Annotated in this window: 40 protein-coding genes and 2 tRNA genes; 23 read left to right on the top strand and 19 right to left on the bottom strand. The window is 55.6% G+C overall.

Annotated elements, in window-relative coordinates; genetic code table 11:
* Positions 1 to 278: hypothetical protein (locus tag PHC90_08975; GenBank protein ID MDD3846480.1), on the top strand; the 278-nt coding region annotated here is incomplete at its 5' end.
* Positions 232 to 843 carry a MarC family protein gene (locus tag PHC90_08970; protein MDD3846479.1) on the top strand — a complete coding sequence of 204 codons (612 nt, stop codon included), beginning with the start codon at positions 232 to 234 and terminating at the stop codon, positions 841 to 843. The genes PHC90_08975 and PHC90_08970, both read left to right, overlap by 47 nt.
* A 128-nt stretch (positions 844 to 971) precedes the next feature.
* Here the strand turns inward: PHC90_08970 and PHC90_08965 are convergent, their stop codons facing one another.
* The 3 genes from PHC90_08965 to PHC90_08955 form a co-directional block, all read right to left on the bottom strand.
* Complete coding sequence (locus PHC90_08965; GenBank protein MDD3846478.1) at positions 972 to 1,958, bottom strand: hypothetical protein; 987 nt, start codon at positions 1,956 to 1,958, stop codon at positions 972 to 974.
* A gap of 67 nt (positions 1,959 to 2,025) precedes the next feature.
* A complete protein-coding gene (locus tag PHC90_08960; protein ID MDD3846477.1) occupies positions 2,026 to 3,543 on the bottom strand; it encodes a DUF1846 domain-containing protein in 1,518 nt (505 codons plus the stop codon).
* A gap of 58 nt (positions 3,544 to 3,601) precedes the next feature.
* Positions 3,602 to 5,293, bottom strand: coding sequence for a glutamine--tRNA ligase/YqeY domain fusion protein (locus tag PHC90_08955; GenBank protein MDD3846476.1), 1,692 nt, complete (start codon positions 5,291 to 5,293; stop codon positions 3,602 to 3,604).
* A gap of 226 nt (positions 5,294 to 5,519) precedes the next feature.
* Between PHC90_08955 and PHC90_08950 the strand changes: the two genes are divergently transcribed.
* The 3 genes from PHC90_08950 (at position 5,520) to PHC90_08940 (ending at position 7,412) form a co-directional block, all read left to right on the top strand.
* Positions 5,520 to 5,593 (top strand) — tRNA-Gln (locus tag PHC90_08950).
* Positions 5,594 to 5,735: 142 nt separating this feature from the next.
* Complete coding sequence (locus PHC90_08945; GenBank protein MDD3846475.1) at positions 5,736 to 6,458, top strand: ribonuclease Z; 723 nt, start codon at positions 5,736 to 5,738, stop codon at positions 6,456 to 6,458.
* A 153-nt stretch (positions 6,459 to 6,611) separates the two neighbouring features.
* On the top strand, positions 6,612 to 7,412 hold the full coding sequence (locus PHC90_08940; protein MDD3846474.1) for a lipopolysaccharide kinase InaA family protein: 801 nt from the start codon (positions 6,612 to 6,614) through the stop codon (positions 7,410 to 7,412).
* A gap of 76 nt (positions 7,413 to 7,488) precedes the next feature.
* Here the strand turns inward: PHC90_08940 and PHC90_08935 are convergent, their stop codons facing one another.
* From PHC90_08935 to PHC90_08880, 12 genes are all read right to left on the bottom strand, one after another.
* Entirely contained in the window at positions 7,489 to 8,376 is an 888-nt protein-coding gene (locus PHC90_08935; protein MDD3846473.1) for a lysophospholipid acyltransferase family protein, read from the bottom strand.
* A gap of 6 nt (positions 8,377 to 8,382) precedes the next feature.
* Complete coding sequence (locus tag PHC90_08930) at positions 8,383 to 8,568, bottom strand: Trm112 family protein (protein MDD3846472.1); 186 nt, start codon at positions 8,566 to 8,568, stop codon at positions 8,383 to 8,385.
* A gap of 19 nt (positions 8,569 to 8,587) precedes the next feature.
* The gene (locus PHC90_08925; GenBank protein ID MDD3846471.1) at positions 8,588 to 10,306 is read right to left on the bottom strand and encodes a 30S ribosomal protein S1; all 1,719 of its coding nucleotides are present in this window, start codon (positions 10,304 to 10,306) and stop codon (positions 8,588 to 8,590) included.
* Positions 10,307 to 10,316: 10 nt separating this feature from the next.
* Positions 10,317 to 11,138 carry a 4-hydroxy-3-methylbut-2-enyl diphosphate reductase gene (ispH, locus tag PHC90_08920; GenBank protein ID MDD3846470.1) on the bottom strand — a complete coding sequence of 274 codons (822 nt, stop codon included), beginning with the start codon at positions 11,136 to 11,138 and terminating at the stop codon, positions 10,317 to 10,319.
* A 2-nt stretch (positions 11,139 to 11,140) separates the two neighbouring features.
* Positions 11,141 to 11,809 carry a (d)CMP kinase gene (gene cmk / locus PHC90_08915; protein ID MDD3846469.1) on the bottom strand — a complete coding sequence of 223 codons (669 nt, stop codon included), beginning with the start codon at positions 11,807 to 11,809 and terminating at the stop codon, positions 11,141 to 11,143.
* A 131-nt stretch (positions 11,810 to 11,940) separates the two neighbouring features.
* A complete protein-coding gene (gene hisC, locus PHC90_08910) occupies positions 11,941 to 13,005 on the bottom strand; it encodes a histidinol-phosphate transaminase (GenBank protein ID MDD3846468.1) in 1,065 nt (354 codons plus the stop codon).
* Between the two features lie 6 nt (positions 13,006 to 13,011).
* On the bottom strand, positions 13,012 to 13,662 hold the full coding sequence (locus PHC90_08905) for a histidinol phosphate phosphatase domain-containing protein (GenBank protein ID MDD3846467.1): 651 nt from the start codon (positions 13,660 to 13,662) through the stop codon (positions 13,012 to 13,014).
* A gap of 149 nt (positions 13,663 to 13,811) precedes the next feature.
* Positions 13,812 to 14,312, bottom strand: coding sequence for a bifunctional nuclease family protein (locus PHC90_08900; protein MDD3846466.1), 501 nt, complete (start codon positions 14,310 to 14,312; stop codon positions 13,812 to 13,814).
* A 4-nt stretch (positions 14,313 to 14,316) separates the two neighbouring features.
* Positions 14,317 to 15,633, bottom strand: a complete 1,317-nt coding sequence (miaB, locus tag PHC90_08895) for a tRNA (N6-isopentenyl adenosine(37)-C2)-methylthiotransferase MiaB (GenBank protein MDD3846465.1) — start codon at positions 15,631 to 15,633, stop codon at positions 14,317 to 14,319.
* A 130-nt stretch (positions 15,634 to 15,763) separates the two neighbouring features.
* Positions 15,764 to 16,864, bottom strand: a complete 1,101-nt coding sequence (gene fbp, locus PHC90_08890; protein ID MDD3846464.1) for a fructose-1,6-bisphosphate aldolase/phosphatase — start codon at positions 16,862 to 16,864, stop codon at positions 15,764 to 15,766.
* A complete protein-coding gene (surE, locus tag PHC90_08885; GenBank protein MDD3846463.1) occupies positions 16,861 to 17,610 on the bottom strand; it encodes a 5'/3'-nucleotidase SurE in 750 nt (249 codons plus the stop codon). Before surE ends, fbp begins: the two co-directional genes overlap by 4 nt.
* A gap of 28 nt (positions 17,611 to 17,638) precedes the next feature.
* A tRNA-Pro gene (locus tag PHC90_08880) sits at positions 17,639 to 17,714 on the bottom strand.
* A 145-nt stretch (positions 17,715 to 17,859) separates the two neighbouring features.
* Here PHC90_08880 and rplU point away from each other — a divergent pair.
* From rplU to PHC90_08790, 18 genes are all read left to right on the top strand, one after another.
* A complete protein-coding gene (gene rplU / locus PHC90_08875) occupies positions 17,860 to 18,177 on the top strand; it encodes a 50S ribosomal protein L21 (protein MDD3846462.1) in 318 nt (105 codons plus the stop codon).
* Between the two features lies 1 nt (position 18,178).
* Positions 18,179 to 18,430 carry a 50S ribosomal protein L27 gene (rpmA, locus tag PHC90_08870; GenBank protein MDD3846461.1) on the top strand — a complete coding sequence of 84 codons (252 nt, stop codon included), beginning with the start codon at positions 18,179 to 18,181 and terminating at the stop codon, positions 18,428 to 18,430.
* On the top strand, positions 18,430 to 19,440 hold the full coding sequence (obgE, locus tag PHC90_08865; GenBank protein ID MDD3846460.1) for a GTPase ObgE: 1,011 nt from the start codon (positions 18,430 to 18,432) through the stop codon (positions 19,438 to 19,440). Before rpmA ends, obgE begins: the two co-directional genes overlap by 1 nt.
* A 3-nt stretch (positions 19,441 to 19,443) precedes the next feature.
* On the top strand, positions 19,444 to 20,559 hold the full coding sequence (gene proB / locus PHC90_08860) for a glutamate 5-kinase (GenBank protein ID MDD3846459.1): 1,116 nt from the start codon (positions 19,444 to 19,446) through the stop codon (positions 20,557 to 20,559).
* Positions 20,556 to 21,800 carry a glutamate-5-semialdehyde dehydrogenase gene (locus PHC90_08855; protein MDD3846458.1) on the top strand — a complete coding sequence of 415 codons (1,245 nt, stop codon included), beginning with the start codon at positions 20,556 to 20,558 and terminating at the stop codon, positions 21,798 to 21,800. Before proB ends, PHC90_08855 begins: the two co-directional genes overlap by 4 nt.
* Positions 21,801 to 21,810: 10 nt before the next feature.
* Positions 21,811 to 22,446 carry a nicotinate-nucleotide adenylyltransferase gene (nadD, locus tag PHC90_08850; GenBank protein ID MDD3846457.1) on the top strand — a complete coding sequence of 212 codons (636 nt, stop codon included), beginning with the start codon at positions 21,811 to 21,813 and terminating at the stop codon, positions 22,444 to 22,446.
* Positions 22,447 to 22,821 carry a ribosome silencing factor gene (gene rsfS / locus PHC90_08845; GenBank protein MDD3846456.1) on the top strand — a complete coding sequence of 125 codons (375 nt, stop codon included), beginning with the start codon at positions 22,447 to 22,449 and terminating at the stop codon, positions 22,819 to 22,821.
* Positions 22,814 to 23,167 carry a TraR/DksA family transcriptional regulator gene (locus PHC90_08840; protein MDD3846455.1) on the top strand — a complete coding sequence of 118 codons (354 nt, stop codon included), beginning with the start codon at positions 22,814 to 22,816 and terminating at the stop codon, positions 23,165 to 23,167. The genes rsfS and PHC90_08840 overlap by 8 nt, the downstream gene beginning before the upstream one ends.
* 3 nt (positions 23,168 to 23,170) lie before the next feature.
* The gene (locus tag PHC90_08835) at positions 23,171 to 24,544 is read left to right on the top strand and encodes a tetratricopeptide repeat protein (protein ID MDD3846454.1); all 1,374 of its coding nucleotides are present in this window, start codon (positions 23,171 to 23,173) and stop codon (positions 24,542 to 24,544) included.
* Positions 24,541 to 25,737, top strand: coding sequence for a 2,3-bisphosphoglycerate-independent phosphoglycerate mutase (locus tag PHC90_08830; protein MDD3846453.1), 1,197 nt, complete (start codon positions 24,541 to 24,543; stop codon positions 25,735 to 25,737). The genes PHC90_08835 and PHC90_08830 overlap by 4 nt, the downstream gene beginning before the upstream one ends.
* The gene (locus PHC90_08825; protein MDD3846452.1) at positions 25,730 to 26,422 is read left to right on the top strand and encodes a ComF family protein; all 693 of its coding nucleotides are present in this window, start codon (positions 25,730 to 25,732) and stop codon (positions 26,420 to 26,422) included. The genes PHC90_08830 and PHC90_08825 overlap by 8 nt, the downstream gene beginning before the upstream one ends.
* On the top strand, positions 26,422 to 29,472 hold the full coding sequence (locus tag PHC90_08820; GenBank protein MDD3846451.1) for an AsmA-like C-terminal region-containing protein: 3,051 nt from the start codon (positions 26,422 to 26,424) through the stop codon (positions 29,470 to 29,472). Before PHC90_08825 ends, PHC90_08820 begins: the two co-directional genes overlap by 1 nt.
* A complete protein-coding gene (locus PHC90_08815) occupies positions 29,469 to 30,335 on the top strand; it encodes a DUF2520 domain-containing protein (GenBank protein ID MDD3846450.1) in 867 nt (288 codons plus the stop codon). The genes PHC90_08820 and PHC90_08815 overlap by 4 nt, the downstream gene beginning before the upstream one ends.
* A gap of 397 nt (positions 30,336 to 30,732) precedes the next feature.
* Complete coding sequence (locus PHC90_08810) at positions 30,733 to 33,462, top strand: molybdopterin-dependent oxidoreductase (GenBank protein MDD3846449.1); 2,730 nt, start codon at positions 30,733 to 30,735, stop codon at positions 33,460 to 33,462.
* A gap of 116 nt (positions 33,463 to 33,578) precedes the next feature.
* Entirely contained in the window at positions 33,579 to 35,894 is a 2,316-nt protein-coding gene (locus tag PHC90_08805; GenBank protein ID MDD3846448.1) for a 4Fe-4S dicluster domain-containing protein, read from the top strand.
* The gene (locus PHC90_08800) at positions 35,891 to 36,103 is read left to right on the top strand and encodes a hypothetical protein (GenBank protein MDD3846447.1); all 213 of its coding nucleotides are present in this window, start codon (positions 35,891 to 35,893) and stop codon (positions 36,101 to 36,103) included. Before PHC90_08805 ends, PHC90_08800 begins: the two co-directional genes overlap by 4 nt.
* 85 nt (positions 36,104 to 36,188) lie before the next feature.
* Entirely contained in the window at positions 36,189 to 37,586 is a 1,398-nt protein-coding gene (locus tag PHC90_08795) for a CoA-binding protein (GenBank protein MDD3846446.1), read from the top strand.
* A 4-nt stretch (positions 37,587 to 37,590) separates the two neighbouring features.
* Entirely contained in the window at positions 37,591 to 38,235 is a 645-nt protein-coding gene (locus PHC90_08790; GenBank protein MDD3846445.1) for an acetate--CoA ligase family protein, read from the top strand.
* Between the two features lie 106 nt (positions 38,236 to 38,341).
* On the opposite strand, the gene PHC90_08785 is transcribed toward PHC90_08790, so the two are convergent.
* From PHC90_08785 to PHC90_08770, 4 genes are all read right to left on the bottom strand, one after another.
* Entirely contained in the window at positions 38,342 to 39,265 is a 924-nt protein-coding gene (locus PHC90_08785) for a DUF882 domain-containing protein (GenBank protein MDD3846444.1), read from the bottom strand.
* 341 nt (positions 39,266 to 39,606) lie between these two features.
* Complete coding sequence (locus PHC90_08780; GenBank protein MDD3846443.1) at positions 39,607 to 40,050, bottom strand: hypothetical protein; 444 nt, start codon at positions 40,048 to 40,050, stop codon at positions 39,607 to 39,609.
* 104 nt (positions 40,051 to 40,154) lie between these two features.
* Positions 40,155 to 40,691, bottom strand: coding sequence for a hypothetical protein (locus PHC90_08775; protein ID MDD3846442.1), 537 nt, complete (start codon positions 40,689 to 40,691; stop codon positions 40,155 to 40,157).
* 546 nt (positions 40,692 to 41,237) lie between these two features.
* Positions 41,238 to 41,729: a hypothetical protein gene (locus PHC90_08770; GenBank protein MDD3846441.1), complete on the bottom strand. Its 492-nt coding sequence runs from the start codon at positions 41,727 to 41,729 to the stop codon at positions 41,238 to 41,240.
* Positions 41,730 to 41,927: the final 198 nt, after the last annotated feature.

The following is a 41,927-nucleotide window of genomic DNA, read 5'->3' as shown; positions in this document are numbered from 1 at the left end:
AAATAGGTGCTTCTGAGGTATTACTGCATGCCGCATGGCTTCGGTATTCCCATGTTATGCTGCAGGCAGCAATTTGTGACCCTGCGATGCATCTGTTTGTTATCAAATGGTTTTGTATTGATAAGTGCTGTTATTTCAGCAAGCTAATATCATTGACAATGCGCGCTGTAAATACTACTATTTCGAAAATTACCGCTTGCAGTGTACTGTTTGGTATCAAGAAAGAAGAGTATGACGGAATTCATCAAATCAACGGCTCTGTTACTTGTCCTCCTTAACCCCTTTCTGGTCATCGTTTACCTTATTGATGTCGTGGAGAAGCTGGACAGGCGGCAATTCACCCAGGTGATCATTCGCGGCGGGCTGATCGCAACGGTAGTCTTCCTGTGCTTCGCTATTCTTGGGGACGTCGTGTTCACCAGCGTTGTGCAGGCGGAGTTCGCTTCCTTCCAGATCTTCGGGGGTATAGTCTTTCTTCTCATCGGTCTCCAGTTCGTCTTTCGCGGCCCCACTGCAATCGAGATACTCCGAGGCGATTCAAAACAACTTGCAGGCGCAATCGCGATGCCTGTGCTCATCGGGCCGGGTACTATCAGCGCCAGCATCATCGTAGGGAAAAGGCTTGCTCCCCTCGCTGCGTGCGCCGCCGTGTTTACGGCAGTCAGCGTTTTCATTCTGATTATTGTGGGTCTCAAGGTAGTGCACGATTTTGCGCGCCCAAGGCGGGAGGCTCTGATTAAGAAGTACATCGAGATCACAGGACGAATCACAGCATTGTTCATCGGAACCGTCTCTGTTGAGATGATCATGCAGGGGGTTCGGACCTGGGCAGATAAGTTCTGAAGATCGAAATCACCGAACATATGTTCCAAACGACGCTTGACGGCGCGCCTGAATGCCGCGTCATGTCACCTTCGAGGTTGACGTAAAGGTCTCCAGCGGTTGGTTCCGGTGAAGGTCAAGGGTGCATCCTATTTCCTATGGCCTCTCTTATCAAACACCTTCTCCATCTTCCTGACCACTTCCGGCGATTCGAGTTCCGTCATGCCGAAAAAGAGATAGGAGAAATTGTCCGCCAGGATCTCCTCGGGATGAATGGTGTAATCGGTGTTCTTGCCGATCTGTTCAAAGAAGCCGCCAAGCTCCGATTCATCGTAAAGGTCGGGCCTGGTACCCTTGAGCAGTGTCGGCTTGCGTCCGGGACCGTTGTCCCTGGCAACGGCAAGAAAGGCTACCTGAAGATAGTCGAAGAAATGTTCGCTGTGGGCCTTCTGATATTTCTCGACCCTGGAATACAGAATTGGCAGCACCAGGAGGTTTTTCTTACCGGTCCTCACGGATATGCAAAATTCATTTACGGGCGAATCGGGATTTGTTATTTTCCGGTCCTTCAGTGTCTCCGGGAATTCGAATGGCGGGCATTGTTTAAAGCCGATGGTATTGTATAGCTCGTCGCGAAGCTGAGGATTCCGGTGTGTTATGATGTGAAAGAGTTCGTGGGAGAGGAGCGTGCAAAGAGTCACGGGGTCTGCGTCAAGCATCGCCCGTGGGATCACGATGGCTCCGCCGCGTGTATAGGCCGCGCCGCCCTCTTCGTTTCCGGTGGTTTTTACGAGATACATCATTTCGGGCAGGAAAGATGTGAACCGTTCCAGTTTGGCTTCCACCGCCGCGATGATAGGCCGCATCCGCTCCTGGTCGTCCTTCTCCCATGGCAGAACGTTGCTCGATACGAAGTCCAGGAATTGCTTTTCCGTGACGTTTGCGTCCGTTCTCATGCGGCAAGACCTGTCAAATGGGCTCATCTGTTCAATATAAGTGTCCTTTGCAGTGAGTATCGCCTTTGCCTGTTCGAGGGTGGCAAACATAAAAAAGGGTTTCTCCGCGGCGCGGGCATGTGTACAAGAGATGACCGCGATGATGAGCACAAATAACAGGGTCTTTAAGACAGTTTTCATATGCACGCTCCCTTATCGTGAAAGCTCATGGCATTGGATGACGGGGCAGTGGTCTTTCTCCATGGCGTCATGCGACAAAAAGGTTCCTGGTGGCGAAGCTGGGATCGCTGGTCAGGTTTACTCCGATGCGGCGAAGACCGGCCTCGTCCCCGGGGGTCGGTATGTGCGTCATGTGCACTTCGCAATCGCGGAGGTCCTTGAGCTTTTCCAGGGCAAGCTTCGCTGCCGGGTTGGTCATGGTGCTTACGGAAAGGACTATGAGTGCCTCCTCCAGGTCGAGACTCACGGAACGTTCGTTGAGTATGCGTGTCTTCAGGTTGCGCACCGATTCGGTGACGTATTCGGGCAGCAATGTCAGCTGCTCGGGGATACCCGCCAGGTGCTTGATCGCGTGAATGATGAGACTGGTCGCAGCATGCATCAGGGGAGAGTTGTTTCCCGTTATGATGGTACCGTCCTTCAGTTCGATGGAAGCCCCGCAGAATATGCCCTCGTTTCCCTTGTTCGCTGTCTGTGCAGCCAAAGCGGCCTGGCGCGCCGGTGCGACAACCTCGCGGTCTTCCTGATCGAGCTTGAATTCCTTCATGAACAATTCCGCCTTCTGGACGGTCTCCTTCTCGGCGAAACCCATGGCGTACTCGCAGCGATAACGAAAGAACCTGCGGATGATCTCCTGCTTCGATGCCTCCTTGACCACGTCGTCATCGACGATAGCGAAGCCGACGCGGTTCACGCCCATGTCGGTGGGTGACTTGTAGAAGGATTCACCCCCCGTTATCTTCTCCATGATCCTGTAGAGAACGGGAAAAACCTCGACATCGCGGTTGTAATTGATAGATGTTTTGCCGTAGGCCTCCATGTGAAAGGGATCGATGAGGTTGAAGTCCTTGATGTCCGCGGTGGCCGCTTCATAGGCGACGTTGACGGGATGCTTCAGAGGCAGGTTCCAGACGGGGAAGGTCTCGAACTTGGCGTACCCCGATCGAATGCCCCGTTTATAATCATGGTAGAGCTGAGAGAGACACGTTGCGAGTTTGCCGCTTCCCGGCCCCGGTCCGGTGACTATGACGAGAGGTTTGTCGGATTCCACGTACTCATTGGCGCCGTAACCTTCGTCGCTGACTATGGTATCCACATCGGTGGGGTAGCCTCTCGTAAACCGATGGGTGTAAACCTTGATGCCCCGGCGCTCCAGCTTGTTCTTGAAATGAACAGCCGCCGGCTGATTATCGAAGCGGGTTATTATGACCCCGAGGACACTTATTTCCCAACCGCGCAGCTCGTCGATAAGCTTCAAGGCATCGGCATCGTAGGTGATGCCGAAATCCGCCCGTATCTTCTTGCGTTCGATGTCGCCGGCATATATGCACAGAAGGAGGTCAGCCTTGTCTTTAAGCTGTGTCAGGAGGCGCATCTTGACGTTGGGATCGTAGCCCGGCAGGACCCTTGCGGCATGATGATCAAAAAGAAGCTTTCCTCCGAATTCAAGATACAACTTGTCGTGAAATCTCTTGACCCGTTCAAGGATCTCCCGCGTCTGTTCCTGAAGGTATTTATCGTTGTCAAAGCCCTGTTTGAGGTTCATCCTTGTCCCTTCGTCATTTGTGGCCGGGGGGCGCACGGCTGTATCGGTTCGATCACGTCTATTTTTTTGCAGGCTCCGCGGCGATCTTCGCCCATGAGTCGCGCAGGGAGACGATTCGGTTAAAGACTGGTCTTTCCGGGAGCGAATCCTTCATGTCGACACAAAAATAACCGATCCGCTCGAATTGATACTTGCTCTCTGCCGCCGCCGAGGCCAGGCCCGGCTCGACGTACGCGGTGGCTACTTCGAGAGACCCCGGGTTGAGAAGGTCCGAGAACTCGCCCTCGGTACCGGCCGGGTCAGGGACCCTGAAAAGCCTGTCGTAAAGACGGACCGTCGCCGGTATGGCGTGCGCGGCTGAAACCCAGTGGATGACGCCCTCAACCTTGCGGCCGTCGGACGGCGCCGCGTTCTTCGTCTCGGGGTCATAGGTGCAGTGAAGTTCGCTGACCTCTCCCGTCGCCGGGTCCTTGACCGTGGAGACGAACCTGATGACGTAGGAGTTTCTCAGGCGCACTTCCCGTCCGGGGCCGAGGCGTTTATACTTCCTCGGAGGGTTCTCCATAAAATCGTCACTCTCTATGTAGAGAACCCGCGAAAAGGGTACCTTTCTCGTCCCCATTTCAGGTTGTTTAGGGTGATTGGCACATTCCATCTCCTCGACCTGCCCCTCGGGATAGTTGTCGATGATCAGCTTGAGGGGCCGCAAAACGGCCATGGTGCGCGGTGCCCGCTCATTGAGGTCTTCGCGGACGCAGTGTTCCAGCAGGGCGATATCGACGAGGTTGTCGTTCTTTGCAACGCCGATCCTCGAGCAGAATTCCCTGATCGCCTCCGGGGTATAGCCGCGGCGCCGCATTCCGGCGACGGTGGGCATGCGGGGATCGTCCCAGCCGCTCACCAAATGACCTTCCACGAGTTCGATGAGCCTGCGCTTGCTCAGCACCGTGTAAGTGAGGTTGAGGCGCGCGAACTCTATCTGCCGCGGTCTTGGGTCCTCTATGAGTTCACCCACGAACCAGTCGTAAAGGGGCCGGTTGTTCTCGAACTCCAGGGTGCATATGGAATGGGTGATCTTCTCGATGGAATCCGAAAGGCAATGGGCAAAATCGTACATGGGGTAAATGACCCAGCCATCGCCGATGCGGTAGTGGCCTGACCGCTTGATCCTGTAGATCACGGGGTCGCGCATGGTGATGTTGGGTGATGCCATGTCGATCTTTGCCCGCAGGACGTGGCTGCCGTCCTCGAAATCGCCCGCCCTCATCCTGGAAAAGAGGTCAAGGTTCTCCTCGACGGATCTGTCGCGATAGGGACTGTTCTTTCCCGGCTCCGTAAGTGTGCCCCGGTATGCCCGTATCTCATCGGCGCTGAGGCCACAGACGTAGGCTTTTCCCCTTCGAATGAGGGTCAGGGCGAACTGGTAGAGCTTTTCGAAATAATCGGATGCGAAGAAGAGCCGGTCCTGCCAGTCGAAGCCGAGCCACCGGATATCATTCTGAATGGATTCGACGAATTCCAGCGATTCACCTGCGGGATCGGTGTCATCCATGCGCAGATTGCACGTCCCTTTGTACTGGGAGGCGATCCCGAAATTGAGGCAGACGGACTTGGCGTGTCCTATATGAAGATACCCGTTCGGCTCCGGCGGAAAACGGGTCGCCACCCCAGCATGTTTGCCTGCCCTGACGTCATTGTCGATGATCTCTCTGATAAAATCGCTTTGTGGGGAAACGTCTTGTTCTGTCATGATAGGTTTTCCTCGAATTCGCTGCCTCTTTTTGGGTTCCCGCTGAGTTCTCGTGTTTCCAATTCGAACCGGGGCCGACCATTTCTTACCATAAACAGCCCTTTTTTTCAATGCGTTATGGGCTTGCCCGGGTTCGGCGCCAACGGCATTTACCCGTTAACAGAGGACCTGCGATATGCTTTGTATATTATGGACCGAAAAGATGGTCGCCGCCTCGAAAACCCTTTGGGGGATCGTCTAACGGCAGGACGCAAGGCCCTGGACCTTGCTATCGAGGTTCGAATCCTTGTCCCCCAGCCAATAAAAGACCGCTGCAATCGCTTGAGAGCGAAAGACGCATTCTCTAAGGAAAAGGTCTGTGGTTTCTTCAACCCTCAGGCGACTCAAGCCGTCTTCCCCGTTGTCTTGATTTTCCCGGCTGATCTGTTTTATTCTTCCCGTTATGAAGCTTGTTATTCTTGGGACCGGAACGGCTATTCCTCGTGTTGAGAGGGGGTCTTCGGCGTATTTCGTGACCACCCGCGGTGCGAACGTCCTTGTCGACGTGGGGCCGGCGGTTGTGAGACGGCTGCTGGAAAGGGGTTATGAGGTGGATGACGTGGACATCATAGCCCTTACACATTTTCATGTGGACCATACCGCAGACCTTTCCACCTTTTTCTTTGCCTGCAACTACGGGAGGGTCTCCCGCACGAAGCCGCTGACGATCATAGGCGGGAAGGGCCTTGCGCGGTTTTACCGGGGGCTTTGCGCAGTCTATCCATGGGTCGCACCGAAATCCTATGATCTGACGATAAAGAGACTGGTCAACGGCTCTCTCCAGGTTTCGGGGCTCACGATCACGACAGCCCCGGTGAACCACAACCCGGAAAGCATCGCCGTCAGGCTCGACGAAAAGAGATCCATCACTTTTTCCGGCGACACCGATGTTTCCCGCAACCTTGTCCGACTAGCCCGCAGGACCGACACCCTTGTCGCCGAATGTGCCTTTCCCGAACGCAAGGTGAAGGGACACCTCAACCTTGCCGCTCTCGATGGGATCGTTCAGAGGACACAGCCAAAGTGTGTCATCCTCACCCACCTCTATCCCGATTGGGACGATTGGCCCGGCGTTCTCCACGCTCCATACCTCCTCGGGGAGGACGGTATGGAGATGGAGGTATAAAGATGGTTCCAGGTTCCATGTTCCAGGTCCCACGTTAAAGACAAAGAGAGGATGTTCTTGATTGGCGGCCTGCGTTGTTCATGCAGTGCCACCTCTGGAGTATTTCGCTTCTTTCCGTGGAAAAATGTGCTTGTATCGTATACAATCAGGAAAATGGCAAAATTCAACAGGGAGCAAAGCGGGAGATATGTCTTTGTCTACCGGGGGGAGCCGGTTGATACAGGGGAGCTTGTCGCCGGCATCCGTAAGCCCGCCAGGAGGTTCCCGGGGGGCCGCGGAGCACCAGGTATCTTCGAGCTCGGGGGCAGGATGGTCGTTTGCAGGCAATACCTTCACGGCGGCTGGCTTCGGGGGATAACAGGCGAGATGTTCCTCAGCCAGGGCAGGGCGCTCCGTGAGCTTGAGGTAACAGCGTATCTGGAAGAGAAGGGGTTTCCCGTGGTCAGTCCTGTCGGCTACGTGGTGGAGAGGCAGGCATCCTCCCGAAAACTCTACTTCCTGTCCCTTCTCCTGCCGGACGCCCGGGACCTCATGACATACTTCGCATCTGCGGGAAGGAAGGAACGCCTGCGAATGTCGAAAAGGCTCGCCGCCGACCTTTTCGAGATGGGTCGGCTGGGAGTCTATCACCCCGACCTGCACCTCAGGAACGTGCTGGTTGCCCCCATGGGGGAGCTCTTCTTCCTCGACTTCGACAAAGCATACCACAAAGAGGTCGGATCGAACGATTACGAAAGAATGTTCTGGCGCCTCGACCGGTTCGTCAGAAAATATGCCCCCCTTTTTGGCCGCGCCATTGACGACAGCGAGCGGCTCATCTTTCTGAGGACATACGAGCGCCTCTCCGGCGATAGGATAATGAACAGAATGGCGCAGAAGCGCCACAAAATGGAGCAAACCTCAAAACTCGGCTGGACCATAGACCGTTTTCTCTATGGAAGAAAAAAGACCTGAAGAGGCCGCATATGGTTTTGTACAAGACCACGTTGATGCGCGCCGACATTCGTCACTCTCGTCCCCTTCAAGCTATTCAAGCCCGTCTTTTCCTTCCCCAGCGTTGGTGGACCCAGAACCATTCGTCGGGGTACTGGCGGATTATGTCTTCGAGGAAGGCGTTGATCTTGCGGGTATTTCTAGCCATGAGGTCTTCGATGTTGCCCTCGCGCTCCATGACGATGGGCTCGCCGCACATGATGGTGTAGCGCAGAAACCCCTTGCGCACGGGGTAGCAGGGGACTACCTGGCAACCTGTCTTCATCGCGATCATGGCGGTGCCTTTCGATGTGGGGACCTTCTGGCCGAAGAAGTCGACGAAAACACCCCGGGACCTCTTCTCCCGCTGATCGCCCAGGATGGCAATGATGGCGTTCTTCTTGAGGAGGCGCATGACCTCCCTCGCGGTGTTGGCGTTGACGATGATGGTGAGGCCCGTCGATTCCCTGAGGCGATTGAGGAAGGTGTTCAGCCGGGCATGTTTCTTAAGGGGTCTCGCCAGTGCGACCACGGGCTGGTTGAGAAGCTTTGATGTAATTCCCATGATCTCCCAGTTCCCGAAGTGAAAGGTGAGTGCGATCACGCCCCGTCCTGCTGCGAGGGTTCCCTCAACGATGTGCTTTGGTTCAAGGGAGAACCTTTGGGGTACCTCGTCGGGGGGAAGAAAGGGGACGAGGATCAGTTCGATCATGTTGGTGCCGAGCTTTTGAAAGCAGCTCAGGGCAATACCCCTGGCCTCATCGCGGGATATCTCGGGGAAGGCCCTCTGTATATTGGAGATGGCGATATTCCGGCGTCTTCTCAGAATAGTGAAGCCAATCCTTCCGAACCACCTGCCTGTGCCCAGTCGGGCACTCTCGGGCAGGGCCATAAGGCAGCATTGCAGTGCTTTTATAAAGGCGATAATGACGATGTCTGCTATCAAACCAACCTATTTCAGATCATCGGGTTTGATCGGCAGGGCTTCCTCGATGAGCATTACGGGAATGCCGTCCCGTATGGGATAAAGAAGACCGCAGGAAGCGCAGGCAAGCCCTTCCTGGGAAGCCGTCAAGGCAAGGTCGCCTTTACATTTGGGACAACAGAGGATCTCAAGCAAATCCTGGCTGATGGTCATTCTTCTTCCTTCCTTCTGATCAATCTGTATTTTCGCCGTTGTTCTTCTTCATGGCAGGCTCAAGAATGTCGCCCAGAGTGGAGAAAGCACCCGTGTTCTCCACTCGTGTCTCCGTGGGGGTCCGGTTCTCCCTCTTCCTGAGCACTCTGGTGCTGAGCGCAATCCTCTTTTCCTTTTCGTCTATATTGAGAATGGCCGCCTGTATCTTGTCATCGAGGGTGAAGACCTCGGAGGGCTGTTTTCCCTGGAGCTCATCCATCTCCGAGATATGGATGAGGCCTTCGATCCCCTCTTCTATCTCGACGAATACACCGAAATCGGTAATGCTGGTGATATGACCGTCCACCACGTCACCTGTCGAATAACGGCTTGCCACCCCTTTCCAGGGGTCTTCCTTGAGACGTTTGATGCTGAGCGAGAATTTCTTCTGGACCTTGTCGATATTGAGGACGAGCGCGTCGATGGTGGCGCCTTTCTTGAACTGGTCCTGTGATGTCTTTTTTCTTCGCGACCAGGAGAGCTCCGACATATGGACAAGTCCGTCGATACCGTTGCCGATGCCGACAAACATGCCGAATTCGGTGAAGTTCTTGACCTTGCCTTTAACGATAGAACCCGCCGGATAATTCACCTCAAGCTCGTCCCAGGGATCGGGAGCCAGCTGTTTCAGCCCGAGAGAGATACGTTTTTTATCGAGATCGATCTTCAGGACGACGAGCTCGAGGGCATCGCCCTTGTTGACGAGCTTGGAGGGGTTCTTGAACTTCTTGTCCCAGCTCATCTCGCTGACGTGAAGCAACCCTTCGAGTCCCTGCTCCAGCTCGACGAACGCCCCGTATTCCACGATTCCCACCACCTTGCCTTTGACCCTGGTTCCGACGGGGTATTTTTCATCTATCTTCAGCCAGGGATCGGTCTTGAGCTGCTTCATGCCTATGGAAACACGCCCCTTTTCCGTATCGATGGCAATGATCTTGACCTTTACCTCGTCCCCTATCCTCAGATATTCCTTGGGATGGGTGATCTTTCCCCAGGTAATGTCGTTTATGTGGAGAAAACCGTCAACGCCGCCGAGGTCGACAAAGGCCCCGTAATCGGTGATGTTCCTGACAAACCCATATATGATCTGGCCGTCTTTGACGTTCTTCCAGAATTCCTGCCGCTTCCTGTCCCTTTCTTCCTCGAGGAGAACCCGTCTCGAAAGGATGATGCTGCCTTTTCTCCGGTTGGACTTGATGACCTTGAACTTGAGGCTCCTTCCCACAAACGAAGAAGGGTTCTTCACGGGCTTGATGTCGACTTGCGAGAGCGGCAGAAAGGCGCTGATCCCCATGTCGACGATGAACCCGCCCTTGACCTCGTTCATGATGTGGCCTTCCAGGGGAGTACCGTCATTGAGAGACTTATCGATCTTTTCCCAGGTCTTGACCTCGTCAACCCTCTTTTTTGACAGCCTCAAGAGACCCGATTCTCTTTCGCGGCCGACGACCATCACTTCCACTTCATCGTCAACGTTGATGGGCTGGGCCTCGCCTTCTTTCGGAGAGAACTCCTGGAGGGAGACTATACCCTCAGACTTCAAACCCACATCCACGATTACCGAATCGCCCGCAATGTTGATGACCTTGCCTTTAAGGACGTTCCCTTCCTGGAGGCTTTTCATCGACGTTTCGTATAGGGTCTGCATGTCCTCCTGTGAGTTTTCTTTTGGTGTGCCGGTATCTGTCTCCACCATCATCCTGTGCCCCCTAAAAGTTTTTTACGCGCCCTTCGACAATATCTATAATAAGATCGGGAGTCGATGCGCCCCCCGTCAAACCTACGCGGGTTACGTTCCGAAACCACTCCGGCCGAAGATCTTCAACAGTCTCGATATGATGGGTGTTTGGTTGTACCTTGTGAACGACCTTGTAGAGTTTTGTGCAGTTGGAGCTGTTCTTCCCCCCCACTACCAGCATCATATCGACTTCGCCCGATAACTCTATGGCCTCATTCTGTCGTATCTGGGTGCTTTCGCAAATTGTATTGTAGATCCTCAGCTCTTCCACGCCTGCGATAAGCTCTTTGACGATTCCGACGAAGGTTCCTTTATCGAGGGTGGTCTGGCTTACAACCCCCACCTTTTTGGCGGTTAATGTTGTTGGTTCCTGCAGTACGATACCATCGTTATCCAAATAACTCAAGACACTTTTCACCTCGGGGTGGTTTCTGTCGCCAACGATCACGACCTGATAGCCGCTTCTTTCCAGGTACTTTGCGTGTTTTCGCACACGCTTCACGAAGGGGCAGGTCGTGTCGATGGTCCTCAGCCCCGTGCTTCGGACATATTCCTCTTCATCCTTCCTGATGCCGTGGGTCCTGAAGACGATGGTTCCCTCCGTGACCTGGTGGACGTCCTCGACGGGTATGACGCCCTTTTCCTTCAAGAGGTCCACCATCTGCGGATTGTGGATGATGGGCCCGATGGTTGACACCTTGCCGCCCGTTTCCTCCGCCGCCTTGAGGACCATTTTGATGGCGCGCTTGACGCCGAAACAGAATCCGATGTTCCTGGTCTTGATCACATTCATATCTACTGGCTGTCTCTCCCTTCAATGTGTGCGAGGACCGTGCGCAAGACCCCCTGGGCGTCCGTTCCCGTTGTGTCCACGACGATTGCCCCGGGGGGAACGACAAGGGGGGCGATGGCCCGCTCGGAATCGTTCCTGTCCCGTTTCTCCATATCTTCCTTTACCGTGGAAAAGGCGGGACCGGAGCCCTTCGCCGCAAGTTCGTCATATCTTCGGTTTGCCCTTTCATCGGGGCGTGCATCGAGATAGAACTTGATGTCGGCGTCGGGAAAGACGACACTCCCCGTGTCGCGCCCTTCCAGGACGACCTTCCCTCTCCGAGCCAGCCTGCGCTGGACCGCATTTGCATAGTCTCTCACGATCTGCATCTGTGAGAGGGAGGAGGCAAGGAGGGAGATATCGGGCTCCCGGATCTCCTCGGAGATGTCCTTTCCCGAAAGGGTAACGCGCGTATCATTCCCGAATTTGAAGGAGAGAGGGAGATCCCCGAGGAGATCCTCTATGGCCCCCCCGGTTCCCCTGGTCTTGTAGGCGTAAGCGACGCCACGGTAAATAGCGCCGGAATCGATGTACGTATATCCGGCCGTGGAGGCAAGCAGCCTGGCAATAGTAGATTTGCCGGCGCCGCTGGGTCCGTCTATGGTGATGATCTTGTTTTTCTTTAAAGTCACGTTGTTTCCCGCAGTTTGAAAGACTGATGCCAAGTAATCAGTATATACCAAGTCTCGACAGAATTCAAAGCCGAACCCCGTGTGACCCCGACACACAACGCCGCGGGCAGCACAGGTGTTTTTTCAGCGGTTCAGAACAGTCTCTTCAGCTCTTGGATGCAGCGGGTGTTCTCGAAAGGGGTGCCGAAGGAGATGCGGATGCAGTCGGGGAGGCCGTAGGCACCCATGAAGCGCACGAGGACCTTTCTGTCGAAAAGCTTTTTCGTGATCTCCTCGGCCCGGTCGCCTATCCTGACAAGGACAAAATTGGCTTCCGTGGGGATGTACTCCAGGGACATTTCCTTGAGGGCGTCGTAATAGAACTGTTTTGCGGACCTGTTGTTGGCGAGGACCGAGGCAAGACGGGCCTCGTCCTTAAGAGCCGCCTGTGCGGCGAGAATGGCTATGAGGTTTATGCTGAAGGGCTGCTTGGTCCGTTCAAGGAAAGAGACCAGCGTCGCGTTCCCAATTCCGTATCCGACCCTGAGGCCGGCAAGGCCGTAGGCCTTGGAGAAGGTTCTCAGCATGAGGACGGGATACTTGTTTATGTAGGCCAGCGTTCCTGGAAAACTCTTGGTTTCGGCGAACTCCGCGTAAGCCTCATCGACGACGACGAGTATGTCTTCCGGGACACGACCCATGAAGCGCTCGAACTCATCTTTCCCGTACGTGGTTCCCGTGGGGTTCAGGGGGTTGTTGAGGAAGATGATGCGGGTCTTGCCGTCTATCTCGGAGGCTATCTTCGCGAGGTCCGTGCGAAGGCCCGTGAGGGGCACCTTTTTTGTCTCGTATCCGTAGATCCTGGCCGCTATCTCGTAAAAGGCAAATGACGACTCGGTGACGATGACGCCCTTTCGCTCGTCGTGTTTCATGGCCCGGAAGGACATTTCGATGAGTTCATTGGAACCGTTGCCTATGATGAAATTGTCTCCCGTGAGGTGATAGAAAGCAGCAAGGTCATCCTTGAGCTCTTTTTCTCCCCCCGGATAACGGTTGATGGCGAAAAGCGCGTCGAGGATGGACTCGAAGACCTTCTCCGACGGGGGGTAGGGGTTTTCGTTGGACGAGAGGCGGACCCAACCGTCCTCGTGGCCGTACATGAGGGCCTTCGGGTAATAGGGTATGTTCTTGACGCTGTCGCTGATGGAGAACTTCATGGCCGTCTACCTTGTTGTCTTTCGGATGAGTGCTTCCGCATTTTGCTGCATGGTTATGAAATCTTCATTGCCGAGCCCCGCACCCAGCACTACCCTCAGGGCCTGTGCGTCGGTAACGAGGTCCGACGGGCTGTGGGAATCAGTGTTTATGACCATTTTGGCGCCGATGGACATGGCCAGTTTCGCGACATGGCCGTTGGTCAGGGAATGACCTTTCCGGGTGGTTATTTCCAGGAGCACACCACGCTCCTTCGCCGCCTGCACCTCTTTCGGCGTTATCAGACCAGGGTGGGCGAGGATGTCGACCCCTGCCTCGATAGCTGCGGCATTGGTCCCTTCCTCCACGGGCTCCGCGATGGTCTCTCCGTGCACGACGACGTAGGAAAAGCCGAGCTTGCGGGCCATGGCGGTGAGTTCACCGATCTGCTTTGCCGGGCAATGGGTGAGTTCGGCCCCGGCGACGATCGCGATACCCTCATGCAACTCGCCGTATCTGCTCAATTTCAGGATGGATGCAGCCACATTCTCTATGGTGGTTACGTCCACATGGTCCGATATGCCAAGCGCCGTGTAGCCTTTCACTCTTGCCCGGCGGGCAAGTTCGGCAGGGAGCAGTTCGCCGTCACTCAACAGGGTATGTGTGTGCAGATCGATCATAATTTCCGAATTATAAAGGGCTCTTTTACGCCCTGGCTGTGTCAATCTTCGGTCTTGCTCGTGCGGTGTACCAGGTGTACGCCTCCGCACAATCCCTTGATCTCCTGACCAGAACGAAAGATAACTTCTTTCTGGTTCGGAAATCTATATTACATTTTGTACTTTCCAAAATCGTCCTGGGAGAGGTTTTCCAGTATGTCCTCCCAGTCGGAGCTTTCCGTGACCACCTTGTCGCCTTTCTGTGTGGCGAGATCCACCTTCGCCGAGCGCTGTATGACGCTTTCTTCGACAAAGATAGGGGCGCTGGTGCGAAGCGCGATGGCTATGGCATCGCTGGGACGTGAGTCTATGACCATCCGTTTCTTGTTGACGTCCAGATGAATGAGGGCGTAATAGGTATTGTCCTTGAGATCGTTCACCTCTATCTTCAATATCTTCACTCCAAGACTGTCGAGGATGTTCTTGAGAAGATCGTGTGTCATGGGCCTCGGCGTCTCTATGTTCTCAAGGGCGGTTGCGATGCTCGATGCCTCGAGGAGCCCGATCCAGATGGGGAGGACATCCTTTTCCTCGGAATCCTTCAGGAGAACGATCGGTGTATTGGTGAAAGGGTCCACGGTGATCCCGGCGACCTTCATCTCTTTAAGCATCGTACTACCTCCCCGGGGCATCCGCTGTATCGCCCCGTAATGAATTAGCATACCCTTTTATTATATCCACTTCCACTAATTTGTAAACCATGGACCCGCTGCCCTTGAAGTTGACTATCTTGCCGGTCCGCGTCCTTCCCGAGAGTTCGTCGGCGGAATTTTTGCTCCGGCCTTCAACGAGGACCTCGATTCTTGTGCCCTCCATCTTCCGGTTCGCCTCGAGCGTTATCGCCTTCTGCCTCTTCTGAAAACGAATGAGCCTGTCATGGGCGATGTCAGGCGGCACCTTGCCGGGAAGGGCAGCGGCGGCTGTGAACTTTCTCGCTGAATAGACAAAGGAAAAGATCCCGTCGAACCTGACGGTTCCCATGAGATCCATCGTTGCCTCGAAGTCGCTTTCCTCCTCACCGGGGAAACCGACGATGCAGTCGGCGGTTATGGCGATGCCGGGGCATTGCCGTTTAAGCGCCTCGACCTTCTTCAGGTATTCGGAGGCGGTGTAGCCCCTGTTCATGAGGGCGAGGATCCTGTCGGAGCCTGACTGGAAGGGGAGGTGAATGGATTCGCACAGCGTTTTCAAGGTCCCGAAGCACTCGATGAGTTCCTGCGAGATGTCTTTTGGATGGGAGGTGACGAAGCGCAGCCGGGATATCCCCGGTATTGTGTCTATTCTCTTCAAAAGCTCCGGGAAAGAAAGGTCGTTTCCGCCATTATTATAAGAATTGACGTTCTGGCCGAGGAGCGTGACGTCCACAATGCCCCGCTGTGCCATCTGGCGGATCTCGGCAAGGATATCCCCACTTTCCCGGCTCTCTTCGCGTCCCCGGACGTAAGGGACCACGCAGTAGCTGCAGAAGTTATTGCACCCTTTCATAATGGTAAGGTAGCCCTTGATGCCCCTGCGGGTGTTGTGGGGCCGGATCATGAGCGACGGGGAGAGGCCGTTGTCGCCGAAGGCCGAAGTGCGGGTCTGGCCCGCCGCGTTTTGCACTGCCTCGGCTATCCGGTGAATGTTGGATGGTCCCAGCGAGAAATCGATGAAGGGCAGGCGGTTGAAGATATTGTCCTTTTCCTGCTCGGCAATGCATCCCGTCACGCCCAGAATGACCGCTTTCCTCCCCCGCACCTGCTGAAGTCTTCCCATGAGGCTGTAGAACTTTTGCTCCGCCTTCTCCCTGATGCAGCATGTATTGACTATGACGACATCGGCATCCTCGATATCGCTGCCCGGCACATGTCCATGATCGATGAGGACAGACCCCATCTTGTCCATATCGTGGTCATTCATCTGACAGCCAAAATTTTCAATAACAAATCGCATAAAAAGGTTTGACGTTTCAGGCTCCACGTTTCAAGCAAAAGACAAAGACCATGTTAAGCCTGGCATTAAGAAACGATCACCTTTGAACTCAACACGGCCTTTGCCTGAAACCTGAAACCTGAAACTGTCTCTATCCTCTTACCTTGAACTTCGGTCCCAGTTTTTCCATTTTCTTTACGATGCCGCCGTATTCCAGTTCGCTGTAGGGGAGCATCGCCGCTCCGGAGAAGCCCTGCTGCCTGAGCTCGGTGGCCTTCCGTGAGACGTTGGTCCTGATGTAGTCCCAGTAGGGATGATCGAAGCAGTCGGCTGCCTCCGTCAGTTTGCCTTCGTGCACGCAGAAACCCATGGCGGCAACAACCGGCGGCCCGTCGAAGTAGGAGACGCTGGAGTTCATCTTGACGGGCATGAGGGGACCCGTGTGGCTTCCGCGCATGAAGCCGGCTACGTAGTGGCCGATGTTGAAGGGCGCGAGCACTTCGCCGGTGGCCGGGAAGGGGCCCTGGCAGCGAACGAGCATGACGGGGTCGTCCTTGCCGGTGTACTTCCCGGCGATATTGTGGAGCCGCGAGGTGCAGGCGGAAGCGGCGATCTCTCCGGTTTCGCGGGAATAGACGGATTCCACGACGTACCGTTCGTTGTCCCTGAGCAGGGCGGCGATATCGTACAGTTCTTCGGGGGCGTTGAGCTCGATGACCTTGTCGCCTTCGGTGTGCTCAACGTCCATGATGACGAACTTGAAGCCTTTCGCCATGTTCGGCGAGAGCATGAGGCCCGAATTATACATGGGGTCGCAGAACATGAGGTAGAGGGGCAGGTTGTAGGCCCCGGGGTCGGTCTTGTCCGCGGCAAACATGACGAAGGGTTCGTTCGGTCTTTCCTCGAATTCCATCTCCGCGACGGCAGGGCCCATGCCCTTGACGTTGCCCGAGAAAGAGTCCTTCAGAAGGTCCTGACCGGCGCCGTAGAGTCCCTGTTTCTTCGCCACCTCCGTACCCGCGATAAAGGCATCCCAGGCAAGCTTGTGGAGCTTTTCATAGCCCACCCCGTTCGTATGCGCAAAAAGTATCGCAACGTCGTCGCCGGTATGGCTTACGAAAAAGTCGCTCATGAGATCTTTGCCTTCGGACTCTACAAATTCTATTACCCGCTTGATCAGTTTCTTGCTCGGCTTGATATGCCCGCCGATGCTCCCGATATCAGCCTTGATAATGGATAATGTTGTCTTCATAACAACCTCCTGAAGTGTTTTTGGTAAAGTTTCATCGAACCTGTGTCCGTTATATCGAGACCCAGGGGTGTGACGGAAACAAAGCCCCTTTCTACGGCATAAAAATCGGTGCCGCGCTTGCGCTCGTATTTCTCACCATTGCCGCCTATCCAGTAGTATTTTCCGCCCCGTGGATCGACCCTTTCATGAACAATATCATTATATATTCTTTTTCCGAGCCTTGTCACGGAAAAACCTCTGAGGTTTTCGCGCGGAACGTTGGGAATATTGATGTTCACGACGGTGCTTTCGGGAAAGACCCCTTCCGTAAGCGTTTTGATCGCGGCGCACGCAACGGCCGCCGCATCATCGAAAAGAAATCCCTCGCGCGCGCAGACCGAGACAGCCATCGACGGGATGCCCAGAAAGGCTCCCTGCCTTGCCGCCGCCACGGTTCCTGAGTAATTCACGTCCTGGCCCATGTTCGGTCCCGTGTTTATCCCCGAGACGACAAAGTCCGGCCTTCGGGGAAGGACGACGCTGATGCCCAGAAGAACGCAGTCCGCAGGAGTTCCGTTCGTCCCGTATGCGCGGTGTGAGACCTGGCGGATCCTGAGGGGTTTGTGGAGGGTGACCGCGTGTGCCACGCACGTTCGTTCACGCTCGGGTGCAACCATATAGACTTCGTGTTGAGCCGACAGATGCCTGCCGAGGGTGACGATCCCCTTTGAATGGATACCGTCGTCGTTGGTAAGAAGAATGAGCAAGAAATACCCGGTCTTAAAAAATAAAATATCGGGGCGACGGGATTTGAACCTGCGGCCTCCTGCACCCCAAGCAGGTGCGCTAAACCATGCTGCGCTACGCCCCGATGGACATCAATATAACGGATAGTGCCCCAAAAGTCCACAGTTTTAGGCGCTCTGTTGCCTTCATCACTCGTTTCTATTGACTTTTCCCGCGTCCTTATCATAATATATGTAGTTTTTTTCAGAACTAAAGTTAAGGAGTATCACATGTATGCGATCATCGAGAACGGCGGGAAGCAGTATAAGATCGAAGAAGGTAAGAAAGTAAGGCTCGAAAAATTCGCTGGCAGCGAAGGCGACGAAGTGAAGATCGAAAACGTTCTTGCCGTCAATACCGGCGAGGCAACACTCATTGGGAGCCCCTATGTCTCGGGTGCGTATGTCAACGGAAAGGTTGTTGCACAGGCAAGAGACAAGAAGATCACCATCTTCAAATACAAGAGAAGGAAAGACTACAAGGTGAAAAGAGGCCACCGGCAGGCTTTCACGGAATTGCTTGTAGAAAAGATCATCGTGGAGGCATAACATGGCGCACAAGAAAGCAGGCGGTAGCTCACGCAACGGCAGGGACAGCAAGGGTCAGAGACTCGGCGTCAAGATGTATGGCGGTCAAGTGATCAAGGCCGGCAGCATCATTGTCAGGCAGCACGGAACGAAGATCCATCCCGGGCAGAATGTTGGCATCGGCAAGGACGACACCCTCTTTGCCTTGATAGACGGAATCGTGAAATTCGACACGGCAGGTGACAAGAGAAGGGCGCATGTTGTAGCTGTTTGATGAAGTTCATAGATGAAGCGACCATATATGTTGAGGCTGGAAAAGGTGGGAGTGGCTGTGTAAGTTTCCGACGAGAAAGGTTTATTCCGCGAGGCGGACCCGACGGCGGTGATGGCGGGAAGGGAGGAGACGTTATCATAGCAGGGAAGAAAGACCTCGCAAGCCTCCACGACTTCAAATACAAGCGCAACTACAAAGCTGAGAACGGAAAGGCCGGGGCAGGAAAGAAAAAGACCGGCAGGGAAGGCGGGGACGTCATAATAAGCGTGCCTCTCGGCACCGTCGTCTACGACCATGATACATCAGACCTTCTATTCCAGGTTCTCAGGGACGGCGAAACCCGTATTGCGGCTCTCGGCGGCAGAGGCGGCAGAGGGAACACGCGGTTCGTCACGCCGACCCATCGGGCCCCCACAAGGTTTGACACCGGCGAAGAAGGCCAGAAGCGCCATCTTTATCTTGATCTCAAGCTTCTTGCGGATGTCGGTCTCGTCGGCCATCCCAACGCGGGAAAGTCGACGCTGATCTCCCGTCTCACCCAGGCGAGACCGAAGGTCGGCGACTACCCCTTCACCACCCTCACGCCTGCCCTGGGGGTCCTCGATGACAACGAGAAGACCTTTGTCATTGCCGACATTCCAGGCATCATCGAGGGGGCGTCGAAGGGAAAAGGCCTGGGACTCGCCTTCCTGAAACACATTGAGAGAACGAATGCTCTTCTCATCGTTCTCGACCTTTCTTCCAGCGACGTGAAAGGAGACTATCAGACCCTCCTCGAAGAGCTGGGAAGCTATAGTGAGGCGATGCTGCAAAAGCGCAGGCTCGTGATACTGAACAAGGCCGACCTCGTGGGACGGGATGTGGCCGCCCGGTTGAGGTCGTACCTGAAAAGAAAGGGCGAGAAAGCAGTTGTTGTCAGCGCTCTTACCCTTGCGGGCATGGATGAACTGATCCTGGCGATCTCCGAAGGTATCGAGGCGCTGAGGCAGGGTCTCAACCAGGCGGGCTGAGCTATGAAGAAGCAAGGTACACACATGAACCGTCTCGTTATCAAGATAGGGACCTCTGTCCTGCTCGATGATGCAAAGAAGATCAGTACCGGCAAGATACGGGACATTGCCCGGCAGGTCAGGAAGGTGAAAGAGTCGGGCACGGATGTCATCATTGTTTCCTCGGGTGCGATCGGCTGCGGCATGGAGACCGTCGGCCTCGCCCGCAAGCCCAAGGAGATGGCAAAACGGCAGGCCCTGGCATCTATCGGCCAGGTCCTCCTCATGAAGATGTACCGGGAGAACTTCGAAAAGAAGGGCATGAAGGTGAGTCAGATACTTCTCACCCATGAAGACATAAAGAACAGGGCCCGCTGCCTCAACCTCACCAATACGCTGGACACCCTCCTGAAGATGGGTGTTGTCCCCGTGATCAACGAAAATGACGCCCTTTCCTTCACGGAAATAAAGTTCGGCGACAACGACAACCTTTCGGCGCTGATCGCACAGATCGCCACCGCCGACCTTCTTCTCATCCTCTCCGATGTGGAAGGGCTCTTCGACCGCGATCCCAACCGCTATCCCGACGCGAAGATGATCCCCGTCGTCCGCAAGATCGACGAGGACATAGAGGGCACCGCGGCACAGTCGGCGAGCGAGAAGAGCGTAGGGGGCATGGTGAGCAAGCTTGAGGCCGCCAAGAAGGCAGGCATGTACGGCATACCCACGCGTGTTGTTCTCGGCGACAGCAAGGACGTGATATTGCGGGTGGTCGAGGGGCGGCAGGTCGGGACGCTCTTTCTCCCGGGCCGAAAGCTCGCGCGCCGGAAATGGTGGACGGCCTTCGCCTTCAAATCCAAGGGTGTCATCTGGGTCGATGAAGGGGCCGCGCGCGCCGTTGTCGGTAACGGCAAGAGCCTTCTTCCCTCCGGGATCGTCAGGATCGACGGTCATTTCACGAGCGGCGATTGCGTCGAGATGAAGAACGCCTCGGGCACGATCCTGGCAAGGGGAATCGCGAACTATTCCTCCTCCGAGATGGAGAGGATCAAGGGCCTGAAAAGTCTTGATATCGAGAAAGAGCTTGGATATAAATACACGGAAGAAGTTGTCCATAGAGACAACATGGTGGTGATATGAAACCGGAAAAGCTGGCTCAAAAAGCAAAAGGGGCTTCGGATATCCTGGCCCATGCGTCTTCGGACGAGAAGAACGGGGTGCTGGAACGCCTCGCCCAGGCGCTCGAAAAGAACCAGGATTACCTCTATGAAGAGAATATGAAGGACGTAAAGGCCGCAGAAAAGGAAGGCCTGCCCGGGAGCCTCATCGACCGTCTTCGCATTGACGACAAGGTGGTCAGGGAGATGCAGGGGAGCTTGAGGGACGTTGTCGCGCTGCCGGACCCCGTGGGGGAGATCGTAAAGGTCTGGAAGAGGCCCAACAACCTTCTCGTGGGAAGGATGAGGATCCCCATCGGGGTCATTCTCATCATCTTTGAGTCTCGGCCCAACGTAACGATAGAAGCCTTTTCGCTGTGCCTGAAGAGCGGCAACTGCGTGATTCTGAAAGGCGGCTCCGAGGCGTATCATTCCAACAAGGCCCTCTACCGGCTTATCGTGGATACCCTTGAGGGATCGAAGATCCCGCCCGATGCCGTCCAGTTCGTCGAAACATCAGACCGCGAATACATCTACAAGCTTCTCGAAAGAGAAGAGGAGATAGACCTCGTCATCCCCCGCGGCGGCGAGGCCCTCATCCGCAGCATCGTGGAACGCTCCCGCATACCCGTCCTCAAGCATTACAAGGGCGTATGCCATATCTATGTCGATGACGAGGCCGATCAGGCGATGGCCGTCGGTGTGGCCGTCAATGCCAAGGTGCAGAAACCGGCGACATGCAACGCCCTCGAGACCCTCCTCGTCCACGAGAAGATCGCAAAGAGCTTTCTGCCGAAGGTTCACAAGGAACTCACCCGGCAGGGTGTCACGGTGAAGGGATGCGAGAAGACGGCGGCGGTGCTCGCAGGCATAAAAAAGGCGACGACCCAGGATTGGTCCATGGAATACCTCGATCTCACCCTGGCCGTCAGGGTCGTCCGGGACATGGATGAAGCCGTCGATCACATCAGGAAATACGGTTCGGGTCACACCGACGCGATCATAACGACGAATTACGGCAGGGCCTGGAAATTCCTCCGCGAGGTCAACTCCTCACTGGTGCTTGTCAACGCCTCGACACGGCTCAATGATGGTTTTCAACTCGGCCTCGGCGCGGAGATGGGTATCAGCACCACGAGGCTCCACGCCTTCGGGCCCATGGGCCTCGAAGAGCTTACGGTAACGAAGTTCCTCGCTTTCGGTGACGGCCAATTGAGAACGTAAGGACGATATTATGGCTATAGGCGTTTTTGGCGGAACTTTCAACCCGGTGCACATGGGGCATTTGCGTGTTGCCGAGGAGATCAGGGAGGATTTCGATCTCGCCAGCGTCTATTTCGTTCCGTCGCATGTCCCTCCCCACAAGGACGCCGGCACCGCCGGCCCTGCGGGGGAGCGTCTTAGGATGCTTAAGGCAGCGGTCAAAGGCAACGCCTTTTTCAGGGTCTCCGATCTCGAGATCAAAAGAGGCGGGATATCGTACACCATCGACACACTGAAGAAGCTGGAGCGGCGCTTTGACGAAATCTATTTCATTATTGGCGCCGACGCATTCAGGCAGATAGACACATGGTATCACTACGAAGAACTGTTCTACCATGCCGGTTTTATCGTCATGATGAGGCCGTCTTCGCCGCCTGCCGATATCCCCGGCATGCTGCCGGAGGGCGTGCGCAGGAAATTGACGGCCCTTGAGGGCAATGCCTGCCGCCATGAGTCAGGCAAAAAGATATACCTTCGCCCGGTGACGAAGATTGATGTTTCTTCGACGAAGGTGAGGAGTCTCCTCCGGGGCAACCGGTCCATCAAGTACCTTGTACCGCCCGGCGTGGAGAAGATAATAATTGAAAGGGGGTTGTACAGGTCCTGAATGAAAACCGATGAATTGGTAGAGGTATTTGGAAGGCTGGCAGACGACAAGAAGGCTATCGACGTTGTCATAATGGACTTGAGCGGTCTTACGGACATCGCCGACTATTTCGTGATCGCCAGCGGCACCAGCGAACGCCACGTAAGGACCATCGCGGATGGGATACGGGAAGGCATGAAACAGGAAGAAACGAAGCCCTCCGTCGTAGAAGGTTACGACCAGGGGCGATGGATCATCCTTGATTATCAGAATGTCATCGTCCACATCTTTCTTGGATCGCTCAGGGAACTTTACGACCTGGAAAGCCTGTGGATAGAGGCCAAGAGGCATAGGGTCAAGAAAGAAAATAAGAACATAGAGGTGGGGAATGAATAAAGAAACCGTTGAATTCTACCAGAAGAGACTTCTCAAGATGCGCGAGAATATCCTTAACAAGGCGAAAAAGCTGAAAGAGGATTCCTATAATCTCGGGACGGACGGGACCCAGGACATGGCCGATGCGGCAAGCAACACCTATAACGCCGATATCCTGATGAGTATAAGCGACAACGACCTTACCCTCCTCAAAGACATCGATAATTCCCTCGACAAATTGAACAAGGGAACCTACGGTATCTGCGAGGAATGCGAGGAGAAGATCAGCGAGAAAAGACTTGAAGCAAATCCCGTGGCACGGTATTGTATAACCTGTAAGCGACAAATGGAGGAGAAAGGGTTATAACGGATGCGGTATAAGATATTCTTTTTCGTTCTGGCGCTCTTTCTGGTCTTTTATTTTTACATTGCGCATCTGAACCCGGAAAATGTGAAGTTTTACTACGGAGGGGCGCGGCCGGTCGAACTGTCGCTGGCCGAGTTCATAATAGCGTCCTTCTGCCTCGGTGTTATCATATCGATCATTATCAGTTTCTTCTACGATGTGAAGACCACGATAGCGTCGTGGATGGCGAAGCGCTCCGAGCGTAAGAGCGAAGAATACCTTGAACTTCTCGAAAAGGCGCGGCATTACGACCTCAAGGGCGACCGGGACAAGGCCATAGAGCACCTGGACAAACTTTCGCGCACCAACCCCGGTCGGGAAGAAACATACATTGCCCTCGCCGACATTTACGTTTCCATGGAAGACTACGAGAAAGCAAGGGGGGCCCTCGATCTCGCGGAGGCAAGCATTGGGAAGGCGGAAAACGTCCTTTTCAAGAAGGTGAAGGTGAATATAGCCTCCAGGGATTTCAGCAAGAACGAAAGTGTGCTGAAAGACATACTCCTGATAAATGAATCGAGTCTCAAGGCGTTGAAGATGCTCCGGGACCTCTACATCTGGAAAAAAGACTGGGCCGGAGCCTATGATGTGGAATTGAAGATCAAGCGCCACGTCAAGACCGACGAAGAGGCGAGGCGGCTCATCGGTATCCGGTACGAAAAGGCATACACCCTCTTCAACGAGCGATTCTCCGAGAACGTGGACAAGATCATCGATGACCTCAAGGAGATCATAAGCGACGATAAGCGTTTCATACCCGCGTACATCCTCCTCGGGGAGGCATATAAGAAGGCAGGCAAGCTCAATGAGGCCGGGCGGATCTATGGAAGGGGCTACACAAAGACGGGCCATATCGAGTTCCTGTTGAAAATGGAAGACCTTTACATAGACAGGGGAGATCCGGGCGTCATTCTGAAGATCTACCAGAGGGTTCTCGACGTGTCCCCCGAGGATCACCTCATATCCTTTCTATACGCGCGGCTCTGCCTGCGGCTAGAGATGATCGACGAGGCCATTGATACGCTCAACACGCTCATCGCCGAGGGAGAAGACTTCAAGGGCCTCCATCGGGCGATGGCCGAGGCCTATATCCACCGGGGAGAGCTGGAAAACGCCGTCGAGGAGTTCCGTGGCGCCTTTCCGATAGAACAGCAGGTCTACATACCTTTTTTCTGCACCAAGTGCCAGGCCATAAAGGAGGAATGGAGCGACTTCTGCGAGAGCTGTTACAGCTGGAATACGATAAATGTGAAAAAAGAGGAATTCCTCCACGCCGACATGAACGAGTTGCGCACGCTTTACGATGAGGCAGAATGGACCCGAGGTGATTCACTATGATAGACGAGCTTCTGTTGTCGAATGACAACAAGGTTATTTTTCTTATTCTTGACGGTCTCGGAGACATTCCGAATCCCGCCTTCCATCTGAAGACTCCCCTTGAAGCCGCAAAAAAACCGAACATCGACGACCTTGCCATGAAAAGGGGTGTCCTCGGCAGGATCATACCTGTCGGTACGGGGATCACGCCAGGGAGCGGTCCGGGTCACCTGAGCCTTTTCGGATATGATCCCGTTGTTCACGAGATCGGCCGCGGCGTTCTCGAAGTCCTCGGCCTCAACATGGAATTGCGTGACGGCGACCTTGCGGCACGAGCCAATTTTTGCACCATCAGGGAAGGCCTCGTGACCGACCGGAGGGCCGGCCGGATCCCGACGGAAGAGACGGAGCGGCTTTGTTCCATGATCAGCTCCTCCATCAAGGAGGTCGAAGGCGCCGAGGTTATGATCAAACCGGGCAAATCCCACCGGTTTGCCGTCATATTCCGGGGCGCGGACCTCTCCGACAAGCTTACCGACGCCGATCCCCACAAGGATAACAAACCCTTCGTGCACGCCTCGGCGAAGGCGGCGGATGCCGAACGTGCGGCCCGGGTGGTGAACGGTTTCATGGACAGGGTCATGGAGCTCCTGAAGGCCGAGCCGGTGGCCAACGGCGCATTGCTTCGCGGCTTTTCCGGGAAACCGGAGATCAGACCCTTTACCGGGAAGTATGGCATGAAGGCCCTCGCTATCGCGACGTATCCCATGTACAGGGGGATCGCGAAAGTCCTCGGCATGGATGTCAAGGATGAACCGGGGAGCTACGACGAAGCCCTGGCCATACTGAAGAAGAATTACAGGGACTATCAATTCTTTTTCTTCCACGTGAAGGAAACGGACCTTGCCGGTGAAGATGGCAATTTCGAAGAAAAGGTAAAGGCGATAGAGAACGTTGACAGAATCCTTCCCGAGATATCCGGCCTCGATCCGAAGACGCTCGTTATCACCGGCGATCATTCGACGCCCTGTCAGCTGAAAGGGCACAGCTGGCATCCCGTACCCCTTCTTATCGTCACCGGAACAGGTGAAACGGACAGCCTTGCCTTTCATGAAAAGAACTGTGTTGTCGGGAGCGTAGGGACGATATACAGCAAAGAACTCATGCCTCTGGCCCTTGCCCATGGAGGGCGGCTCGACAAGTACGGTGCTTAGCCTTCTCAACTGCGCATTAGCCCTCTTTTACCCCGAATCCTGTGTTGTCTGCGGCGCAGACGGCAGTATCCTTTGTCCACGATGCATCGACGACCTTCGGTTCGTCAAGGAGACGGAAGTGTGTCCCATATGCGGCAGATGGCTGGGAAGGCGCATCCCATGTGCAGCCTGCAGCACGGCGGCTATGGGGTTTTCCCGGGGTGTCTACGGTTTCTATTACGAAGGAGCCCTGCGTGACGCGGTTCATGCCTTCAAGTTCAAGGGCAGGAAGGATGTCGGCAGGCAGCTTGTTCATATTGTCGCGGAGAAGATCCGTTCCCTCTGCGGCGCATTCGATAGCATAGTCCCCGTTCCCGTGTCGGAAAAAAGGCTTCGCGAAAGGGGCTTCAACCAATCCTACATCATTTGCGATGAGATATCAGCAATCACCGGCGGAGTTGTCGATCACCGGTCGCTCGCCAAGCGCGGCGGCACCCGCGACCAGTTCACCCTATCCAGGAAAGACCGCCGGAAGAACGTGAGAGGCGCCTTTTACGTGCGCGACAGGTCATCGGTCAAGGGTGGGCGCATCCTGCTCGTCGATGATCTCTTCACGACGGGATACACCGCCTCTGAGGCGGCGCGGACCCTGAAGGAGGCCGGCTGCGCCGACGTGGTCCTTTTCGCCCTTGCAAGGACACCGTGATGAAAAAGGTCTTTATCATCCTTTCCCTGTGTATTGTTGTCGTTCTCCTTGCGGTCTTCATTGCGGCATATAACCTGCCCGCCGTCGTGTCCCATGTCCTTACGCGATCGACGGGCGTGGGGGTCAGGGTTGAAAAGGCCGGTATTTCTTTCAGTGACGGCACCGTGGCCGTCACTCTGGGGAACATGCAGTTCAAGGGTCCCCTTTCGGGGAAAGTTGGCCAGGTGAGTGCCCGGATGTGGCTTTCGCGGGGGATATTCTTCGACAGGCTGACGATCAAGGATTTTGATATTGCCATTGGCAAGATCAAAATGGGGAGAGAGGCTTTCTCGACTTCCATAGGGCTTCTTGAGGTGAGCAACGGTGTCGTGACCGGCGAAGGCCGCAAGCTCGTCATAGGGTCGATCGTCGCCGAGAACATCAACACGAAAAAACCGCTTCGCTTTGTTGCATCCATCACCGATCCCGATCATGCCGGCAAGGTCAGGGTAGTGGGGGAGAGCGTCATAGAGAAGGACAAACACCGGGTCAAAGGATCCATCGAGGTCGACGCCTTCGGTCTCGAAAAGATCAACGGCATCCTGACCGGCACCGTCAATGGAAAGGGCGGGTTCACCTTCTATGAGGGGGTGCTGACGCTCACGGGGAGGTGTGATTCCCCGAAACTCACCATACGGGACACCTGGCTAAGGAAACCCCTCGTTGTCGAGAAGGTGACCGCGAGATCGACGATCACCTTGAAGGGGTCCGATGTCCACATAGCCGTTTACGATACGGCCTATCGGAATGCGCCCTTTACGATTGACGTAAATATGAAAGGCGCCCTTTTTTCCCGCATCGACATCACGTCCGGCCTCATTCCCATGAGCGCCGTGAGGGAATACCTGAAGGTGGATGGAGTTGGCTACGATATTTGGACCTATATCAAGGATGGGTTCCTGAAGATCAGGAAGATAACCTATGAAAAAAAGGCACCCTTTACCGCGCAGCTCGAATTGAAGAAAATGAAGGGAGAATATGAGGGCAAGACCCTGACGGACATCTCCGGTGTTTTGAACATCGTGGAGGACAAGGGAGCCTTCTCCGATGGAAAGGGTTCGTTCAGGGCGAGCACCTTTCATGATGTCAAGGGGACCATCGCTTTTGGTGAGAAACCTCGGATAAGGCTTGCCGGCGGGTACACCATCGACCTTCAGCACCTTGGCGAATTCGTGGACATGAGGGGTGTCGTGGTCCATAAAGGGAACGCCCAGGGGACGATCGAAGTGGACAGCGCAAAGGAAAAGGGTGTCAAACTGGGGGGCTCAGGAAGGGTAAACGGCGCGGAGCTTTCATGGAGAGGGCAGTTCTTTGGAGTGGACGGATCGTTCCGGCTGGCCGGACGGGAACTGATTTTCGATCCCGTCGTGGTGACAGGGAAGGAAACGAACGTTACCATGCGGGGGAAGTGGGGCCCGGACGGTCTCACAACCTCCCTGAAGGGCTACGTCGACTCGGCTCTTCCGGGAAGGATCAGGGCAAGACCGGGCAAGGTATCGGGAATGGCGCTCGTCGATGCCCAGGTCAGTGTGGCCGACGGGCAGATCGCAATGAGCGGGAACATCAACATGGATGATATCGCCTTCGGGGTTCCGGGGTTCATAAGAAAGACAAGGGGTGTCAACAGCAGGGCCATGGTAAAATTCGCTCGGAAGAAGACGGGCGATATAGTCGTCGATGACATTTCGGGCAATCTCGGTATAATCAATGTCCGCGCCTCGGGCGCTGTAAGCAAAGACGGCAGGATAGACAGCCGGGTCACGTTGCGCGCAAAGGATACGGGAAAGGCGGCGTCACTTTTCTACCTGAGCCGAGACCTCAGGGGCGGAGAGCTCTCCATCGAGCTTGCCGTCAAGGACCTTTTCTTCCCCATGACGAAGCTGCCCTGGGTTGTGGGTTCCGCCACCATGAAAAAGGGCTTCATGAAGATACCCGGTATTCCGAAGGTCCTCAGCAATATCGACCTCACCGCCGATTTTCGCGGTCACGAATTCGACGTTGTGGTAAGTGGATTAAAGACGGGCCAAAGCGTCCTGAAGAGAGCTTCCCTCAAGGTGAAGGGTTTCGAGCGGCCCAGGTTTGACCTTGTTGTCGGCATGGACAAGCTCAATACGGCGGATTTCAAGAGTGGCAAGAAGTTCAGGCTGCGCAGCATCGGGGAGAACGGCGTGCTTGCGCGTTCGAGTGGAAATGTATCGTTCCGGGCGAAGGAGATCGGTTTCGGCGACACCTCCGGCAGGGACCTCGAGATCAATGCCTTCATGGCGGACAGGAAGATAAACGTATCGGACTTCAAGCTGCGCATATTTGACGGCGAGACGGACGTAAAGGGCATGATCGACCTGTCCGGGGCAGTGCCCTCGCTGTACGGGAACGGAAGAATTGCCAGGGCGAAGGCCGGGCTCTTTTTTGGCGCTGTGGGAGGTGAATCCAAGGAGATATCGGGTGAGGCGTTCATTAACGGCACCCTCAGGACGGAGGGGACAACGGTGAAGGATTTCAAGGCCAATCTCGTCGGCGACACATCCGTTTACAGCAGGGACGGGGTCATCAAGAGATGGAAGCTCCTCTCCAGGATATTCGCCCTTCTGAACGTCTACGACCTCGTGAGGGGCAAGATCGACTTCGGTAAGGACGGGTTGACCTATAGCAAGCTGGGTGCTTCCCTTACCATCAACAAGGGGATATGCCACACGAAAAACTTTCTTCTCGACAGCTCCTCCATGGTCATAACCGGTGCCGGGGACATAGACATCAACAAGGAGACCATCGACGCGACGCTGGAAGTGTCGCCACTTGTGGCGCTCGACAGGACGATCGACAAGATCCCCATCGTGAGGAGCATCCTCAAGAACAAGAACAAGGGTTTTCTCTATGTCACCTACAAGGTATCAGGGCCATTCGACGATCCCGATATCGATACGAACTACGTGGGAACGGTGGGCACGAAATCACTGGAGATCCTGAGGAACATCCTCGTTTTTCCGAGAGAGGTCTTTGAGAAGAAATGAAGATCGGCATCATAGGTGCGGGAAAGGTCGGCATCTCCCTGGGATATGTTCTCAGGGGCAACGGGGTCGATGTCATTGCCATTGCTGACAGGCTCCCGTCGGCGCTGGAGACAGCACGAGGCTTTCTCGGCGCTGATATGCTCTTCACGACGGACGTCATGGAGGTCGTAGAAACCTGCACCACCGTGGCCATTGCCACGCAGGACAGGGTGATAGCCGGTGTTGCCCGCGGGATATTTGACGCGGCTGGCGATCTTGGGGGGAAACTCTTCTTCCACACCAGCGGCGCCGATCCCTCTTCGATACTCTCTCCCCTCGATGAGAAGGGCGCTCACCTGGGATCGCTTCACCCCCTTCAGACCTTTCCCGATATCGAAAGCGCCATCGACGTCCTCCCCGACACGAGCATATTCATCGAGGGGGACGAGAAAGCGCTGGCGGTACTGCGGGTCATCGCCGGGAACCTGGGTGCCAGGGTCTATACCATCGCGGGAAAGGACAAGGTGTTCTACCATCTTGCCGCTGTGTTCGTCTGCAATCTCCTTTCCGCCCTCATGTACTCCGGGACGGGCGTCATGGACAGGATAGATGCCGGTCTTGAACCCTTCCTCCCCATCATACGGGCGACCATGAAGAACATAGAGAACAAGGGCCCCCTTGCGGCCCTGACGGGTCCCATTGTTCGGGGAGACGACAAGACCGTCCGTTCCCATCTTGCCGCCATGAAGGACATGGCGCTGCACAAGGAGATCTACCTGGCGCTTTCGAAGATGGCCCTGGAGATGGCGAAAGAAAGGAAGACCCTGAGCGAAGCCGAAGCCGAAGCGCTGCGCCGCGCACTGGAAGGTACGGAGGAAGCCTGAAGCGCTGATCTCACGCCCGTTCGTTTCTCGCTCAAGCTCGCAGAGGACGCAGAGAAAGGCGTCCGCCTGACGCCGGAGCCTCCCGTGATCAGGCGGCATTCTCGCCGTACCCTTCGACTGGAGAGAAAAGGATATGTCCTTCCCCATTCCCACAAGCAAAAACAAGGCCCAAAGGAACCAACCTGCCTTTATGGGTCCCGCAGGAAAAGAAATTCCCCCTTTGTCCTCTTTGAAAAGTAATAGAAAGAATAAAATCCCTTTGCCCCGGTGTGGGGAGGGTAAACAAATCGAAAATAGTGTGCCATAATAGTCTTAAAAGGATCAGTTTCGTGTCGGTCGGGAGTTCTGGATAGAAAGGATAATAGAAAGGATAACCTGAAAAAGGGAGGAGTTCGGCATGATCAAGAGAACAATTAGTGTTAACGGTTCCAATCGAACGGTGATTGCCCAGGCGGACGAGTCTCTGGCGAATGTTCTTCGCGGTCAGCTCGGATTGACAGGGACCAAGGTCGGCTGCGGGCAGGGTGAGTGCGGCGCGTGCAACGTGATCATGGACGATAAGCTGGTCCGCTCCTGCATCACGAAGATGTCGAGGGTGCCCGAAGGGGCCCGTGTAACCACCATCGAGGGGATAGGCGCGCCTGGCAGTCTCCACCCCCTGCAGCTTGCGTGGATCATCCACGGCGGCGCCCAGTGCGGTTTCTGCACGCCGGGATTCATCGTCTCGGCGAGAGTCCTCCTGGCTCAGAACCCGAATCCCACCCGGGAGCAGGTCCGCGAATGGTTCAGTGGTCACCGCAACGCCTGCCGCTGTACCGGATATAAACCCATAGTCGACGCGGTGATGGACGCCGCGAAGGTGCTCCGCGGCGAGATGGATGCCTCGGAGCTTCTCTTCAGGATGCCCGCCGACGGCGAAATATGGGGCAGCAAGTACCCGAGGCCATCGGCGGTTGCCAAGGTGACGGGCGCCCTCGATTACGGCGACGACCTGGGGCTGAAGATGCCCGCCGACACCCTCCACCTGGCTCTTGTCCAGGCAAAGGTGTCTCATGCCAACATCAAGGGCATCGATATTTCGGAGGCCGAAAAGATGCCCGGGGTCTTCAAGGTGGTTACCCACAGGGATGTGAAGGGCAAGAACCGGATCACCGGCCTCATTACTTTTCCCACCAATGCCGGCGATGGTTGGGACCGCCCTATCCTGTGCGACGACAAGGTGTACCAGTATGGGGACGCCATCGCGATTGTCTGTGCCGATACTCAAGGCGCGGCTGAAGCGGCCGCCGTGAAGGTCAAGGTCGACCTCGAGGAGCTGCCGGCCTACATGAGTGCGCCCGCCGCCATGGCGGAGGACGCCATAGAGATCCATCCCGGCACTCCGAACATCTATTTCAGGATCCCCATCATAAAGGGGGAGGACACGGCGCCCATCATGTCCACGGCGGCGCACGTGGTGGAAGGGGAATACTACCTGCAGCGCCAGCCCCATATGACGATGGAAACGGATGTCGGCCTCGCGTACTACGACGATGAAGGCCGGTTGACCATCCACTCCAAGAGCATCGGCATCCATCTCCATCACGCGATGATCGCCCCCGGGCTCGGTGTTGAGCCGGAAAAGCTGCGCCTCATCCAGAACCCCTCGGGAGGCACCTTCGGATACAAGTTCAGTCCCACCATGGAGGCCCTCCTCGGGGCGGCCTGCATGGCCACGAATCGCCCCGTCTTCCTCCGCTACAATTATTACCAGCACATCACTTACACCGGCAAGCGCTCGCCCTTCTGGATGAAGGTCAAGTACGGGGCCGACAAGGACGGCAAGCTCCTCGCCATGGAGAGCGATTGGAGCGTCGATCATGGGCCTTATTCGGAATTCGGGGACCTCGTGACCATGCGGGGGGCCCAGTTCATCGGCGCCGGCTATGGCATCCCCAATATCCGGGGCGAGGGAAGGACGGTCTGCACCAACCACGCATGGGGAAGCGCCTTCCGGGCTTACGGTTCACCGCAGAGCTTCTTTGCCGGCGAGAGCCTGATGGATGAGCTGGCGGCGAAGATGGGAGAGGACCCCCTGGAACTGCGGGCCCGCAATGTCTACCGGCCGGGAGACACGACTCCGACAGGCCAGACGCCGGAGGTCCTCTGTTTTGCGGATATGATCGACAAACTGCGCCCGCTGTACCAGGAGGCCAGAAAGAAGGCCAGAGCGGGCTCCAGCGATGATATCAAGAGAGGCGTGGGGATATCGCTCGGCATTTACGGCTGCGGTCTTGACGGGCCGGACAGTTCCGAGATGCGCGTTGAATTGAACCCGGACAACACCGTGACGGTCTTCAATGCCTGGGAAGACCACGGCCAGGGGGCCGACATGGGAACCCTGGGCACGGCCCACAAGGCGTTGAGGCCCCTGGGACTGACTCCGGAACAGATCCACCTCGTGATGAACGATACGGCCCTGACGCCCAACTCAGGTCCCGCCGGGGGCAGCCGTTCCCAGGTGATGACGGGCAACGCGATCAAGAACGGCTGTGAGCTCCTCCTCGCTGCCATGCGCAAGCCCGACGGCACCTATCGCACCTACGAGGAGATGGTCGCGGAAAAGATGGCGCTTTCCTACTCCGGCGTCTGGACCGCCTCCATGTGCACCGCCTGCTCGCTGGAAACGGCCCAGGGAGCACCTTTCCCTGTTTACATGTACGGTATGTTCATGGCCGAGGTGGCCGTCGATGCGAAGACTGGAAAAACGGCAGTCGAAGGCTTCACCGTCATGGCCGATGTCGGTAAGATCAACAACAAACTGGTCGTCGATGGTCAGATCTATGGAGGTGTCGCCCAGGGCATCGGCCTTGCCCTCACGGAAGACTTTGAGGACCTGAAGAAACATACCTCCCTTCACGCCTGCGGATTGCCTTACTCGAAAGACATCCCCGATAAGATCGATATCCATTATATGGAGACTTTCCGTGAAAACGGGCCTTTCGGGGCCGCAGGGGCGGGCGAGCTTCCCCTGACCTCGTCCCATGTGGCCGTCATCAACGCTATTTACGATGCCACGGGGGTGCGCATCAGGCATCTTCCGGCCCTGCCGGAAAAGGTCCTGACCGGGCTCAAGGCCGGGAAGTAGAAAGGGTCGGGAGAAACGATCGTGATGCACTGTGAAACGTAAATATTAAGACCGGACCCGAGGGGCGGGGAGGTTTGCGGAACTCCTGGCCCCCCGGGTCCTCAAATGCTATCACTATGGACCAACAAGAACTGCGTCGGCGGGAAGACCAATGCATCCAGGACGAGCTCCCCTGGTGTGCCGCCGCCTGTCCCCTGCACATCGATGTCCGCGCCTTCGTCGGGCATCTGGCTCGGTCGGACCGGAAGGAGGCGCTGGGGACGCTGCGCAGGACAATGCCTTTGCCCAACATCCTGGGACGCATCTGTGATGCCCCCTGTGAGGAGCACTGCAAGAGGTCCGAGGCGGGGGAGGCCATTCGGATAGGCGCCCTGGAGCGCTATTGCGTGTGCCAGGGTTCGGAACCCCAGAAGCTTCTTCCTCTGCCCCCGCGGGGAAAACGCATTGCCATAGCCGGCAGCGGATTGAGCAGTCTGGCGGCGGCCTGGGATTGCCTGCGCAAAGGGTATGGCGTCTGCATTTTCGAACCGGGGAAAAGACCGGGTGGATCGCTGGCGGAGGGTTATCCGGATCTATTGCCCTGGAAGGTCATCGAAGATGAAATAGCTTTCCTGGTGAAACTCGGGATGGAGATCCAGCCGGGCGCCGCTGCGGATGGGCCTGGTTTCCTGGACAATTGTCTCCAATCCTTCGGAGCCGTGTATGTGGGATTGGATTCCTTGCGCGCGGGACCGTGGGGCCTGGAAGAGGATGATACGGGAAGCATCCGTGTCGACCCCGGGACGCAAGGGACGAGCCGCGAAGGCGTTTTTGCGGGCGGGCTGCCCCGCGGCGGCCGGATATCGCCTGTCTGGCAGGCGGCCGAAGGCCGCTTCGCCGCGAATTCCATGGACCGTTATCTCCAGAGGGTGTCTCTCACCGCGGGACGGGAAAAGGAAGGCCCCCTGCCGACACGTCTCTTCGCCGGTATCACCGATGTTATACCCCTGCCGGCCATAGAGGCGTCGGACCCTCCGAAGGGCTATACGAGCGAGGAGGCCCTCCACGAGGCGCGCCGGTGCCTTCAATGCCAGTGCCTGGAATGCGTCAAGGTCTGTGTCTACCTGGAACGGTTCGGAGCGTACCCCAGGAAATACACGCGGGAGATCTATAACAACGAATCCATTGTCAGGGGTGCGCATCAGGCGAACAAGCTCATCAATTCCTGCAGTCTCTGCGGACTCTGTGAGGCGGTCTGCCCCGAAGGCTTTGCCATGCAGGACCTTTGTCGTGAGGCACGGGAAAGCATGGTCGAGAGGGGCAAGATGCCTCCGTCTGCTCATGAGTTCGCCCTGCAGGATATGGCCTTCAGCTTAAGCGACCGCTTTGCCCTCGCCCGCCATGGACCCGGCCTGAAGGCGAGCGCCCAGGCCTTTTTCCCGGGGTGCCAGCTTTCGGGCTCTCAACCGGACAAGGTCATCGCCGTCTATGAGTACCTGCGGTCCAGGCTTACGGGAGGGGTGGGGCTCATGCTGGGATGCTGCGGGGCGCCGGCCTGGTGGGCCGGCTCCAGGGAGCAGTTCGCCTCCTGTCTCGAAGCGGTCATGGGGCAATGGAGCAGCCTGGGCGGGCCGAAACTGATATTTGCCTGCTCCACCTGCCTTCGGATCTTCAAGGACCACCTGCCGGAGGTCGCGGTGACCTCTCTATGGACGGTGCTCGACGAGATGGAGGGACCAATACCGCCCGGGACCTCCCGCGAACCATCCCTCGTCCTTCACGATCCCTGCACCACGAGGTCCGAACCGGGTATTCAGACATCGGTCCGGCATATACTGGGCCGGCTGGGAGTCCGCGTCGGGGAACTCGAACTCGGCCGGGCGAGGACCGAGTGCTGCGGCTTCGGAGGGCTTCAGCAGAATGCCAACCCGGAGATGGCCCGCGAGACGGCGCGCGTGAGGGCCCGCAGAAGCGAAGAGGATTACCTGGCCTACTGCGCCATGTGCCGGGACAGGCTGGCATCGGCGGGCAAACGGGTCCTCCACGTTCTGGACCTTCTCTTTCCGGACCCGCGGGTGCCCGATCCGGCGGCCCTCAAAGACCCAGGCTGGTCGCGCAGGCAGGAGAATCGCTCCCGCCTCAAAGACCGTTTCCTCGAAGATCTCTGGTCGGAGCCGCTGATGAGGACCGCCGAGCACCGGAAGATAAAGCTGGAGATAGAACCTGAGGTGCGGGTCCTGCTGGAGGAGCGGCGCATCCTGGACGAGGACCTGCGGAAGGTGATCCATCATGCCGAGATGAGCGGCGAAAAGTTCTTTCATCCCGAGACGGGCCGTTTCAAGGCCGCCTTCAGGCCCCGCAAGGTCACCTTCTGGGTTGAGTACGGCAGGGGCGCCGAAGGGTTCGTTGTCTACAATGCTTACAGTCATCGCATGGAGCTGAGGGTCTCATGAAGAGCGAGGAGACGGTGAGGGACGAATTGAAGTGGCAGTGTGAACGATGCCGGTGCGATATTGTATCGGGACCGGTCACCGTGGAATACATGGGAAACCGTTTCACCACCGATCTGCCCCATTGCCCCTCCTGCGGTATGGTCCTCGTCTCCGAGGAAACAGCCCTCGGCAAGATGGCCCAGGTGGAGCAGATGCTGGAAGACAAGTGAAGGAGGCCTTACCGGTTGTCTTTTCCCCGTTGCCGTGCTACAGATTAGGGGGGACTTCGTTCAACACGTTGATATGGGGGGCTGCATGACGAATGAAAGACTTACCCGGCTTTTCTCTCCCGCCTCCGTCGCGGTCATCGGGGCATCCAACAGCTTTGACAAGCTCGGCTATCACGTGATGAAGAGCCTTGTCGGCAATTACCGGGGAAAGATATTTCCCATTAATCCAAAGGGCGAGAAGATCTGGGGCCTCATATCGTACCCTTCGCTGGAAGCGATACCGGGGGAGGTCGACCTGGCGGTCATCGCCGTGCCCGCCCGCGCGGTGCCGGAAACACTTCACGCGTGCGGGCGCAAGGGCGTAAGCGGGGTGGTGCTGATCACGGCGGGCTTCAAGGAGATCGAGGACCCCGGCGGCGGCGCCCTGGAAGAAGAGATCAGGGAGATAGCGGGGCGGTACGGTTTGCCCATCATCGGGCCGAATACCTTCGGTTTCGTCAACCTGAGTTCCGCGGTGAACGCGTCCTTCACATCCGAGTTCTCACGCATCGAAAAAGGCGGTGTCGCCCTCATAAGCCAGAGCGGGGGCATCTGCCATCTCTGCGGTTTTCTCGCGATCGAGCAGAGGGTGGCTATGTCGAAGCTCATGAGCCTCGGCAACCGCTGCAACGTCGACTTCCCCGAGCTTCTCACGCATCTCGTTGAGACCGACGACACAACGCGGGTGGTGGCCCTGTATATAGAGGGGCTTGACGAGCCGAGGAAGCTTCTCGATGCCGCGAGGTCGCTTCGCGGGAAGAAGCCCATCATCGCGCTGAAGGCGGGTAAGAGCGAAAAGGGCGACAGCGCGAGCCGGTTCCACACCGGTTCCCTTGCCGGGAACCACGCGATCTGGAAAGGCGCCCTTCGCCAGGCGGGGATCCTGGAGGTCGCCACGGCGGAAGAGCTTCTCGATGCGGCAAAAGCCATCGATTCATGTCCCTTGCCGGGAGGAACCCGCATAGCCGTGCTGTCCGGCCAGGCGGGTCCGGGGATGATCGCCTCCGATGCCCTCGAGCCGTGCGGGCTCAGGCTGTCGGAATTTTCAGAGGCCACCCAGCGGAGGATCAACGACCTTCTGCCTCCCATCGCCATCCGCTCCAATCCCGTGGATATGGGGCCTGCATGGTACAATCCCGGAAATATCATCGAGATCCTGAAGACGGTGCTCGACGACGAACAGACGGATGGCGTCATCTTCCTTGCCATGTATGCGTCGGCCAACCTGAAGCTGGCAGAGGGGATGGTTGAATATATGAAGGCCGTGGACCCTTTTCGAAAACCTGTCATTGCCTGCTTCACCGCTCCTCCCGGCATATGGGACGAGCCTATAAAGGCGCTTGACCGCAGCAAAGGGGCAGCGATCCTTCCCACGCCCGAACGGGCTGTGAATGCCATGGCCAACCTGTGGAAGGTCAGACTGTTAACGAAAGGGACGGGGTGAGAACGTGGGAGCATTGATACTCTCGGTAGATGCCATAACATTCCTTGAAGAACAGGGGTTCCCCGTCCTGAAAAGTTGTCTGGCAAAGAACGAGGACGAGGCCGCAGACAAGGCGGGGGAGATAGGTTTTCCGGTGACGCTGAAGCTTTCGTCTCCGGACGTGATACACAAGACGGAAGCGAGCGGCATACGCGTTTCTCTCAAGGACGAAACCGCGGTGAGAGAAGCATTCAGGGAGATCGTCGGAAGCTTTGCCTCGGACACATCCAGGAGACTCGACGGGGTTATGGTGCAGGAACAAGGCGGCGGTATCGAGGTGATCGTGGGGATGCTCAGCGATCCACAGTTCGGACCCGTTCTGATGTTCGGACTGGGAGGCATCTTTGTGGAGGCGATGAAAGACGTTTCCTTCAGATTGGTCCCGCTGGGACCTTCCGATGCGAAGGATATGCTGGAAGAACTGAAGGGGTGCGAAGTGCTGAAGAACCCTCGAAATGGTTCCGTCGATCTCGCGGCGATCGAGAGTTTTCTCTTCCGGATCTCAACGTTTCTTGCAGACCGTCCCGAAATACGGGAAATGGATCTAAACCCCGTATTTGTCTCCTCTCATGGTATCCGGATCTGTGACGCCAGGATAAAGATACAGTGAGACCCCGAGCCTGACGGTGTCAGTTGGATGCGATCACCGGGGACGGGGGGACATCCCTCGCATCTTCACATGAGATGCCTTTTGGAAATCTCAGGGTTTCAGGATGTCACTCTCCAACGATCTCTATCTCGTTTGATAAGGTCTTGGTTGGCATTTGTTCAAATGGTCTTCTGCAGAAATCAAATCGAATTCTGTATCGACCCGCTTCCAATCCCGCGGGCAGCGTTGCCCGGATCGATCGCGACGCGTTCCTGTCATTGACCATGACGCACTCTTCTTCGCCCCGGCCTTGAATTGTCAGCACCGCCGCGTCATTCTTTCCTTCACCATCCTTGACCAATGCGGCTGTCTTGCGGATCCCGAATGGAAAATCACTCAAGGAAGTGAGGAGGAAGCGGACCTTCTCTCCTTGCCTGTAGCGATCATATTCGGTTGACAGGTAGAGTTTGCGGTTGAATTCACTTTCCCTCGTGCCGGTCTTAGACGTTGCCGCCTCCCAGAAGCGGGGCTTTCCGGAATCGAGGTGAATGCTCTTGCCTCCGTAATGGCCGACTCCGCAGCAATTCTCCTTGCGAATAGCCTCCCACAGGACCTTGCCGCCTATCCCCTCCAGGTAGAAATCCAGGGCCATGCCGTCCATATGAGTGCTCGTCCTTGCCACGTTGCCGCCGGACTTCTTCAGCTTCTGGTTATAGGCAGGGCTCCTGTAGCCTGAAATGAGATGGATCATCTTACCGGGAGCGACCTTGTCAGAGAAATAATCCAGTAAGATGAGAAGCCTTAGAGAGATATGCTCTCCCTTCCGACCGTCGGAAAAACCAAACACCCCGTCGATTGCATCGAGAGCCTTTTCATTGAACCTGCCGTCGGCATCAAAAAGATTCACCGTCGCTTCTCGTCCATTGTGCTCATTCCGTATGCTTATCGTGCCGTCCCCCGTCCGAAAGAAACGCACAGGGTCCGATGATGACGTGCCAGGACAAGGGAAGAGTATGATCAGTGAAACGGCGATCAACAAAGACCGGTACATGAGCTGAAAGAGCGAGGGCAATATTCTGGAGGGATTCATGCAGAATTATAATAGGCCGCCAGAGGATATGCAACCCATATAAATGCCGCAAGGCGAAGCTTTGGGGGCGCCCTTCTGAGGTTTGCGGCGGGTTGCGGGGCGCGTGGCCTTATCCCCCCCCCGTGCAGTCAGACGCATCGGTCCCGGTCACTTTTGTGCCCGGTCCGCGTTCCCCGAAAGCGCAACGGGTCCCGTGATCCTTAAGCTAATATCTGCCCGGGGATACTATTCTTCTTGCTTCGTGAAAGCTTCGATCTCACATTGCCATTTCGGCTTTCAGGAAGGAATGAGCAATTCGCCCTCTAGTTTCTCTGAAATGTACATGATCGCTCACCCCTCGGGATATAATTGTTGGGGTCACATCTTATAGGTTTTTGTATTATCTTTACAAGGTTTTTTGACACGATCTCAACTTCAATCAGCGCTTCACCAAAGCAATTGTAATCTTTCTGATGTTCACCCGGTGGACATGTATTTGCGATATAATTGTATTTCAATATGAGTCCATCCACCTGCTTGGATTCATACCTTGCCTCTGGTACGCTGGTTAAAGAAAATCCTGTTTTGGTGTTTACCCAACCGTCTCTGTTGGGATAGACATTTTTAAAATCGATAAGGTGTAAGCCGCAATTTCCCCTTACTTGCCAGATCTGCTTGTTTGAAAGAGAGATCAACACGCCTATAACATCCGGAACGGAGAGTACCTGTTCAGCCTTGTATTCATGACGTTGCGCCTTTTCAGGCATCGTTTCGGCGAATGCTAAAGGGATCCATGTAAAAAATATCACCAGGCTGATCAAACAACCAATTTGTCTGTAGTGCATTTGCCGTATTGCTCCCCTCCTGCTCCCTAACGATCGAATTGCCAGTTCAGGTCATCAATGGCATCCACCACCATACCGGTCCCTGTCGCGATGAGCAGGATATCCTGCGCCACGCGCACAAAACGGTGCTTTGACGGCGGCGGTCCCAGTTGCACGAGGACGCTCTGCGGGAGATTGTAGAAGACGACATCCCTCGGCAGCGGCCGTCCGACCACCCATTTCTTCGCCTGTCCGGGCGGCATGCAACCATTGTGCTTTTTGGCAAGACCCGGCGGGCAGTGGCCTTTTTTATACTGTTGCCCATAATAATCGTGAATGTGAACCCGCTGTTGTTCAGTGAAGTAGCGATGTCCCTTCCCATCAGGACCCTTTTTGTCCTGGGATTTCCCGCGGTCAGGGCCCCCTTTCCCATCATACCTTTCCTGGGTCTCCTTGGACTTGCCCTTATCTTGCGTGTCACCACCTGCCCAGGGGGGCTTCTTAGCCAGCACCGGACCAGCGGCAAGAACTCCGGCCAACAAGAAAACCAGTGCCAAAGTCATTGGCAAATAAAAGCGCTTCATTATTACCTCCCGTCGATATATAAGAATGTGCTCTTTATCAGTATATCAGCTAAACTGAGCTTGCCGGAATAAAACGAAACGCAAATTCCCGCACTATATTAAGTAAAATCCAAAATATACGTATGGCGCAACTGCATCCTATCACCATGTCCGGTTGAAATAAAGTCCCCTCCGGCTCCCACAGACGTTCATATAGTTGGTCGACGCCGTCTGGCCGAGACGCGAAGCGCATGAACTTATCCCCGAGCAGCCACGCTCCGGCTCCCACCCGTTACGCGCCTTCGGCTCGTTCGATGCTCATTGCGGACAGAGGTGGGTGCAAAACCGGGGCAGGTAGCGTTCGTTAATAAGTAAATAACTCAATCCCTCAGATTCCCTTCCCGCTATTCTCCAGGGCGCTGCGCCGAGCAGGGACATTGGCAGGAGAAAGAGGTTGAAGCTCTCCTGAAAAAAGTCACTTATGTTTTACCGAACGTCCCCTTGTCACCCCCTGGACGATCTGAGTTTCTTACCTTCAGAAGAAGGTCACCGATGTTCTTTTCATTGCTATCTTTTACCTGGATGCGAGGCTTTCCATTCTCGCTGTTCTTTTAACTTTTGCTCTATTTTTTGGTTACGTTGTTCCACTACTTTTATGGAGTGGTCAAGGGCTGCGTTTATCCCTGTTCCTACTGCTAAAGCTACACCGCCTGCAGGACTCACCGCACCTAAAGCGCCGGCAGTTGTATAACCTACAATTTCCTTTCCGGCGCCTCTCAGTTTTAGCGGTTTTTGGCTGGAGGATACGAGCATTTCTTTATAAACACCGAGCCTGGCACGCTCTTCAATAATGGAGGTTCTCTGGTTCTGATAGATACCGATAACTTCATCGATATCCTTTATAATACCGTCATACGTCTTGATGGAATCACTTAAGTATTCAATTTGTTCCTCGGGAGACAGTATGGTTTGATCTGCCCATTGCTTTTCTTCCGCATAAGCCATGGACACCACCAAGACCAACAGCACGGTAAACAGCAAGATCATCGTCTTCTTCATTTCATCCTCCTCTTTTCTGCCCGCAACGAACAGATAACTTGATTATACAAATGAGGTTCATCTACCCTCTACTCCTGATGTCAATATACATACCACTCTGATATTGTACTGTACAAATGTCAACAAGATTCAAGGAAGGTAACTATTGCCAGTGGAAAGATGAAATAGATCAATCTTCGTGAAAAACTCTCTTACAGG

The organism is Syntrophorhabdaceae bacterium (genome assembly GCA_028698615.1).
Taxonomy (GTDB): domain Bacteria; phylum Desulfobacterota; class Syntrophorhabdia; order Syntrophorhabdales; family Syntrophorhabdaceae; genus Delta-02.
This window is presented reverse-complemented; position numbering and strand designations above follow the sequence as displayed.

Bases quoted from the DNA above. Each gene is read 5' to 3' on its own strand.
- PHC90_08970 (MDD3846479.1), top strand. From the start codon at position 232: ATGACGGAATTCATCAAATCAACGGCTCTGTTACTTGTCCTCCTTAAC.
- PHC90_08965 (MDD3846478.1), bottom strand. From the start codon at position 1,958: ATGAAAACTGTCTTAAAGACCCTGTTATTTGTGCTCATCATCGCGGTC.
- PHC90_08960 (MDD3846477.1), bottom strand. From the start codon at position 3,543: ATGAACCTCAAACAGGGCTTTGACAACGATAAATACCTTCAGGAACAG.
- PHC90_08955 (MDD3846476.1), bottom strand. From the start codon at position 5,293: ATGACAGAACAAGACGTTTCCCCACAAAGCGATTTTATCAGAGAGATC.
- PHC90_08945 (MDD3846475.1), top strand. From the start codon at position 5,736: ATGAAGCTTGTTATTCTTGGGACCGGAACGGCTATTCCTCGTGTTGAG.
- PHC90_08940 (MDD3846474.1), top strand. From the start codon at position 6,612: ATGGCAAAATTCAACAGGGAGCAAAGCGGGAGATATGTCTTTGTCTAC.
- PHC90_08930 (MDD3846472.1), bottom strand. From the start codon at position 8,568: ATGACCATCAGCCAGGATTTGCTTGAGATCCTCTGTTGTCCCAAATGT.
- PHC90_08925 (MDD3846471.1), bottom strand. From the start codon at position 10,306: ATGATGGTGGAGACAGATACCGGCACACCAAAAGAAAACTCACAGGAG.
- ispH (MDD3846470.1), bottom strand. From the start codon at position 11,138: ATGAATGTGATCAAGACCAGGAACATCGGATTCTGTTTCGGCGTCAAG.
- hisC (MDD3846468.1), bottom strand. From the start codon at position 13,005: ATGAAGTTCTCCATCAGCGACAGCGTCAAGAACATACCCTATTACCCG.
- PHC90_08905 (MDD3846467.1), bottom strand. From the start codon at position 13,662: ATGATCGATCTGCACACACATACCCTGTTGAGTGACGGCGAACTGCTC.
- PHC90_08900 (MDD3846466.1), bottom strand. From the start codon at position 14,312: ATGCTTAAAGAGATGAAGGTCGCCGGGATCACCGTGGACCCTTTCACC.
- miaB (MDD3846465.1), bottom strand. From the start codon at position 15,633: ATGCGATTTGTTATTGAAAATTTTGGCTGTCAGATGAATGACCACGAT.
- fbp (MDD3846464.1), bottom strand. From the start codon at position 16,864: ATGAAGACAACATTATCCATTATCAAGGCTGATATCGGGAGCATCGGC.
- rplU (MDD3846462.1), top strand. From the start codon at position 17,860: ATGTATGCGATCATCGAGAACGGCGGGAAGCAGTATAAGATCGAAGAA.
- rpmA (MDD3846461.1), top strand. From the start codon at position 18,179: ATGGCGCACAAGAAAGCAGGCGGTAGCTCACGCAACGGCAGGGACAGC.
- obgE (MDD3846460.1), top strand. From the start codon at position 18,430: ATGAAGTTCATAGATGAAGCGACCATATATGTTGAGGCTGGAAAAGGT.
- proB (MDD3846459.1), top strand. From the start codon at position 19,444: ATGAAGAAGCAAGGTACACACATGAACCGTCTCGTTATCAAGATAGGG.
- PHC90_08855 (MDD3846458.1), top strand. From the start codon at position 20,556: ATGAAACCGGAAAAGCTGGCTCAAAAAGCAAAAGGGGCTTCGGATATC.
- nadD (MDD3846457.1), top strand. From the start codon at position 21,811: ATGGCTATAGGCGTTTTTGGCGGAACTTTCAACCCGGTGCACATGGGG.
- rsfS (MDD3846456.1), top strand. From the start codon at position 22,447: ATGAAAACCGATGAATTGGTAGAGGTATTTGGAAGGCTGGCAGACGAC.
- PHC90_08840 (MDD3846455.1), top strand. From the start codon at position 22,814: ATGAATAAAGAAACCGTTGAATTCTACCAGAAGAGACTTCTCAAGATG.
- PHC90_08835 (MDD3846454.1), top strand. From the start codon at position 23,171: ATGCGGTATAAGATATTCTTTTTCGTTCTGGCGCTCTTTCTGGTCTTT.
- PHC90_08830 (MDD3846453.1), top strand. From the start codon at position 24,541: ATGATAGACGAGCTTCTGTTGTCGAATGACAACAAGGTTATTTTTCTT.
- PHC90_08820 (MDD3846451.1), top strand. From the start codon at position 26,422: ATGAAAAAGGTCTTTATCATCCTTTCCCTGTGTATTGTTGTCGTTCTC.
- PHC90_08815 (MDD3846450.1), top strand. From the start codon at position 29,469: ATGAAGATCGGCATCATAGGTGCGGGAAAGGTCGGCATCTCCCTGGGA.
- PHC90_08810 (MDD3846449.1), top strand. From the start codon at position 30,733: ATGATCAAGAGAACAATTAGTGTTAACGGTTCCAATCGAACGGTGATT.
- PHC90_08805 (MDD3846448.1), top strand. From the start codon at position 33,579: ATGGACCAACAAGAACTGCGTCGGCGGGAAGACCAATGCATCCAGGAC.
- PHC90_08800 (MDD3846447.1), top strand. From the start codon at position 35,891: ATGAAGAGCGAGGAGACGGTGAGGGACGAATTGAAGTGGCAGTGTGAA.
- PHC90_08795 (MDD3846446.1), top strand. From the start codon at position 36,189: ATGACGAATGAAAGACTTACCCGGCTTTTCTCTCCCGCCTCCGTCGCG.
- PHC90_08785 (MDD3846444.1), bottom strand. From the start codon at position 39,265: ATGTACCGGTCTTTGTTGATCGCCGTTTCACTGATCATACTCTTCCCT.
- PHC90_08780 (MDD3846443.1), bottom strand. From the start codon at position 40,050: ATGCCTGAAAAGGCGCAACGTCATGAATACAAGGCTGAACAGGTACTC.
- PHC90_08775 (MDD3846442.1), bottom strand. From the start codon at position 40,691: ATGAAGCGCTTTTATTTGCCAATGACTTTGGCACTGGTTTTCTTGTTG.
- PHC90_08770 (MDD3846441.1), bottom strand. From the start codon at position 41,729: ATGAAGAAGACGATGATCTTGCTGTTTACCGTGCTGTTGGTCTTGGTG.